The 57,671-nt window shown below is 43.4% G+C and carries 53 protein-coding genes, 1 tRNA gene and 4 pseudogenes (2 of these 58 running past the window's edge); 51 read left to right on the top strand and 7 right to left on the bottom strand.

Translation table 11 applies throughout. The features are described 5' to 3' along the window. Nucleotides 1–708 carry the 5' portion of a 4-hydroxybenzoate 3-monooxygenase gene (gene pobA / locus AC6HZ4_RS24975; protein WP_497492561.1) on the bottom strand. The gene continues 504 nt to the left of window position 1, outside the view, so only the first 708 of its 1,212 coding nucleotides appear in the window; the start codon lies at nucleotides 706–708; its stop codon lies off the left edge, out of view. A 243-nt stretch (nucleotides 709–951) separates the two neighbouring features. Here pobA and AC6HZ4_RS24970 point away from each other — a divergent pair, with 243 nt between their 5' ends. Next, on the top strand, nucleotides 952–1,725 hold the full coding sequence (locus tag AC6HZ4_RS24970; protein WP_497492560.1) for an IclR family transcriptional regulator: 774 nt from the start codon (nucleotides 952–954) through the stop codon (nucleotides 1,723–1,725). Nucleotides 1,726–1,746: 21 nt separating this feature from the next. Beyond that, nucleotides 1,747–2,502, top strand: coding sequence for an IclR family transcriptional regulator (locus AC6HZ4_RS24965; protein ID WP_497492558.1), 756 nt, complete (start codon nucleotides 1,747–1,749; stop codon nucleotides 2,500–2,502). Here the strand turns inward: AC6HZ4_RS24965 and AC6HZ4_RS24960 are convergent. The 3 genes from AC6HZ4_RS24960 to AC6HZ4_RS24950 all read right to left on the bottom strand — a co-directional run bounded on the left by AC6HZ4_RS24960 (nucleotide 2,474) and on the right by AC6HZ4_RS24950 (nucleotide 5,957). Then, the gene (locus AC6HZ4_RS24960; RefSeq protein ID WP_497492557.1) at nucleotides 2,474–3,703 is read right to left on the bottom strand and encodes an MFS transporter; all 1,230 of its coding nucleotides are present in this window, start codon (nucleotides 3,701–3,703) and stop codon (nucleotides 2,474–2,476) included. The genes AC6HZ4_RS24965 and AC6HZ4_RS24960 overlap by 29 nt on opposite strands. After that, nucleotides 3,700–4,134, bottom strand: coding sequence for a MarR family winged helix-turn-helix transcriptional regulator (locus AC6HZ4_RS24955; protein ID WP_497492556.1), 435 nt, complete (start codon nucleotides 4,132–4,134; stop codon nucleotides 3,700–3,702). Before AC6HZ4_RS24955 ends, AC6HZ4_RS24960 begins: the two co-directional genes overlap by 4 nt. A 128-nt stretch (nucleotides 4,135–4,262) precedes the next feature. Next, nucleotides 4,263–5,957 (bottom strand): diguanylate cyclase domain-containing protein, encoded by a 1,695-nt coding sequence (locus AC6HZ4_RS24950; protein ID WP_497492555.1) that lies wholly within the window; start codon nucleotides 5,955–5,957, stop codon nucleotides 4,263–4,265. Between the two features lie 517 nt (nucleotides 5,958–6,474). Between AC6HZ4_RS24950 and hpf the strand changes: the two genes are divergently transcribed. The 12 genes from hpf to AC6HZ4_RS24890 all read left to right on the top strand — a co-directional run bounded on the left by hpf (nucleotide 6,475) and on the right by AC6HZ4_RS24890 (nucleotide 22,463). After that, nucleotides 6,475–7,002, top strand: a complete 528-nt coding sequence (gene hpf, locus AC6HZ4_RS24945; protein ID WP_497492554.1) for a ribosome hibernation-promoting factor, HPF/YfiA family — start codon at nucleotides 6,475–6,477, stop codon at nucleotides 7,000–7,002. Between the two features lie 358 nt (nucleotides 7,003–7,360). Further along, nucleotides 7,361–9,871 (top strand): preprotein translocase subunit SecA, encoded by a 2,511-nt coding sequence (secA, locus tag AC6HZ4_RS24940; protein WP_497492553.1) that lies wholly within the window; start codon nucleotides 7,361–7,363, stop codon nucleotides 9,869–9,871. Nucleotides 9,872–10,038: 167 nt separating this feature from the next. After that, nucleotides 10,039–11,140, top strand: a protein-coding gene (prfB, locus tag AC6HZ4_RS24935) for a peptide chain release factor 2 (protein WP_497492552.1) whose coding sequence is annotated in 2 segments (ribosomal slippage) — nucleotides 10,039–10,110 and nucleotides 10,112–11,140 — 1,101 coding nt in all. Because the reading frame shifts where the segments join, the coding sequence is not laid out codon by codon here. A 472-nt stretch (nucleotides 11,141–11,612) separates the two neighbouring features. Further along, the gene (locus AC6HZ4_RS24930; RefSeq protein ID WP_497492551.1) at nucleotides 11,613–12,473 is read left to right on the top strand and encodes a YitT family protein; all 861 of its coding nucleotides are present in this window, start codon (nucleotides 11,613–11,615) and stop codon (nucleotides 12,471–12,473) included. A gap of 78 nt (nucleotides 12,474–12,551) precedes the next feature. After that, the gene (cccB, locus tag AC6HZ4_RS24925) at nucleotides 12,552–12,890 is read left to right on the top strand and encodes a cytochrome c551 (protein ID WP_497492550.1); all 339 of its coding nucleotides are present in this window, start codon (nucleotides 12,552–12,554) and stop codon (nucleotides 12,888–12,890) included. 336 nt (nucleotides 12,891–13,226) lie between these two features. Further along, complete coding sequence (gene ftsE, locus AC6HZ4_RS24920) at nucleotides 13,227–13,913, top strand: cell division ATP-binding protein FtsE (protein WP_497492549.1); 687 nt, start codon at nucleotides 13,227–13,229, stop codon at nucleotides 13,911–13,913. Continuing rightward, nucleotides 13,903–14,796, top strand: a complete 894-nt coding sequence (ftsX, locus tag AC6HZ4_RS24915) for a permease-like cell division protein FtsX (RefSeq protein WP_497492548.1) — start codon at nucleotides 13,903–13,905, stop codon at nucleotides 14,794–14,796. The genes ftsE and ftsX overlap by 11 nt, the downstream gene beginning before the upstream one ends. Nucleotides 14,797–14,984: 188 nt before the next feature. After that, nucleotides 14,985–16,421: a S41 family peptidase gene (locus tag AC6HZ4_RS24910; RefSeq protein ID WP_497492547.1), complete on the top strand. Its 1,437-nt coding sequence runs from the start codon at nucleotides 14,985–14,987 to the stop codon at nucleotides 16,419–16,421. A 134-nt stretch (nucleotides 16,422–16,555) separates the two neighbouring features. Continuing rightward, a complete protein-coding gene (locus AC6HZ4_RS24905) occupies nucleotides 16,556–17,752 on the top strand; it encodes a PDZ domain-containing protein (protein WP_497492546.1) in 1,197 nt (398 codons plus the stop codon). Between the two features lie 766 nt (nucleotides 17,753–18,518). After that, a complete protein-coding gene (locus AC6HZ4_RS24900; protein ID WP_497492545.1) occupies nucleotides 18,519–19,052 on the top strand; it encodes a hypothetical protein in 534 nt (177 codons plus the stop codon). Between the two features lies 1 nt (nucleotide 19,053). Beyond that, nucleotides 19,054–19,704, top strand: a complete 651-nt coding sequence (locus AC6HZ4_RS24895; protein ID WP_497492544.1) for a PspA/IM30 family protein — start codon at nucleotides 19,054–19,056, stop codon at nucleotides 19,702–19,704. A gap of 290 nt (nucleotides 19,705–19,994) precedes the next feature. After that, entirely contained in the window at nucleotides 19,995–22,463 is a 2,469-nt protein-coding gene (locus AC6HZ4_RS24890; RefSeq protein WP_497492543.1) for a diguanylate cyclase, read from the top strand. A gap of 98 nt (nucleotides 22,464–22,561) precedes the next feature. On the opposite strand, the gene AC6HZ4_RS24885 is transcribed toward AC6HZ4_RS24890, so the two are convergent. After that, entirely contained in the window at nucleotides 22,562–23,668 is a 1,107-nt protein-coding gene (locus AC6HZ4_RS24885) for a hypothetical protein (protein ID WP_497492542.1), read from the bottom strand. Nucleotides 23,669–23,778: 110 nt separating this feature from the next. On the opposite strand from AC6HZ4_RS24885, the gene AC6HZ4_RS24880 reads away from it, so the two are divergent. From AC6HZ4_RS24880 to AC6HZ4_RS24760, 25 genes and pseudogenes are all read left to right on the top strand, one after another. Then, the gene (locus tag AC6HZ4_RS24880; RefSeq protein ID WP_497492541.1) at nucleotides 23,779–24,603 is read left to right on the top strand and encodes an HAD family hydrolase; all 825 of its coding nucleotides are present in this window, start codon (nucleotides 23,779–23,781) and stop codon (nucleotides 24,601–24,603) included. Beyond that, the gene (locus AC6HZ4_RS24875; protein ID WP_497492540.1) at nucleotides 24,588–24,746 is read left to right on the top strand and encodes a diguanylate cyclase domain-containing protein; all 159 of its coding nucleotides are present in this window, start codon (nucleotides 24,588–24,590) and stop codon (nucleotides 24,744–24,746) included. Before AC6HZ4_RS24880 ends, AC6HZ4_RS24875 begins: the two co-directional genes overlap by 16 nt. Nucleotides 24,747–24,815: 69 nt before the next feature. Next, nucleotides 24,816–25,277 (top strand): YndM family protein, encoded by a 462-nt coding sequence (locus AC6HZ4_RS24870; RefSeq protein ID WP_497492539.1) that lies wholly within the window; start codon nucleotides 24,816–24,818, stop codon nucleotides 25,275–25,277. 356 nt (nucleotides 25,278–25,633) lie between these two features. Beyond that, entirely contained in the window at nucleotides 25,634–27,616 is a 1,983-nt protein-coding gene (gene uvrB / locus AC6HZ4_RS24865; protein ID WP_497495835.1) for an excinuclease ABC subunit UvrB, read from the top strand. Nucleotides 27,617–27,621: 5 nt separating this feature from the next. Continuing rightward, complete coding sequence (uvrA, locus tag AC6HZ4_RS24860; RefSeq protein ID WP_497492538.1) at nucleotides 27,622–30,489, top strand: excinuclease ABC subunit UvrA; 2,868 nt, start codon at nucleotides 27,622–27,624, stop codon at nucleotides 30,487–30,489. Nucleotides 30,490–30,563: 74 nt separating this feature from the next. Next, nucleotides 30,564–30,938 (top strand): phage holin family protein, encoded by a 375-nt coding sequence (locus AC6HZ4_RS24855; protein WP_497492537.1) that lies wholly within the window; start codon nucleotides 30,564–30,566, stop codon nucleotides 30,936–30,938. Between the two features lie 20 nt (nucleotides 30,939–30,958). Further along, a pseudogene (locus AC6HZ4_RS24850) lies at nucleotides 30,959–31,042 on the top strand (hypothetical protein); the annotation flags it as partial. Nucleotides 31,043–31,448: 406 nt separating this feature from the next. Beyond that, a pseudogene (locus AC6HZ4_RS24845) lies at nucleotides 31,449–31,667 on the top strand (solute carrier family 23 protein); the annotation flags it as partial. 18 nt (nucleotides 31,668–31,685) lie between these two features. Beyond that, a pseudogene (locus AC6HZ4_RS24840) lies at nucleotides 31,686–32,117 on the top strand (solute carrier family 23 protein); the annotation flags it as partial. A gap of 2 nt (nucleotides 32,118–32,119) precedes the next feature. Next, entirely contained in the window at nucleotides 32,120–32,647 is a 528-nt protein-coding gene (gene uraD, locus AC6HZ4_RS24835; RefSeq protein ID WP_497492536.1) for a 2-oxo-4-hydroxy-4-carboxy-5-ureidoimidazoline decarboxylase, read from the top strand. Between the two features lie 120 nt (nucleotides 32,648–32,767). Further along, nucleotides 32,768–33,772: pseudogene (pucL, locus tag AC6HZ4_RS24830) on the top strand (factor-independent urate hydroxylase); the annotation flags it as partial. Nucleotides 33,773–33,783: 11 nt separating this feature from the next. Then, nucleotides 33,784–34,149: a hydroxyisourate hydrolase gene (gene uraH, locus AC6HZ4_RS24825; protein WP_497492535.1), complete on the top strand. Its 366-nt coding sequence runs from the start codon at nucleotides 33,784–33,786 to the stop codon at nucleotides 34,147–34,149. Nucleotides 34,150–34,281: 132 nt separating this feature from the next. Beyond that, nucleotides 34,282–35,211: an HPr(Ser) kinase/phosphatase gene (hprK, locus tag AC6HZ4_RS24820; RefSeq protein ID WP_497492534.1), complete on the top strand. Its 930-nt coding sequence runs from the start codon at nucleotides 34,282–34,284 to the stop codon at nucleotides 35,209–35,211. A 61-nt stretch (nucleotides 35,212–35,272) separates the two neighbouring features. After that, entirely contained in the window at nucleotides 35,273–36,085 is an 813-nt protein-coding gene (gene lgt, locus AC6HZ4_RS24815) for a prolipoprotein diacylglyceryl transferase (RefSeq protein ID WP_497492533.1), read from the top strand. Nucleotides 36,086–36,348: 263 nt separating this feature from the next. Further along, a complete protein-coding gene (locus AC6HZ4_RS24810; protein WP_497492532.1) occupies nucleotides 36,349–36,615 on the top strand; it encodes a hypothetical protein in 267 nt (88 codons plus the stop codon). 4 nt (nucleotides 36,616–36,619) lie between these two features. Beyond that, nucleotides 36,620–37,252, top strand: coding sequence for a pyrophosphatase PpaX (gene ppaX, locus AC6HZ4_RS24805; RefSeq protein ID WP_497492531.1), 633 nt, complete (start codon nucleotides 36,620–36,622; stop codon nucleotides 37,250–37,252). A gap of 14 nt (nucleotides 37,253–37,266) precedes the next feature. Then, nucleotides 37,267–37,770 carry an acyltransferase gene (locus AC6HZ4_RS24800; RefSeq protein WP_497492530.1) on the top strand — a complete coding sequence of 168 codons (504 nt, stop codon included), beginning with the start codon at nucleotides 37,267–37,269 and terminating at the stop codon, nucleotides 37,768–37,770. Nucleotides 37,771–38,099: 329 nt separating this feature from the next. Further along, nucleotides 38,100–39,626 carry a tetratricopeptide repeat protein gene (locus AC6HZ4_RS24795; protein ID WP_497492529.1) on the top strand — a complete coding sequence of 509 codons (1,527 nt, stop codon included), beginning with the start codon at nucleotides 38,100–38,102 and terminating at the stop codon, nucleotides 39,624–39,626. Nucleotides 39,627–39,717: 91 nt separating this feature from the next. Continuing rightward, nucleotides 39,718–40,668 carry a thioredoxin-disulfide reductase gene (gene trxB / locus AC6HZ4_RS24790; protein ID WP_497492528.1) on the top strand — a complete coding sequence of 317 codons (951 nt, stop codon included), beginning with the start codon at nucleotides 39,718–39,720 and terminating at the stop codon, nucleotides 40,666–40,668. Between the two features lie 349 nt (nucleotides 40,669–41,017). Further along, a complete protein-coding gene (locus AC6HZ4_RS24785) occupies nucleotides 41,018–41,476 on the top strand; it encodes an NUDIX hydrolase (RefSeq protein WP_497492527.1) in 459 nt (152 codons plus the stop codon). A gap of 23 nt (nucleotides 41,477–41,499) precedes the next feature. Beyond that, complete coding sequence (gene rapZ / locus AC6HZ4_RS24780; RefSeq protein ID WP_497492525.1) at nucleotides 41,500–42,381, top strand: RNase adapter RapZ; 882 nt, start codon at nucleotides 41,500–41,502, stop codon at nucleotides 42,379–42,381. A gap of 3 nt (nucleotides 42,382–42,384) precedes the next feature. After that, nucleotides 42,385–43,338, top strand: coding sequence for a gluconeogenesis factor YvcK family protein (locus AC6HZ4_RS24775; RefSeq protein ID WP_497492524.1), 954 nt, complete (start codon nucleotides 42,385–42,387; stop codon nucleotides 43,336–43,338). Between the two features lie 52 nt (nucleotides 43,339–43,390). Beyond that, on the top strand, nucleotides 43,391–44,329 hold the full coding sequence (gene whiA, locus AC6HZ4_RS24770) for a DNA-binding protein WhiA (RefSeq protein ID WP_497492523.1): 939 nt from the start codon (nucleotides 43,391–43,393) through the stop codon (nucleotides 44,327–44,329). Nucleotides 44,330–44,356: 27 nt separating this feature from the next. Further along, entirely contained in the window at nucleotides 44,357–44,614 is a 258-nt protein-coding gene (locus AC6HZ4_RS24765; RefSeq protein ID WP_497492521.1) for an HPr family phosphocarrier protein, read from the top strand. A 293-nt stretch (nucleotides 44,615–44,907) separates the two neighbouring features. Next, complete coding sequence (locus AC6HZ4_RS24760; RefSeq protein ID WP_497492520.1) at nucleotides 44,908–45,213, top strand: hypothetical protein; 306 nt, start codon at nucleotides 44,908–44,910, stop codon at nucleotides 45,211–45,213. A gap of 43 nt (nucleotides 45,214–45,256) precedes the next feature. Here AC6HZ4_RS24760 and clpP read toward each other — a convergent pair whose 3' ends face one another. Continuing rightward, nucleotides 45,257–45,841, bottom strand: a complete 585-nt coding sequence (gene clpP / locus AC6HZ4_RS24755; RefSeq protein ID WP_497492519.1) for an ATP-dependent Clp endopeptidase proteolytic subunit ClpP — start codon at nucleotides 45,839–45,841, stop codon at nucleotides 45,257–45,259. A gap of 811 nt (nucleotides 45,842–46,652) precedes the next feature. Here clpP and AC6HZ4_RS24750 point away from each other — a divergent pair. The 4 genes from AC6HZ4_RS24750 (at nucleotide 46,653) to AC6HZ4_RS24735 (ending at nucleotide 48,878) form a co-directional block, all read left to right on the top strand. After that, a complete protein-coding gene (locus tag AC6HZ4_RS24750) occupies nucleotides 46,653–47,018 on the top strand; it encodes a hypothetical protein (protein ID WP_497492518.1) in 366 nt (121 codons plus the stop codon). A 171-nt stretch (nucleotides 47,019–47,189) separates the two neighbouring features. Then, on the top strand, nucleotides 47,190–47,402 hold the full coding sequence (locus AC6HZ4_RS24745; protein WP_497492517.1) for a hypothetical protein: 213 nt from the start codon (nucleotides 47,190–47,192) through the stop codon (nucleotides 47,400–47,402). Nucleotides 47,403–47,712: 310 nt separating this feature from the next. Then, nucleotides 47,713–47,788: transfer RNA gene (locus AC6HZ4_RS24740), tRNA-Arg, on the top strand. A gap of 850 nt (nucleotides 47,789–48,638) precedes the next feature. Then, nucleotides 48,639–48,878: a helix-turn-helix domain-containing protein gene (locus AC6HZ4_RS24735; RefSeq protein ID WP_497492516.1), complete on the top strand. Its 240-nt coding sequence runs from the start codon at nucleotides 48,639–48,641 to the stop codon at nucleotides 48,876–48,878. A gap of 216 nt (nucleotides 48,879–49,094) precedes the next feature. Here AC6HZ4_RS24735 and AC6HZ4_RS24730 read toward each other — a convergent pair whose 3' ends face one another. After that, nucleotides 49,095–49,241 carry a hypothetical protein gene (locus tag AC6HZ4_RS24730; protein ID WP_497492515.1) on the bottom strand — a complete coding sequence of 49 codons (147 nt, stop codon included), beginning with the start codon at nucleotides 49,239–49,241 and terminating at the stop codon, nucleotides 49,095–49,097. A gap of 344 nt (nucleotides 49,242–49,585) precedes the next feature. Here AC6HZ4_RS24730 and rpoN point away from each other — a divergent pair, with 344 nt between their 5' ends. The 8 genes from rpoN to eno all read left to right on the top strand — a co-directional run. Continuing rightward, nucleotides 49,586–50,872, top strand: coding sequence for an RNA polymerase factor sigma-54 (gene rpoN, locus AC6HZ4_RS24725; RefSeq protein ID WP_497492513.1), 1,287 nt, complete (start codon nucleotides 49,586–49,588; stop codon nucleotides 50,870–50,872). Between the two features lie 11 nt (nucleotides 50,873–50,883). Next, complete coding sequence (locus tag AC6HZ4_RS24720) at nucleotides 50,884–51,132, top strand: glutaredoxin family protein (protein WP_497492512.1); 249 nt, start codon at nucleotides 50,884–50,886, stop codon at nucleotides 51,130–51,132. A 129-nt stretch (nucleotides 51,133–51,261) separates the two neighbouring features. Then, nucleotides 51,262–52,290: a sugar-binding transcriptional regulator gene (locus tag AC6HZ4_RS24715; protein ID WP_497492511.1), complete on the top strand. Its 1,029-nt coding sequence runs from the start codon at nucleotides 51,262–51,264 to the stop codon at nucleotides 52,288–52,290. A 37-nt stretch (nucleotides 52,291–52,327) separates the two neighbouring features. After that, nucleotides 52,328–53,335: a type I glyceraldehyde-3-phosphate dehydrogenase gene (gene gap, locus AC6HZ4_RS24710; protein ID WP_497492510.1), complete on the top strand. Its 1,008-nt coding sequence runs from the start codon at nucleotides 52,328–52,330 to the stop codon at nucleotides 53,333–53,335. A 179-nt stretch (nucleotides 53,336–53,514) separates the two neighbouring features. After that, nucleotides 53,515–54,699, top strand: coding sequence for a phosphoglycerate kinase (locus AC6HZ4_RS24705; protein WP_497492509.1), 1,185 nt, complete (start codon nucleotides 53,515–53,517; stop codon nucleotides 54,697–54,699). Nucleotides 54,700–54,872: 173 nt separating this feature from the next. Further along, complete coding sequence (gene tpiA, locus AC6HZ4_RS24700; RefSeq protein ID WP_497492508.1) at nucleotides 54,873–55,628, top strand: triose-phosphate isomerase; 756 nt, start codon at nucleotides 54,873–54,875, stop codon at nucleotides 55,626–55,628. Further along, the gene (gpmI, locus tag AC6HZ4_RS24695; protein ID WP_497492507.1) at nucleotides 55,628–57,163 is read left to right on the top strand and encodes a 2,3-bisphosphoglycerate-independent phosphoglycerate mutase; all 1,536 of its coding nucleotides are present in this window, start codon (nucleotides 55,628–55,630) and stop codon (nucleotides 57,161–57,163) included. Before tpiA ends, gpmI begins: the two co-directional genes overlap by 1 nt. 15 nt (nucleotides 57,164–57,178) lie before the next feature. After that, nucleotides 57,179–57,671, top strand: the start of a protein-coding gene (eno, locus tag AC6HZ4_RS24690; protein WP_497492506.1) for a phosphopyruvate hydratase. It continues 803 nt past the right edge of the window; only the first 493 of its 1,296 coding nucleotides appear in the window; it begins with the start codon at nucleotides 57,179–57,181; the stop codon falls past the right edge of the window.

Below are 57,671 nucleotides of genomic sequence, written 5' to 3'. Positions count from 1 at the left end.
GTCGGACCAGTCAGCTATGTTATCACTCGGGTCAACTTGAATGTATAGGCGCTGAATTTCTGGAGAACGTGTGCTAAGAAGTGCAAACCCGCGCTCGTGGCTGGCGTAAATGAGTTCAGGTGCGGATGGCGGTGCTTCTGTTAGGATCCCGAGCCAGCCAAAGGGATAAACTTTTTGATATTCGCTGCGGATGCTTTGTGGAATAGCCGGCCGGCTCGGACCGTGGAAGCCATCACAGCCGGCGATATAATCGCAAACAATTTCTTCATCTAAACCATTTTGACGAAAGCGAATTTTCGGTGAATCTGTATCCAAGTCGTGTAGACTTACATTACTTACACGAAACAGGATATTTCCTCCTGCCCGCATCCGGACGGCGACTAAATCCTTAATCACCTCGTGCTGCGGATATACTGTGACCTGTTTTCCTCCTGTTAGCTCATGCATGTTAATACGATGTCTGCGTCCGTTAAATTGCAGCTCAATCCCGTGATGAAAGTGAGCTTCCTTCATCAGCCGCCCGCCAACGCCTGCTGCATTCATTAAATCTACTGTACCTTGCTCGAGCACACCGGCTCGAATCGTACCTTCAATTTCCTCACGTGTTCGGTTTTCAATAATAATAGATTCGATTCCCTGCAAATGAAGCAAATGAGATAGCATGAGTCCAGACGGGCCGGCTCCGATAATTCCAACTTGAGTGCGCATTTTATTTCCTCCTTTATATAGATTTTTATATAAAAGTAAACGCTTCCAAAATTGATTGGTCTGCACAGCTTCTACTAGAGGAACGGGGATAGATGGTGTAATGAAACGTCTGTTTTTTCTATTTTCTCACTATTGGAAACGTTTTTAATGTTGCTTGAATTTATGTTATAATATGGATGTACCAAATGAAAGACCATGATTCTTGTATGCAGAACATGCCGAACTTTTTTGTGGGGTGCTACAATGGAAAAGCGTGATTATTCTCTTAGCTCTGTTCGAAATGGAATGAGGATTCTACGTCTGTTTACAGCGGATGAGCCTGTATGGGGAGTAACCGAAATAGCTGATCGAATCAGTTTGAGTAAAAGCAGTGCACACCGTTTAATTGCCACGCTGCATAAGCAAGGTTACTTGGAGAGAGAGCAGAACGGAAAATATCGTCTGGGTTGGGCTTTGCTTGGCTTAACCGGTGTTATTACAGCACAAACAGAGCTGTATCGGGAATCATTGCCGATTTTAGAGAGATTGGCAGAAAAGATCGGTGAAACGGTTCATATTAATGTGCTCGAAGGATACCATGTCGTCTACCTTCATAAAGTAGAATGTAGGCAGCCGGTTCGCCTTCTTTCCGATATTGGCAAACGCAATCCCGCGCATTGCTCTAGTGCAGGGAAGGTAATTCTTGCGTATCAAGGGAAGGATGTTATTCATAGGTTTTTGCAGCAGGAACTGCGCTCTTACGGTCCAAATACGATTACAAATCGTGAGGCTTTGCTCGAAAACTTTATGCAAATTAAACGCTGCGGCTATGATATTGCCGTAGAGGAAATGCATGAGGGAGTAGTAAGCATTGCTGTTCCTGTAAGCGATTACACAGGAGGGGTAACTGCTGCAATCAGCGTTGTTGGACCTATGCAGCGCATGACTGAGAATCGTTTTTCTTCATATGTAAAAGCGTTGCAAATTTCAAGACGGAAGCTTTCTGAAAAGCTTGGATACATAGAGAATGTGCAATGAGGATAACAGGGGGGAGTAGGGATGCGTTTTACAAGCCTAGAAAATGCATTGCGTTTATTGGAGCTGCTTTCAGTAGAGGAGCCTGAGCTTGGCATTTATGAGATGGCCGATCGGCTTGGAATTGCAGATAGCACTGCGCATAGACTGGCAACAACGCTTATGGGAGAGGGATTTATTACGCAGGACCCGAATACAAAATTATACCGTCTAGGAGCATCTGTTTTGGCGCTTGGCCATGTTGTGATTGGGCAATCTAAGCTGTATGCTGCTTCGAATGCTGCACTGCAATCGCTCGTTAAGCAATCCAATGAGACGGCCCATATCGGTGTATTGCGTGACTTTGACGTTATGTACTTAAATAAAATTGAATGCTCTCATCCTATTCGTTTGCTTTCATATCTCGGCAAACGAAATCCTGCCCATTGCACGAGCAGTGGACAAGTTTTGCTTGCGTACCAGACCTCGAGCTATATCGATTCCTTTTTGCAAAGAGGGATGGAGCAATATACAGCAAGAACCATTACTGACCCCGCCATCCTGCTTAAACGCCTTGAGCGCATTAAAGAGCAAGGCTTCTCCTTTTGCGAAGAGGAACTGCATGAGGGAGGATCCTCTCTTTCGGCTCCCGTTCGGAACCGAAAAGGACAGGTTGTTGCTTGCGTGACGCTTGCCGGTCCGGTGCAGCGCATCAACAAGTATACTGCTCCAAAGCTAGTGAAGCTTATTACAAAGACAGCTGATGAGATTTCTAAACGGTTTGATTATGCTCGCTGCTAGATATCTTATGTCTGCGCTGCTGTGAACGAACAGAGACAGAAGGGCGTTTGTCGTTTAATACATAATAGACACCAATACCGATTAAAACGAGAAGGGCGCAGTACAGATATAAAGAGCTTAATTGAATATGAACTGCAGCCAGGCCAATTAGAAATGAACCAATGCCAAACCCGGTATCAAAGATAGAAAGAAAGGTTGCGGTGGCCACTCCTCTTCTCGCTGGCTCTGCTTTCTGAATGGCGAGCGCTTGAAGGCATGGAAACATTGTTCCCCAGCCGAGACCGATACAAGCTGCTGCGAGCAGGAACAGAAGGGCTGTATGCGCCAGACTAAGAAGCAGCATGCCGCTTGCAAAGAAAACAATAGCCGGATATATAATGACGTTTGCACCGCGTTTGTCAAATAATCTTCCTGTATACGGTCTTGACAACAGCATAACAGCAGCATAGACAACAAAAAAGTAGCTGGATGCTTTTTCGAGCCCAATTTCCTTTGCATATACCGATACAAAGGAAAGAATGGAGGCATACACAAACGAGAAAAAAGCTGCGGTTACGGATATGCGGACGGCAGAGGTCTCAAATAAATGCTTGATGTTAAAGGCTGCTTGCGTTTTATTTGTTATAGTCTGTGCTTCCTTCGGCAGTCGAAGGGATCCGCCGAGAATCAAAGCGAAAAGGGCAAAGATACTGCTTATGATAAAGGCAGCATTCGCTCCCCATTTATAAAAGGTTGTTAGTCCGATAAATGGCCCCATGACCATTGCCAGATTCATCGCCATGGCGTAATAGCCCATGCCTTCTCCTCTGCGCGAATTTGGAATTAAGTCAGCCACAATCGTGCCGCAAACAGTTGTTACAATTCCAAAGCTAATACCGTGAATAAAGCGAAGCACGAGCAGACTAAGCATGGAATTGGTAAAGAAATAAACAAGATCTGCAGCCAAAAACAAAAATAAAGAAACAAGAAGCAGCTGTTGTTTCCCGACGCGGCCAAGCCACTGACCGGCAATCGGTCTTATGAGAATGGATGCAAGCAGAAACACTGTGACAACGAGTCCTGCATCCGTTTCCCGGCCGTGCAAATCTTCTAATGCATGCAGCGGTAAGATCACAAGCAAGCAATAAAACGTTAAAAATAAAAACAGTGTACTGGCGGAAATGCTAATAAAGTTTCTTGTCCATAGTTTTTCTGAACTCATATTCTCTCCTCCTCCAGCCGAAGTTCCTTGAGCCAATCAGAGAGCAGCATATGTAACTGCGTTTGTGATGAGACAGGCAGTGAGTCAAGCAGTGATTGATGTGTATGCAAAATAGCCTGCTCCCATTTTGGAAAAGCAGCGATTGCTTCGTCCGTTAGCACAATTTTCTTCGCACGTTTGTCCTTGCAGGGAACTTGCTTCACGTACCCTTGCTTAATGAGACGCTGAATCGTCCGAGTCATTGGCGGCGCCTCTACAGATAAATACTCACACAGCTCCGTTTGTGTTAGTGTGCCTTTTATATGCAGCGTGTACAAAACGGACCATTGTGCACTATATAATCCGAACGGCTGCAGGGCTTCGTTTATTCTTTTTGTCAGCTGCCGGGACAGCTGGTTAATTGAGTGAAATAAACTATGATGGTCTGACACGTTACCTCTCCCTATCTACCAATATACTTACCTAGGTAAGTTTATCACGAGGTTGCAGAAGGGTCAAATCGTATATTGAGATGGTAGAAAAACAAAAAGGCGATGTATGCTGCATAAAGCAGTATATATCACCTTTTTATTGGGACTGCATAAGAGGCAGCAGCCACCTGGTTTCTTCCGTTTCTTTTTGCTGTATATAGAGCTTGATCAGCAGCGTCAATTAGCTCCTTCGCGCTCTTGAATTGCCCAGGCTGCGCAGTAGCCACTCCAATGCTGCTGGTGACGCTGTCGCTTACTTGAGAGTACTTATGAGGGATATGCAGCCCTTCAATTGCTGAGCAAAGCATCTCAGCAATCTCCCGCCCCTCCGCCTCTTTTGTATTAGGAAGCAGGACAGCAAATTCTTCTCCTCCGTAACGGGCGAATAGACAATTAACTCCGCTTAAACTATCTGTTACACCTTGTGCAATCCTTTGGAGCACTTCATCCCCTTTTTGGTGGCCATAGTGATCGTTATATAGCTTGAAATAGTCAATATCAAATAAAATAAGGGAAAGGGGTGCTCTATTTTTTTCTAAGTCTGCCCATTCCTGCTCTAAAGAACTATCGAAATAGCGTCGATTGGCAATGCCGGTTAAGCCGTCGGCATGCGCCAGCATCTCTAATGTTTTATTCACAGCCATAAGAGTGCGCTCTGCATCCTTTCGGCTGCTAATGTCACGTAAAATAGCCAGCATAGCTGGATGGCCCTGAAATGAAATTTCCCGGCCGAACACTTCCACATCAATGATTTTTCCATCTAAGCGATTGAGCCTTGTTTCAATACGCTGCTGTGAATCATTCTTTTCCTTTCGCATGAGTTCGCTATCAAGTACAGCTTGAAGGTTTTCTGGCAGGATAAACTCGAGAACACTTTTGCCAATTAGATTCATTGGAGAAGCAGCACCGACGATAGAAGCAGCGATGTTGTTTGCATATACAATTCTTTTCTTCTGGTAAATGAAGACTGCATCTGGCAGCCATTCTACAAGCTGGCGGTAATGCCGCTCCTGCTCCTGAACTTGCGAAAGAAGGATATGCAAATCGGCTTGCTTTGTTTCTAGCTGCAAATTGGTCATCTCCATCCTAAGATTATGCTCTTGTACTTGTGCAACCATCTTATTCAGTTCTTCTTGCTGCATCATAAGCTCTTCGTTTTGATCCTCAAGCATTCTATGCTGCTTTTGCAGCCTATCGTTGTTTTCTCTTAATGTATGCGATAGATGAATTTGCTGCAGCCTGTTTGTAAGGACAAGATAGGATAAGTAGCCCGCTAGGAAAGAAATGATAACAAATGAAATTATAAACGGTACGTATAGGGACAAGTGCTTGGATAGACCAATTGAGTACCAAATGATTTGCAGTGCAGTTGTATAAGACAAAATCATCGCAAAGCGTAAAGCAGATGTTTGTATAAAACGTACGAATAGATGGGCACCGATCCCCATAAGTATAATGAAGAAAGAGGCAGCAGCAGCTGTTTCAATCGGTTGAAAGAAAAGCAATCTTGCTAGGGCCATTATGCCGGTACAAATCCATAAAGCAGGAATACTTGAAAATGAAGCGATGACAACTATCGAAATATGCCGTAAATCAAACAGTACGCTGTCTATCTGAACAGAGAAATACATGAGTGTAATCCCTAAAGCGCCTGAGGAAATTGCTGGTATGAGGTGCGTACGTAACGATAGTGGTATATTCTCAATTTTGCGCAGCATAGCGCTTCCAACAAGAAGGTAATAAGCAAGTAAAGTAAAAGCATTCACCAATAAATCCCGAAGCATAGTTTACCTCCCTTCGACAATATTCTACAGTAACTTGTTTAGAAAATTAATATGTAAATGATTCCCTCTATACAGTTGTTTTTTCCCAATTTTATAAAAAAATAAGAGTTTACGCATGTGAGGTGTTAGTAGTGTTTATGATTGTAAGGGATCATGTACCTAGATACTCTGGCTGTAAAATGGCTGTCTTTACTAAAAGAAAAACCTTATTTAAGGGGGGATGCATGGAAAGCGTTTGTGAATAAGCTTCGCCTGCCGCGCGTTTTATGCACGGGTTGTTTTACTGCGGGAGCATAACGGGCTAATGCCGCTTTTCTTAGTATGTAACGAATTATTCATATTTGTGTTCAGCTTTTGTCTTGTTTATGAGGTATACTCTAAGTAGGTAGTATACTCGCTCTTTCAACAAAATTCGTGGAATCTGAAGCACTTTTTGTGATTTTCACGATTTGTGGAAGGGATATTCGACATCACCGTCGAATATAGTAATACATAGCCTGAAAGGAGGAGTTCATCTATGAAATTCAACATTCGCGGTGAAAATATTGAGGTAACTCCAGCATTAAGGGAATATGTAGAGAAGAAGCTAAGTAAGCTTGATCGCTATTTTGATACATTCCCGGAAATTAAAGTAAACCTTAAGGTGTATTCTGATCAGCAACGTGTGGAAGTGAACATTCCGTTTCCAGATTTATTGCTTCGTGCCGAGGAAGCTCATATAGATATGTACGCAGCAATTGATTTGGTTGTTGATAAATTAGAACGGCAAATTCGTAAGCATAAAACAAAGGTACATCGCAAAGTGCGTGAAAAGGTCGCAGTAGCAGCAACAGCAGCTGCAGCTCAGGAGATTGTGGAAGAGGATGATATTGAGCTTGTGCGTACGAAGCGATTTGACCTCAAGCCAATGGATATTGAGGAAGCAATTTTGCAGATGAACATGCTAGGACATAACTTCTTCGTGTTTACAAATTCTGAAACAAATGAAACAAGTGTTGTGTATACACGTAAGGATGGAAAATACGGCTTAATTGAGACAAAATAATCGTTTATACGGGCACGGTCCGAATGGATCGTGCCTTTCTTATGAGATCAGAAAGTAGAACTTTTTGGAGCATTGTCTAATGAATGCGATGTGCTCCGCAAGACTCTGTGTACTATCGTTTAGTCAGATCCCCAACCTCCCCCCTGCGTTTGTCCTTTTCCTATAGTATTGGCATATTTTTAATGCAAGTGTTACAATTAGCCTATCCGTACTTTTCGTTCTTATTTTAAAAGTCCTCATATCATGTATATAAATGAACCATTAGGGAAGTTTTTAATCTTTATATGGTGAAAGCAATGATAAAATAGCATTCTTAGTTCAGTCGAAAAATTTTTCAGTAAAAGAGGAGCGTATTGCCATGATTGGTATTTTAAAAAAGGTGTTTGATACGAATCAACGTCAAATTAACCGTATGCAAAAAATCGTGGATCAGATAGAAGCACTAGAGCCGCAGATTTCCGCTTTATCGGACGAGCAGCTGCAGGCAAAAACACCAGAATTTAAGGAACGTCTCGCAAAAGGTGAAACGTTGGATGATTTGCTTCCAGAAGCATTCGCAGTTGTGCGTGAGGCTGCGAAGCGTGTCCTTGGCATGCGCCCGTATCCGGTCCAGCTTACAGGAGGCATTGCTCTTCATGAAGGAAACATTGCCGAGATGAAAACGGGGGAAGGGAAAACATTAACTTCTGCACTCCCGGTATATTTGAACGCCTTAACAGGAAAAGGCGTCCATGTTGTGACAGTAAATGAATACTTAGCGCATCGTGATGCAACGGAGATGGGAAGGCTTCATGAGTTTCTCGGCCTAACGGTGGGCCTAAACTTGAACTCGTTATCCCGTGAGGAAAAGCAAGCGGCCTATGCAGCTGATATTACGTACACGACAAATAATGAGCTTGGCTTTGATTATTTACGCGATAACATGGTGCTGTATAAGGAACAATGTGTACAACGACCGCTTTCTTTTGCAATTATTGACGAGGTAGACTCGATTTTAATTGACGAAGCGCGTACACCGCTTATTATTTCTGGACAAGCGAAAAAGTCAGCAGAGCTGTATGTGTTTGCGAATGCATTTGTTCGCACGCTTAATAAGGAAGTTCATTTTTCATATGATGAAAAAACAAAAAATGTTATGCTGACAGAAGAGGGCATCACAAAGGCAGAAAAAGCGTTTCATATTGAAAACCTGTTTGATTTAAAGCATGTAACGCTGCTGCATCATATTAATCAAGCGCTCCGTGCACATGTTGTTATGCAGCGCGATATTGACTACGTTGTGCAGGACGGCGAAATTGTGATTGTTGACCAATTCACAGGTCGATTAATGAAGGGGCGTCGTTATAGCGAAGGCTTGCACCAAGCAATCGAGGCAAAGGAAGGCGTCGAAATTCAAAATGAGAGCATGACGCTTGCGACGATTACATTCCAAAACTATTTCCGTATGTACGAAAAACTTGCTGGTATGACTGGTACAGCAAAGACGGAAGAGGAGGAATTCCGCAATATTTATAACATGAACGTACTTGTAATCCCGACAAATCGCCCTGTGCAGCGTGATGATCGACCAGATTTAATTTTTAAATCGATGGAGGGCAAGTTTAACGCGGTTGTAGAGGACATTGTCGAGCGCCATCGCAAAGGACAGCCTGTTCTTGTCGGTACAGTTGCGATTGAAACATCGGAGCTGATTTCGAAAATCCTTACGCGCAAGGGAGTGCGCCATAACGTATTAAACGCAAAAAACCATGCTCGTGAAGCGGAGATTATTGCGGATGCCGGGCAAAAGGGCGCGGTAACGATTGCAACAAACATGGCGGGGCGCGGTACGGATATTAAGCTTGGAGAAGGCGTGAAGGAAGTTGGCGGTCTTGCGGTTATTGGTACAGAGCGCCATGAAAGCCGACGCATTGACAATCAGCTGCGCGGTCGTTCAGGACGTCAAGGCGACCCGGGTGTAACGCAGTTCTACTTATCTATGGAGGATGAGCTGATGCGCCGCTTTGGCTCTGATAACATGAAAATGATGATGGATCGTCTTGGTATGGATGATGCACAGCCAATTGAAAGTAAAATGGTCTCTCGTGCAGTAGAGTCCGCGCAAAAACGTGTTGAGGGCAATAACTTTGATGCCCGTAAGCAGCTTTTGCAATATGATGATGTGCTTCGTCAGCAGCGCGAGGTTATTTATAAGCAGCGTCAAGATGTACTCGAAGCAGAAAACCTGCGCACGATTATTGAAGGTATGATGCACGGTACGGTTGAAAGAGCTGTAGCGGCTCATACAGCAGAGGATCTTGAGGAAGAATGGAACATAAAAGGTTTAATTACTTTCCTTGAGACAACTGTTCTTGAAGAAGGCGATGTAACAGAGGACGAGCTGCGCCGCCTTGCTCCGGAGGAAATGACGGAGGTCATCATACAAAAGGTGAAGGAGCATTATGATGCAAAGGAGCAGCAGCTTCCGTATGAACAGCTTCGTGAATTTGAGAAGGTAGTTGTGCTTCGTGTTGTTGATTCGAAGTGGATGGAGCATATTGATGCGATGGATCATTTACGCGAAGGTATTCATTTGCGCGCTTACGGTCAAATCGATCCGCTTCGCGAGTACCAAATGGAAGGCTTTGCGATGTTTGAGGCAATGATTGCGGCAATCGAAGAAGAAGTGTCCCGCTACATTATGAAGGCGCAAATCGAAAACAACTTAGAGCGTCAAGAGGTTGCGCAAGGAGAGGCTGTTCATCCCAAAGATGACGGCGGTGAGGTAAAGAAAAAGCCTGTTGTCAAGGGTGAGCAAATCGGTCGCAATGAACCATGTCCGTGCGGCAGCGGCAAGAAATATAAGGCCTGTCACGGTGCCTTAGAATAAAGTTAGGCATAGTTTTCTTCTTTCCTCGAGTGAATGGTTGACTTCAAGCAGGGATTTGAGGGAAGATACAACATATAAGTGTCATGCGGGCAAACTCTCTCTGCTTAGGCAGAGGGAGTTTGCTTTGTGAGTAAGCTGTCTTCAAATACAATATAGAGGTGGATAACATGGAATTAGCAGAAATTCGGCAAGAGTTAGAGAAAATGGCTAAGCGATTAGCGGACTTTAGGGGGTCTCTTTGACCTTGCTGGCAAAGAGCAGCGCATTGAGGAATTAGATGAAACGATGTCTGATCCTAGCTTTTGGGATGACCAAAAAAGCGCACAGGTTGTTATTAACGAAGCGAATGCGCTAAAGGAGCAGGTTGGGCAGTTTAACGAAATGAATGAAATGCATGAAAACCTTGAATTAACATATGAGCTTGTGAAGGAAGAATACGATGAAGAACTGAAGCAGGAGCTCGAGCGTGAGGTTCGTGTGCTATTGCAAAACATGAACGAATTTGAGCTTCAGCAGCTGCTAAGCGATCCATATGACAAAAACAACGCGATCTTAGAATTGCATCCGGGTGCGGGCGGAACAGAGTCGCAGGACTGGGGCAGCATGCTGCTGCGCATGTATACGCGCTGGGCAGAAAAGCGCGGCTTCAAAGTAGAAACGCTCGACTATCTGCCGGGTGACGAAGCGGGTATTAAGAGCGTCACGCTTTCTATTAAAGGACATAATGCGTACGGGTATTTAAAAGCCGAAAAAGGTGTACATCGCCTTGTGCGTATTTCTCCATTTGATTCTTCAGGCCGCCGTCATACATCGTTTGTATCCTGCGAGGTTATGCCGGAGTTTGATGACAATATTGAAATTGAAATCCGCACTGAGGATTTGAAAATCGATACGTACCGAGCGAGCGGTGCGGGCGGACAGCATATTAATACGACGGATTCTGCTGTTCGTATTACACATGTTCCTACAAATACGGTTGTAACATGCCAGACAGAGCGTTCACAAATTAAAAACCGTGAGCGTGCAATGAAAATGCTACAGGCGAAGCTCTATCAAAAGAAATTGGAAGAGCAGCAGGCGGAATTGGATGAAATTCGCGGTGAACAAAAGGAAATCGGCTGGGGCAGCCAAATTCGTTCCTACGTTTTCCATCCATATTCCCTTGTGAAGGATCACCGTACAAATACCGAGATCGGAAATGTACAGGCAGTTATGGATGGCGAAATTGATGCGTTCATTGACGCATATCTACGCTCCCGTATGGCATAAGAAAGCGGAGCCGATTACTCAGCTCCGGAGGATAAACAACACGCGCGGTTCGGCGCAAGCTAATTCAAGGAAGCATTCCTTGTGTTCCTCGCCATGGAAGGTCTTTTTTCCTTTTGCGGCGAGGTTCTTTTATAGATAAATAGGGCAGGCAGCTAACTTGCCTTACTATTGGCTAATAAAAAATGCCAACGCGATGTTGGCGAATGGGGAGAAAGAGGAAAGGAATCTCTATCTTCTCTCTATGTCGGGGAGTGCAAGGGGAAGAGAAGTTGGATGACAGCTTCTCTTTTTATGAATGGCATGTATATCATAACCGACATACATATTTGCTGTAAAAAGTCGAAAATTAAGGAATATACAGAGGAGGCTTACGATAATCCTTCTTGCAATTCCCGGTTTCGGCAGGACAGAAAATAGAAAAATATTAGTATGTATACAAAGAGACATACATTTTGTTTTGGAGGATTTTAACGTGAAACGGAATGAAGTAGATTATCATCCAAGGATAGCAATCATCTTAGAATATGTGTACATTCTTCTTGGTTCTGCTATTATAGCTATTGTTTTTAACGTAGTTTTATTGCCAAATAAAATTGCTTCGGGCGGTGTAAGCGGCATTAGTACGATTTTGTATGAAGTATTTGGGTGGCAGCCTGCTTATGTACAATGGGCTTTTAATATCCCGTTGTTTATTGCGGGGGTTATACTGCTCGGTAAGCAATTTGGGGCAAAAACGCTTGTAGGCACTCTGTTTTTACCTTTCGTTGTGTATCTATCAAGGGATTTGCAGCCGGCGACACATGAACCATTGCTTGGTGCTTTATTTGGCGGCGTTGGTGTTGGCGTTGGTCTTGGGATTGTCTTTCGCGGGAAAGCTTCTACAGGCGGAACGGATTTAGCGGCGCAAATTGTTCATAAGTATACAGGACTTAGTCTTGGGATATGCGTTGCAGTCATCGATGGCTTGATCGTGGCAACATCTGCAATGGTGTTCAGCTTAGAGAGCGGGATGTATGCCCTGCTGAGCTTATATGTAACAAGCAAAACAATTGATATCGTCCAAGTCGGCTTTAGTCGATCCAAAACAGCGCTCATTATTACGAATTGTGAGCAGGAAGTGAGACGCGGCATTTTTGAGGAAATCGACCGTGGTGTGACAAGATTCCCAGGACAGGGCGGCTTTACGGATGATGAACGCCCTGTATTGATGTGTGTTGTGCATCAACGGGAGTTCACAAAATTGAAACAACTTGTGCGGCGTCTTGATCCTTCAGCTTTTGTCATTGTAATGGATGCATCAGAGGTACTTGGGGAAGGCTTTAGCAGAGCATAATTCTTTTTTTAAATCGAAGAAGGGTTATTATAATAAAAAGATGGGATAAAACTCTTTCCAAATTAGGAGGCGAAATAAATGAACAAGAAATTGCTAGCTCTTGTTGCAGGGGCAGTTCTTATTCTAAGCTTGGGCGCATGCGGGAACAAGGAAGAAAACACATCTTCTGATTCAACCTCTAATCAAGCAGCAAGCAGCGGCGCAGATCCGGATAAAGTGTATCAGCAAAGCTGTGCAAGCTGTCACGGCAATGATCTCCAAGGTCAAATTGGGCCAAATTTACAAAAGGTTGGAAATAAATACACACAAGAAGAAATTGAGAAGATTATTCTAAAAGGACGCGGCGGCATGCCGGCTGGGATTGTTAAGGGCGACGATGCAACCAAGATTGCAGAATGGCTTTCCCAAAAAAAATAAAATGATAAAACCTTCTGCCGCTTAAGGCAGAAGGTTTTATCATCTTTAGCTAAGAAAGGCTCTCTCCTCCGCGGGAATTTTAAGTGTAAAGTATTAGTGCAACTATGCCTCTGTTTTCGTCAATTGACGGGTTTTCTTTATTTGGGAAAATATACCCCTTGTTTTTTGTTTGTAACAAAACTGTAATAAAAATGTAGACGCATTTGAAAAATAATGATGTTACAATGAGGAGCGTAGCTAAATACGTTTATTTTTTTTGTGTAGAATTTAAGGGAATTTGTCGTATAGATTGGGAAAATGTCGAAGGGAAAATATGTTTGATCGGGTGGTATAATTATGATAAGAATGAACAATGTATATAAAACATATCCAAACGGCGTAAAAGCTATTAATGGGATTTCCGTGAACATTAAGCAGGGCGAATTTCTTTATGTAGTTGGACCGAGCGGTGCAGGGAAATCAACCTTTATTAAGATGATGTACCGCGAGCAAAAGCCGACTACGGGCTCTATTAACGTAAATGGCATTTCGCTTGAATCGTTGAGTGAGCGGGATGTTCCATATTTCCGTCGTCAAATCGGCGTAATCTTTCAGAACTATCGTCTTCTTCCAAAGCTTACTGTATATGAAAACGTGGCATTTGCCTTAGAGGTGATTGAAGAGGATCCAGAAGTGATTAAGAAGCGCGTGATGGAAGTATTGAAGCTTGTGAAACTCGAGCATAAAGCCGAATCGCTTCCAAATCAGCTTTCCGGCGGCGAGCAGCAGCGCGTAGCGATTGCCCGCGCCATTGTGAATAAGCCGAAGGTTGTAATTGCAGACGAGCCGACAGGGAATCTGGATATGAACACTTCTTGGGATATTATGGATATTTTTAAAGAGATCAATTCGCAAGGCACAACGGTCATTATGGCAACTCATAATGCTGATATTGTGAATACAATTCGCAACCGCGTAATCGCAATCGAAGGTGGAAAAATTGTGCGAGACGAGGCTGAGGGAGGATACGGCTATGAAGATTAAAACCTTTTCCCGGCATTTGCGTGAAGGAGCGAAAAGTCTAGCGCGGAATGGCTGGATGACATTTGCTTCTATCAGTGCTGTTACAATTACACTCTTGCTGGTTGGTGTATTTTTGGCAGTTATTATGAATATGAACTATTTTGCTTCAAAGGTTGAAAATGATGTGGAAATCCGCGTACACATTGATCCAGCCGCTACTAAAGAGGATCAGGAGGCCTTAAAAGCAAGTATTCAAGGTATTCCAGAAATTAATTCTATTAAGTTTTCTTCTAAGGAAAAAGAATTACAGCGTGTAATTGAAAGCTTTGGAGAGAGCGGCAAGTCTTTCGAGCTGTTTGAGCAGGATAATCCGCTGAAGGACGTATATATTGTAAAAACGAAGAAGCCAGCTGATACGGTAAAAGCGGCGAAAAAAATTGAAAAACTACAGTATGTAAGCATGGTACAGTACGGAAAAGGCCAGATTGAAAAGCTCTTCAGCACGGTGAAAATTGGACGTAACATCGGAGTGGTCTTAATTGCCGGTCTGTTATTCACAGCAATGTTTTTAATTTCGAATACGATTAAGATTACAATTTATGCAAGAAGTACAGAAATTGAGATTATGAAGCTTGTAGGTGCGACGAATTGGTTCATTCGCTGGCCGTTTTTGCTTGAGGGCTTATTCCTCGGCGTTCTCGGTTCTATCCTGCCGATTGCTTTAATTTTATCAGCATACAGCTCTGTGCTCGGCATACTGAATGAAAAATTGACAGGTACGATTTTTGAAATGCTCCCTTATAATCCATTTGTGTTCCAAATTTCTGCCCTTCTTCTGCTTATCGGTGCGGTTATTGGAATGTGGGGAAGTGTAATGTCGGTACGTAAATTCTTGAAAGTATAAGAATACGCCGGTAAAAAGTTGCAAACATATTTCGTACAAGCTTATCATATAGTAGACATAGATTAGGCATCGCACAGTAGTGTGATGCCTTTTCATACACGTACATACAGCTCAGCCAGGTTTTCTTGTATCTATAAATTCGGTTGAAGGGCTGAAACATTATGCGAACCGGAAAGGAGAATTCCGCATTGAAACGTAAAGTAGCTATCATTTGGATTATTGCGGCATTTTTGTTAGGAGCAGGCGGAATGTTTGCCGGCGTACGTTATTGGCTTGGGGCAGGACAATTGCCGCAAGCAGGCTTATTGCAATCGGATTCTGCAACGAAGGAATCTGATTTACAAAAGATTGAACAGGCATATGACCTAATCGATTCCCGTTATGTGAAGGATGTGGATGATCATAAGCTTGTAGAGGGAGCCATTCAAGGGATGCTTGAAACACTAAAGGATCCATACTCTACTTATATGGATAAGGAAACAGCTACCCAATTTCAACAATCTCTGGACTCATCACTAGAAGGAATCGGTGCAGAGGTGAATAAGGTTGACGACAAGCTGATTATCGTTTCTCCAATTAAGGATTCGCCTGCTGAGAGAGCGGGGATTAAACCAAATGACCAAATTGTAGCAGTAGATGGAGAGAGCGTAGCGGATTTAACGCGTGAAGAGGCAGTACTGAAAATTCGAGGGAAAAAAGGGACTGTTGTAACGCTTGATATTAAACGTCCAGGAACGGATGATACAATCACGTTTAAAATTAAACGAGATACGATTCCAATGCTAACAGTGTTTAGTTCGATTAAGAAGGAGAACGGAAAGGATATTGGATATCTGCAAATTACCTCCTTCTCGGAAGATACAGCGAAGGAATTTGAAAGCAAGCTTGAAGAGCTGGAGAAGAAGGATATTGCAGGCCTTGTCATTGACGTACGCGGGAATCCAGGCGGGTATTTAGAAAGTGTACAATCGATTTTGAAGGAGCTTGTAACGGATAAAAAGCCAATACTGCAAATCGAAGATCGAAACGGCAAGAAACAAAAGTACTTTACAGATTTAAAGGAACGTAAGCCGTATCCAATTGCTGTATTAATTGATAACGGCAGCGCATCCGCATCTGAAATTTTGGCAGGAGCGCTTAAGGAAGCGGAAGGATACCCGCTTATTGGTATAAAATCATTTGGAAAAGGAACGGTTCAGCAGGCAGTACCGATGGCCGATGGCAGCAATATTAAGCTGACGATGTTCAAATGGCTGACACCAGAGGGAAATTGGATTCATCAAAAAGGAATTGAACCAACGCTGGAAGTTAAGCAGCCAGATTACTATTATGCTACGCCGATTCAGTTTGAAAAAACCTTGTCCTTCAATGATAACAACGAGCAGGTGAAAAGTGCGCAGCAGTTATTGAAGGATCTTGGTTACGAGACAGGACGCGAGGACGGCTACTTTAACAAAGAAACAGAAACAGCGGTTAAAACATTCCAACAGGCAAACAAGCTTGAAGCAACTGGAAAAATTGATAAAAAGACAGCAGAAGTGATTCAAAACAAAGTAATAGAAAAAATTCGATCCGGTGAAAATGATCTGCAGCTGCAAGCAGCGGTGAAATTGTTGGCGAAATAAGACAGGGATTTTATAGAAATTGTCGAAAGTATACAGACAAGGTGTCTGTATACTTTTTTTATAGGCAAAAATCGAAAACAGCCGTGAATATGGTAAACTTAAAACAGAAAGCTTATGAGTAAGGTGGTGTAGCAATGAGCATATTTGTTTCAGAAATAATTAACGCATTTGGACGCTTTTTCCTGCATCCTGTTTTTTATATATTTTTCATTAGCAGCCTGCTGGTTGGATATTGGCGCGTGAAGCGGGAGCGTAAGGATTTTTCATTTAAAGTGTATGATGTTTGGTATGAGCTGCGTACGTCTGTCATGGCTGGATTTGGCTTTGGCGTTATATTATCTGTCATTTCTGTTGGTATCGGTATTGTTCTTTCAAAGGCAAGTCTTTTCATCATTGCCTGTTGGACTATTGTGTTTGCACTTCTTATGCAATATCGCTACTTGTCAGCTGCATACAGCTTTGGCATCGCTATTTTTTATTTCGCGTTTTCTCCAGCATGGACGACAGGGCAGGATGCGGTGGATACATGGCTGGCAGACAGCAGTGCTACTAATTTAACAGCGCTTGCGGTACTGATGTCATTTCTGCTTATTGTGGAAGGCCTGCTTATTTTAGGACGAGCTTCCCGCACATCTACGCCGAAGATTTTAAAAGGAAAGCGTGGTATGCATATTGGTATGCATGTTTGCAAGAGGCTTTGGTTTGTACCGATTTTTATATTAGTGCCAGGCGATGCAATTACGAAGCTATTCGCTTGGTGGCCGGTGATAACCATTGATGCTAAGGCCTTTTCTCTTTTCCTTGTACCGTTTAGCGTCGGGTTTTCCAAGTCTATAAAAGGGCAGCTCCCTAGCCAGGCAATCTTTTATACCGGGCGCCGTGTAGCTGGTTTGGGTCTTCTTGTGCTTTTGTTAGCGATTATTAGCTATTGGCTGCCAGGTATTGCGCTTGCGGCTGCAGGTGCCGCAATGCTTGGCCGATTTTCTATTACTATTCGCGAGCAAATGGGGGATGAAAAGCAACCAGCGTTTTTCTCGCCGAAGGGTGCTGGTTTAATGATTTTAGATACGCTTCCGAATTCACCTGCCGAGGAAATGGGCCTTAAGCCAGGAGAGATTATTGCAAAGGTGAACGGTGTTGTACCAAAATCGCTTCGCGAGTTTTATCAGGCACTTCAGCACAATGCATCAGGCGCCTTCTGCAAGCTTGAGGTCATTGATGCCAATGCCGAGCCGCGCATACTCCAGCGCGCTATGTTCGCTAACGATCATCATGAGCTGGGGATTATTTTCGTGCAGCGTGAGTATGATTGGGGCACAGAAGCGGTATAATTCTGTGATTTTTCATAAACATTTATAATCATTTCACAATGGCTTTAGGACGGAATTGGATAAATATATCAAAGAAAAAAGCTACGTACGATTTCTTTACTGTAGCTTTTTTTATCATTTTCCGACAGAAGATCCCCGCTTCAAGCACGAGATGGGCGCAGCCCAGTGGTAAGGAGAGCACTGAAAAAGTATGTGCTTTCGGCAAATACAGAGATTTTTATCGATATATGTAAAATAAAAACAAGCTAACCATCTACATATAGTAGGTGATCAGCTTGTTTTTCTCTTTAAGTGAACTTTTTCAGTGCCCTCGTGGTAAGTGGGGGATGAATGTCGGCTAGGCGATCGCCTAGCATGTTTTGTGAATAGGGAAATCTCAATATACAAACATATGTTCTTTTTGGTATATAGTTACCAAAATGAACCAAAAGGGAAGGATCCATCTTGTTGCAGAGAGCAGAAATGCTCTCTTTTTTTAGGCAGTTTTTTGCGGATATTGTTGCTTTTGCTTCTTGTCCAGCAGCACGTATACGGCACTGTGGGAAGCGATGGGGAGTTAGAAATGAGAGGCTGGTTGCAAGAGGTGAATAGCCTCTTGCTTATATTGAAACACGTTCTTTTATTCCTGCAGCAACAATTCTTTAGAAAAGAACCTTTTTTTATAAGAAAAAGTTTATGTTTTTTAGAACTTTCACTGTATTTTCTTTTTTCTCTACTACAATGCAAAGTGTAGACAAGATAGCTTATTGAAAAGGAGGTGACAGTGATGAAAAAAGGGAAATGGCTCGTGTGGGCGCTTATTACAGTAGCGGTATTTGTAATTGCGCGCATCACATTCCAGCAGTTTCATGTTTTTGGAGGAGGAGGCTTCAGTCAGCAAGGCATGTCTCAGTTCCAAGGCAATGGATTCGCTCAAGGCGGACATTTCCGCGGCGGTGCAGATTTTCATAGAATGGGCAGACATGGCCATATGCATGGCTTTGGTATTATCCATCTCCTCATTCAAGCAGGCCTTTTCGTAATCGGATGGGTGACATGGAAGTTGGCGGCGGGCAATCAGGTCCGCAAATGGATCGGAATCGTACTTATGGTATGGGGAGCTGTTCTATTATTACCAAAGGTGCTGATTCTTCCAGCTATTCTTGTGACGGCTTACCTTGCTTATAAAACCAGCCGAAATAGGAATGCTTCTTCTGCAAATTATGGACAGGCAGAAGCAGCAGGCTTCTCTAGCCTGGATTCACATAAACTTGACTATTTAGATGAATGGGAAAATAAGATTCGTAAGGAGGAACAGTAAGATGGGCATTTTTAGACGGATAAAGAATATCGCACTTGCTGATATTCACGACGTGCTTGATAAAGCGGAAGATCCGATCAGCATGGTGAAGCAATATTTGCGCGAAATGGAGGAGCAGCTCGTAAAGGCGCAGCAAGCCCTATCAGAGCAGTTATTTTTGGAGAAAAAGTATGAAATGCTTGTTGTACAGGCGCAGGAGACTGTTGAGAAGCGTCTTAGACAGGCAAATCTTGCGGTAGACCGAAATGAGGATGAAATTGCAAAATTAGCGCTGCAGGATAAAATTGTACAGGAACGCAAGCTTGCATCGTACAAGCAGCAGCATGAAGCAATGCAAGCACAAACTGCTAATTTGTATGAAAAGGTGAAGGCTCTGCAGGAAAAGTATGAAGAGCTGAAGCTGAAGCAGCAGGAGCTGATTGCAAGAGCACATGCAGCGAAGGCTGTGAAGGAAATCAATACAACGATCGCATCCTTTAGCGCGGATAACGCAATGCGCGGCTTTGCCAGAATGGAAGAGCGCATATGGGCGTTAGAAGCGGAAGCGAAAGCAAGCCAAGAATTTGCAGCTCCACATCAGCCGAGCATGAACCCCCTCTTGCAGGCTGAAGTGGAACAGCAATTGGAGCAGTTAAAAGCAGCGAAGGCTTAAGCAGGACAAGCTGCTTTAATCGGTTAGACCCTTTCTCATGTATGCCTTACCCCCTTTTAATATAGAATGTGTTATCCCTCCGTTTAGGAGGGATTTTTTTTGATAAATTGGTAATTTGGATTTTTTATTTACTTTATTAGGATGTATAGATAAAATGAGGGTAATATACTGGAGACGTTAAACTATTATCCGTATTTGGACACTGGGATAGCGGGGAAGCTAGCAGTGTACCCACCCGGCTGTTTTTTCTATTTGGTCGGGTTTTTATGTTTAGAAAGAGAGGGCTTTATGTGCCAAAGCAATATATATTTTTATTTTCTATCATGCTTCTGGGGCTACTTGCTCTGGGCGGCTTTTATGCTTCGGGCTTATTAGGGGCAAGTTTGTATTTTTTGAAGTACTTTCTAGTGTGCATCATACTGTTAGCAGTTGCTGCCTATGCTTTGTTATTTAGCTCTCTGCGAAGAGGGGATCGTCTGCAGGAAAGCAAGAGCCGATACCAGAAGCTTCTAGCTTTGGCGCCGGAAGCTGTTATGGTATGTGAAGGAGAATGTATTTCTTATGCGAACAGACAAGCACTTGTTCTTCTTGGAGCGCAGTCGCTTGATCAGGTTGTTGGGAAGCATGCAGCAGAATTGATTCAGTTAGGTAATATGTCTACTTTTATGAAACAAAAGAGCCAGCTATTTCAGCATGCTTGTCAGCTAGAGAAGCTAGATGGAACTGTCATTGATGTGGAGATATCTGTAAATCTATTTTTAGACGAGGGACAGGAAACTTTTTTAGTATATGTCCATGATATAAGTGAACGTAAGAGATTAGAAAAAGAGATTTTTGAATTAGAGGAACGAACGGAGAGCCTGCTGGAATTCATTGATGAACGATTCTATAGCGTAAACGAGCAATGGGAAGTAGTGTATCATAATCTTCCTGATACAGAAGACGCGGAGCGAACGGGAGAGGAATTGTATGGAAAAAATATATGGGAGGAGTATCCGTATCTTGTTGGGACAAACATTCACCATCAATGTAAACGGGCGATGGCAGAGAGAATTAAAATTGAATTTGAGGAATACTGCCAACCGCTTGATAGATGGCTTCTTATTCGGATTTACCCAACTAAAAAAGGCCTATCCATTTTTTATCGTAATATCACAGAGCAAAAGAGAAACGAATTAGAGGCCCAAAAGGTAAAGGAGAAATATGAGATTGTTGTAAATACCATTCATGAGGCCGTTTTTCATACGGATAGAAGGGGAAGGCTAACTTTTCTCAATCCATATTGGGAGGTTATGCTAGGATATACAGTAGAGGAAAGTTTAGGGAAGTCTCTCCTTCATTATATGCATCCAGACGACCGTGAGAGAAACCTGGAGTTGTTTCGTTCTTTTCTTAGAGCAGACGAGCAGTATTGCTGTTACGAAATTCGCTGTATTTCTAAAGAGGGAGCTGTTTGCCTAGTTGAGCTGTTTGCGACGCTCATATTGGATGGAGATGGGAATATAACCGGCGCCTCTGGCACGCTGCGGGACATTACAGAGCAAAAGCAAACAGAGCAGCGTTTAATAGAAGTAAACGAACGACTGCAAATTCTAGCGAATGTGGACGGTTTAACTGGTATCGGAAACCGGCGTTATTTTGATGAAATGCTGGATAAGGAATGGAAAAGGGCTATACGTGAGAAGCAGCCGCTTTCTGTTATTCTCTTTGATGTTGATCAATTTAAGCTGTATAACGATTACTATGGCCATCAAATGGGTGATGAATGTTTAAAGGAAGTATCGGGGGCATTGGTCGCATCTTTATACCGTCCGAGTGATATCGGGGCCCGGTATGGGGGGGAGGAGTTTGTTATTCTTCTTCCGAACACGGATTACGATGGAGCACTGCAGGTTGCTGAGCGTACTCGCCGCGCTATTGAAAATCTTGGGATACAGCATGAGCGCTCTAATGTAAGCCATGTAGTAACAAGCAGCTTCGGCGTTGCCAGTATGCTGCCGACTATGCTCAGCGATGCATCAGAGCTTGTCGCCGCAGCAGATAAAGCATTATATCAAGCAAAACGTGCTGGTCGCAATCGCGTTGCTTTTTATAGTATGGAGCCCGAAAAGAAAACGGACGCAGGGGAACATGAGGAAGGGAACGCAACTGAGCTTCTGCCTACAATTGAAGGCTATCTATCATCTCTTCATGCATACGATGAGATAACATGGGAGCACTCTAATAGGATTGCTTACTATGCGATTCATTTAGCACAGGAGCTAGGATTGTCATTAGAAGAAAGAGATCATGTATATATGGCTGCTCTTCTCCATGATATTGGAAAAATGAGTATTCCAAAAAGTATCTTAAATAAGCCAGGCTGTTTAACGAAGGAAGAATTTGAGGTTATTCAGCAGCACCCGCTTCTCGGATATGAGAAGCTGATTCGTCATGATATCTTAAAGGAAAAGCCTCAAATTTTGATGGGGGTGCTGCATCATCATGAGCGTTGGGATGGCAATGGATATCCGTACAGATTAAAAGGGGAAGAAATTCCTCTTTTGGCCAGAATTCTTGCAGTTGTAGATGCATTTGACGCAATGACGAGCGATCGTGTGTATAGAAAAGTCTTCTCTATAGAGGAGGCTCTGGAGGAAATCAAGCAGAACATAGGAGTACAGTTCGATCCGCAGATAGCCGAGTTATTTATTCGCATTTGCCTCAGCTATGAGGAGATGTTTCAAAGCATGGGTAAAAGCCAGGCTGTGAATACTTAAGGACGGATTGAGCTGTGTATAAACATAAGCAAAAGGGATTTCAAAAGTCGTATATGACCGTTTGAAATCCCTTTTGCTTATAAAGAATGTAAGGAGAATTAATGCATGCCTCCTCCGCCATGCCCGCGGCCCATTCCTTTGCCGCCGATAAATCCTAAGCCATCACCCTTATGGCCATCTTGGGATAATGTCTCCGCTGTTTCAGGGGACTTATTAGAAATCTCCTTCATGAGCTCCTGTGTTGTTTTGCTGCTTGTTTCAATGCCAAGCTCTTTCGCTGCCTTTAGCACCTTCGCATCTCGTACTTCTTTCGCTAATGTTTGTGTGTCTTTATCATCAGTGGAGATGCCAAGCTCTTTTGCTTCTTTCTTCACCTGTGCTTCACGCACCTCTTGCGCTAGCGTTTGTGTATCTTTACCGTCAGTGGAGATGCCAAGCTCTTTTGCTTCCTTCTTCACCTGTGCTTCACGCACCTCTTGCGCTAGCATTTGTGTGTCTTTACCGTCAGTGGAGATGCCAAGCTCCTTCGCTTCAGCCTTCACCTTTGTATCGCGAATTTCTTTTTGTAAAGTTTCGCTATCCTTGCCGTCAGTGGAAATGCCAAGCTCCTTCGCTTCGGCTTTCACTTTCGTATCGCGAATTTCTTTTTGTAAAGTTTCGCTATCTTTGCCGTCGGTAGAAATGCCAAGCTCTTTTGCTTCAGCCATCACCTTCGTATCGCGAATCTCTTTTTGTAAAGTTTCGCTATCCTTGCCGTCGGTAGAAATGCCAAGCTCCTTCGCTTCGGCTTTCACTTTCGTATCGCGAATTTCTTTTTGTAAAGTTTCGCTATCCTTGCCGTCAGTGGAAATGCCAAGCTCTTTTGCTTCAGCCATCACCTTTGTATCGCGAATTTCTTTTTGTAAAGTTTCGCTATCTTTGCCGTCGGTGGAAATGCCAAGCTCCTTTGCCTCCTTCTTCAGCTGTGCATCGCGCACTTCTTTAGCCAATGTTTGTGTATCTTTACCGTCTGTTGAGATGCCTAATTCCTTCGCCTTTTGCGCAACAGCTTCTGCGCTTAGTTCTTTTCCATGCCGCCCCTGTTCACCTGCTTGTGTCGTTTGTGTTGTAGTACTTTGCGCTGCAAATGCCGGAATGCTGTTTGCAAATCCTATTCCAAGTGCAAGAGCTCCTGCGGCTACAATTCCTAATGTGCGTTTTTTCATAATTTTTTCCTCCTAGGTTTCTATATGCTGTGTATGTGATTTCATTGCTCCTTACAAGCTCTACTATACGGACAAAGAATGAAAAGAGAGTGAAAAAAGAGATACATTTTTTGTGGAGTATACAATGCATATTTGTTCCTTATGAAGCAATTCATGAAAGAAGCATGTATGATGGAGCTATAAGAAAAGAAGGCGGGGTTAAGCGGATGGGGATTAAAGGAATTTTATTTGATAAAGACGGTACACTGTTGAACTTTGGCATGCTGTGGGTAGCAATTGAGTATGAAGTAATTGATGCATTGCTAGACAGAGTAGGAGAAGCACGGAATACTAAGCTAAAGGAAGCGTTATGTGCATCCATCGGTCTGTGTAATGGTCAAGTTGATGAGAAAGGATATTTTGCAAGCGGTACGTCGCTTGATATTGCGCGTGCATTTCAAGCTGTGCTTCCCTATAATATACCCGACATGCATGAATGGCTTGTGGAGCAGGCTACCTTGAAAACGAAGGAGCATATTCGAAAGGTGCAGCCGACGTGTGACTTACAGACGCTGTTTTCGGAAATGAGGGAAAAGGGGATCGTCATTGGCATTGCTACGTCCGATGATAATGAAATCACAAGGCTCTGTATTGAGGCGCTTCGTATCAAGGAGTATATTACATTTGTTGGCACGGCTGAGTTGTATCCGAAAAAGCCGAACCCTAGTGTAGTGTACGCATTTTGCAGGCAGTTTGGATTGCAGCCGCATGAAGTAGCCATTGTCGGAGATACGGAGAAGGATTTACAGCTTGCTAAAAATAGCGGTGCGGGCTGCGGTATTGGTGTATTATGCGGTGTCGGCTCCGAGGAAGAGTTGTCTATTGCTGCTGATTTTATTGTGCCAAGTCCTGCACATCTCATCCGGGATGGAGAATTCATTTGGGACACACATTGAATCTTTCGGCCGGCATTGGTATCGCATTATATCCTGAAGATGAAACAGATATTCGAAGATTGCTCAAATATACAGATGCTGCAATGTATCAAGCAAGGGAAAAAGGGAAAAATAATTATCAATTTTTTAACGAAGCCATTTAAAATGCTTGTCCTGCATGTATGAATTCCCTCTTTTTTATTCAAAATAGATAAAAGAGGGAGGTTTAAAACGTGAAACTTATAACCGTACTGCTCATTAAATTCATATCCTGCATCATTGCTTTTGCGATTGGCTTAGATTTATTCTTTGACGCGAGCATTGCTGATATTCTTTCGTTCAGTTTGTTCGTTACTGTCGCTTCGTATATGCTAGGTGACAGAATCGTCCTGCCAAACTGGGGAAATGCGGCTGCTACTGCGGTGGATTTCTTTTTAGTATATTTAAGCGTTTGGATTTTCGGCAATGTTCTGCTGCACAACTATTTACAAATTGCTTGGGGGAGCATTTTGTCAGCGGTAATTATAGGCGCCATAGAACTCTTCGTTCATGCGCGGCTTCTCGATCGTATTGGACTCGAGCGGACAGTCGATAAACAATCAGCCGGCTTTAATCCAAGGCTGGCATACGGAACAGAGTTTGCGGAAGAACAGGATATTCGGTCAGTCAAGTACGAAAAAGAAAATGAAGAGTAACGGACCGCCAGCACGGGTGAACAATCGTTTCACCCGTGCTTTCGTTTTGGGCTAATTAGTCCGATATGTTTTATCTATATTTGAAGAAGCTGTAGAAGGCACCTTTTTTAGGTTTTCTCATAAGTTTATATACGGCTTGCTAGGGAGAACACATTCTTCCATGTGCCTTAAGAAAGCATTCTTGTTAGGTTTGGGGCATTGTCTAGTTGTCTCTATGTAATCAAATGCTTATTGACACAGCAATTGTTTTCTTTCAAACTAAAAAACTTCTATCGAATATCTGTTCGTTTTCTTGGTGTTTTTTCCTTTCTTCATGGTACAATAAGGATAAATTTGTTTTCTGGAGGTTAGACATGCTGGAACGTCCATTTGAAGTTGTTTCGTCGTACTCTCCGCAAGGCGATCAGCCGAAAGCGATTCAACAGCTAGCGGAGGGAATTAGACAAGGAAAACGTCATCAGGTGCTGCTCGGTGCGACAGGTACAGGAAAAACCTTTACGATCTCTAACGTCATCAAAGAGGTGAACAAGCCTACGCTCGTGCTTGCTCATAATAAGACGCTTGCCGGGCAGCTGTACAGCGAATTTAAAGAGTTTTTTCCGAATAATGCTGTTGAGTATTTTGTTAGCTATTATGATTATTATCAGCCGGAGGCGTATGTGCCGCAGACTGATACGTATATTGAAAAGGATGCGCAAACGAACGATGAAATTGATAAGCTGCGCCACTCGGCGACATCGGCTTTATTTGAGCGCCGGGACGTTATCGTTGTAGCGAGTGTGTCATGCATTTACGGCTTAGGTTCGCCGGAGGAGTATAAGGAGCTTGTAGTTTCTCTTCGCGTTGGTATGGAGAAGGGGCGCGACGCTCTGCTTCGTCAGCTTGTAGATGTGCAGTACGCGCGCAATGACATGAACTTTCAGCGTGGAACGTTTCGTGTACGAGGCGATGTAATAGAGATTTTCCCTGCCTCCCGCGATGAGCATTGTATTCGCATCGAGTTTTTCGGTGATGAAATTGACCGCATCCGTGAGGTGGATGCGCTAACGGGCGAAGTGCTTGCCGAGCGTGAACACGTTGCGATCTTCCCGGCATCCCACTTCGTTACGAGGGAAGAAAAGCTAACAGTTGCGATTGAAAATATTGAAAAAGAGCTTGAAGGACGGTTGAAGGAGCTGCGTGAGGCAGGAAAGCTATTGGAAGCGCAGCGTCTGGAGCAGAGAACGCGTTATGATTTAGAGATGATGCGTGAAATGGGCTTTTGTTCAGGAATTGAAAACTATTCGCGGCATCTAACGCTAAGGCCGCCTGGATCAACGCCATATACACTGCTTCATTATTTTCCGGATGACTTTTTGATGGTCATTGATGAGTCGCACGTGACGCTTCCGCAGGTTCGCGCTATGTATAATGGTGACCAAGCGCGCAAGCAGGTGCTTGTGGATCATGGCTTTCGTTTGCCGTCTGCGCTTGATAATCGCCCGTTGACATTTGATGAGTTTGAGAGAGCCACTCATCAGTTGATCTATGTTTCAGCAACACCAGGACCGTATGAGCTAGAGCATGAGCCGCAGCCTGTTGAGCAAATTATCCGCCCAACCGGCTTGCTTGATCCTAAAATTGATGTTCGTCCAATCGAAGGTCAAATCGATGATTTAATCGGTGAGATCCGCGATCGTATCGCGAAAAACGAGCGCGTGTTAATTACAACGCTCACGAAAAAAATGTCCGAGGATTTAACAGATTACTTAAAGGATATTGGGATTAAAGTCAATTATCTGCATTCGGAAATTAAGACGCTTGAACGAATTGAAATTATCCGCGATTTGAGGTTAGGGAAATATGATGTGCTTGTTGGTATTAACCTGTTACGGGAGGGGCTTGATATTCCAGAGGTGTCGCTTGTTGCCATACTAGATGCTGATAAGGAAGGCTTTCTTCGTTCGGAGCGCTCTCTTATTCAGACAATTGGACGCGCCGCACGGAATGAGAATGGCCACGTTATTATGTACGCCGATAAAATCACGAAATCTATGGAAATAGCAATAGCTGAGACGCAGCGCCGCCGTGAAATTCAGGAGGCGTATAACGAACGCCACGGCATTACGCCGCAGACTATTCGCAAGGAGGTACGCGATATTATCCGCGCAACGCAGGCCGCCGAGGAAACGCCGGTATATGAAGCAGGAAAGCCGTCCCGTAAGAAAATGTCCAAGGAAGAGCGCGCCAATATGATCGCAAGACTCGAAATCGAAATGAAGGAAGCAGCCCAAGCGCTCGATTTTGAACGTGCTGCTGAGCTTCGTGACTTGCTGTTGGAATTAAAAGCAGAGGGGTGACAAGGATGAATGATAAAATTATTGTAAAGGGTGCGCGTGCCCATAATTTAAAAAATATTGATGTCACCATCCCGAGAAATGAGCTCGTTGTTGTGACAGGACTGTCCGGTTCAGGAAAATCCTCCCTCGCATTTGATACGATTTATGCGGAAGGGCAGCGGCGCTATGTTGAATCACTTTCAGCGTATGCCCGCCAGTTCCTCGGGCAGATGGATAAGCCTGATGTCGATGCCATTGAAGGATTGTCGCCTGCTATCTCCATTGACCAAAAAACAACGAGCCGCAATCCGCGTTCTACAGTTGGAACGGTGACAGAAATCTATGATTATTTGCGCCTATTGTTCGCGCGCATCGGCACGCCGATTTGTCCGAACCATGGTATTGAAATTACATCACAAACGATTCAGCAAATGGTCGATCGTATTTTAGAATATCCGGAGCGAACAAAGCTGCAGGTGCTCTCGCCCATTGTCTCAGGGCGAAAGGGAACGCATGTAAAGGTGCTTGAGGATATTAAAAAGCAGGGCTATGTTCGCGTCCGTGTTGATGGTGAGATGCGTGAGCTGTCTGATGATATTCAGCTTGATAAAAATAAAAAGCATTCAATCGAGGTCGTAGTAGACCGTATTGTGATGAAGGAGGGCATCGCATCCCGTCTTGCGGATTCGCTTGAAACAGCGCTCAAGCTCGGAGAAGGCCGCGTGTTAATTGACGTTATCGGGGAGGAGGAGCTGCTGTTTAGCGAACATCATGCCTGCCCGCTTTGCGGTTTTTCTATTGGGGAGTTAGAGCCGCGCATGTTTTCCTTCAACAGCCCGTTTGGGGCGTGTCCATCATGTGACGGTCTTGGCGCGAAGCTGGAGGTTGACTATGAGCTGGTGATTCCAAATCCGGATCTTACGCTGCGTAACCATGCCATTGCGCCGTGGGAGCCGACGAGCTCGCAATATTATCCGCAGCTGCTTGAAGCGGTATGCAATCATTATGGCATTGATATGGATATGCCGGTAAAGGATATTCCAAAAGCTTTGCTTGATAAAGTGCTGTATGGAAGCGGAGAAGAAAAGGTATATTTCCGCTATGTAAACGATTTTGGGCAATTAAAGGAAAGTGAAATTTTCTTTGAAGGCGTCATTCCGAACATTGACCGTCGTTATCGCGAAACGAGCTCAGAATATATTCGCGAGCAAATGGAGAAGTACATGGCGCAGCAGCCGTGTCCGAAATGTAAAGGAGCACGTTTGAAGCCGGAAACCTTAGCTGTTTTTATCGGCGGCAATACGATTGCAGATACAACAAAGTTTTCTGTAACGGAAGCCTATGAATTTTTTAATACACTGTCACTCACAGAAAAGCAAGAAGCGATTGCACGGTTGATTTTACGAGAAATTAAAGAACGTCTCAGCTTTTTGATTAACGTTGGACTGGATTACTTAACGTTAAACCGCTCGGCAGGGACGTTATCAGGCGGAGAAGCACAGCGCATTCGTTTAGCGACACAAATTGGCTCACGCTTAACAGGTGTACTCTATATTCTTGATGAACCATCAATCGGTTTACACCAGCGAGATAATGACCGCCTTATTCAAACATTGCAAAATATGCGTGATCTTGGCAATACGCTCATTGTTGTAGAGCATGATGAGGATACAATGATGGCGGCGGATTATTTGATTGATATTGGACCAGGTGCAGGTATTCACGGTGGGCAGGTTGTCTCTGCTGGTACACCTAGTGAAGTGATGGAGGACGAGAACTCGCTGACGGGGCAGTATTTAGCAGGTAAAAGGTTTATTCCAGTACCGCTGGAGCGCCGAAAAGGCGATGGCCGCAAAATTGAAATTGTCGGCGCGAAGGAAAACAATTTAAAGAATGTGAGGGTGTCTTTCCCTCTTGGTACATTTATTTCAGTAACAGGTGTGTCCGGTTCTGGGAAAAGTACGTTGATTAATGAAGTACTATACAAAACGCTTGCCCAAAAGCTGCACAATGCAAAAAGCAAACCGGGGCATCATAAGGATATAAAGGGTCTTGAGCATCTTGATAAGGTGATTGATATTGATCAATCGCCGATTGGCAGAACACCGCGCTCAAATCCGGCTACCTATACAGGGGTGTTTGATGATATTCGTGATGTATTTGCGCAAACAAATGAAGCGAAGGTGCGAGGCTATCAAAAGGGACGCTTCAGTTTTAATGTCAAAGGCGGGCGCTGTGAAGCTTGTCGGGGCGATGGCATTATTAAAATTGAAATGCACTTTTTGCCGGATGTATATGTACCGTGCGAGGTTTGTCACGGTAAGCGGTATAATCGTGAAACTCTTGAAGTAAAATATAAGGATAGAAGCATTGCTGACGTATTAGATATGACAGTTGAGGATGCGCTTGAGTTCTTTGAAAATATTCCAAAGATTAGAAGGAAATTGCAGACGATTGCCGATGTTGGCCTCGATTATATGAAGCTAGGCCAGCCAGCCACAACGCTCTCGGGCGGTGAGGCGCAGCGCGTGAAGCTTGCATCAGAATTACATCGTCGTTCGAGCGGTCGTACACTATATATTTTAGATGAGCCGACAACCGGTCTCCATGTTGATGATATTGCACGTTTGCTTAAGGTGCTGCAGCGTCTTGTGGAAAATGGGGATACAGTGCTTGTAATCGAGCATAATTTGGATGTGATTAAAGCTGCAGATTATATCATCGACCTTGGTCCAGAAGGCGGTGACAAGGGCGGACAAATTATTGTGACTGGTACACCTGAGCAGGTGATACATGAAGAGAAATCGTATACGGCAAAATATTTAAAAACCATTTTAGAACGTGATAAGGCCCGGATGAAGCAGCGGGTGGAAGAAGTCGAGTTGATGAAGTAGTTCCAAAAGCTCCAAAAGAATGGCTTTTCTTTTGGAGCTTTTTCATACATAAGCTTTAAAGGATGTGTAAGAGAATGAGATGGATCATCTCAATTATAAGCAACAGCATTGTGCTCATTGTTGTAGCAGGACTTTTTAGAATTTTGGTGCCGTCGTCCTTTTATATAGAAAATGTTACGACGGCATTAGCTGCGAGCATTGTATTGGCCCTTTTGAATGTATTTCTTAAACCGCTTCTTATTGTAGTGACGCTGCCAATTACAGTTGTTACATTTGGGCTGTTCCTTATTATTATCAATGCCATTACGCTAAAGATTGCGGACAGCCTGCTCGGGGCATCGTTTGATATTAAAGGCTTCGGCACGGCTGTAGCGGCAGCTGTATGTATTTCGGTTTTGAACATGCTGATTGATAAGGTGATATTGGAGCCTCTTTCCAAGAAGGACTAAACAGATTGTTGTTCTCATGTCTTGAAAAATGTGAGGACTTAATCGGTAAAACCTTGAAGGATAGGGAAGTAACATTGCGATTACGTCTTGCGTTGCGTATTAAAGATATAGGCTGTTTTCGCATAGATTGTGGCTTTTGCCTCTGGCACAGCAGCATGATACAGCACTGTGGGAAGAGGCGGGAAGTCAGAAATGGGAGGTTGATTGCAAGAGGCGAACAGCCCCTTGCTTGTATCGCACTTTTATTCCTGCAGCAACAATTGTTTAGAAAAGAGCAAAAATATAATAAATCTATCTTAGGTCTTTTTGTTAGATTATCTTACAAAAAAGCGGGGTGATTTGGTTTTTGAAGCAATCGCCCTGCTTTTTTGATGGAAAAATAATGATAATTTAGATATTTGTAGAAAATGTGCATTCCTTTATTTCCTTTTTGTGTAAGGTAACTAATGACAGTACTTGAATAATAGATTAACATGTTAATAAATATAACATTCAGTGTTATTTAAACTAATGGAAGATACTCATACGATTGGAGGAGAATTGCATATGAATGAAAAAGCAAGTGGTGCCAAGATCATGTCATTAGGCCTTCAGCATGTGTTAGCTATGTATGCGGGAGCTATTTTAGTGCCGCTGCTCGTCGGAAGGGCATTAAAGCTGTCCACAGAGGAGCTATCGTATTTAGTAGCTATTGATCTCTTAACCTGCGGGATTGCGACACTCTTGCAGGCGTGGAAAACAAAGTACATGGGTCTCGTTCAGTTATCAAACGTTAAGACAAAAAATGTAGTGGTGGCAGCAGGCGGTATTCTCGTCGTGCTTGGCTGTATTCCGAAAATCGCTGCTGTCGCAACAATCATACCGACACCTGTGCTTGGCGGAGCGATGGTTGTGATGTTTGGTATGGTTGTTTCTTCAGGTATTAAAATGCTAAGTTCGGTAGATTTTGGGCGTCAAGAAAACCTGCTGATTATTGCCTGCGCTATTGCGTTAGGAATGGGTGTAACAGCGGTTCCGGAGTTTTTTGCGAAGCTTCCGCAGATGCTGCGCATTCTTGTCGGTGACGGCATTATTACAGGTAGCTTAACGGCTATTCTTTTAAATGTATTTTTCAATCTTCGCGGCCGAAGCTTTGTCACTTCGACAGAGCATGAACAAGCGCTGGCGAAGCAGGTGTAACAATGGCAGGGGAAGGAGTGTTGGTGAGAGTGGTAAGCTTGCATGAGCTGAATGAAGGAAGGGAAGACGTGTTTGTACAAACGCTCGGCGGGATTTTTGAGCATTCGCCATGGGTGGCGGAACGGGTGGTATCATCCCGTCCATTCGCCTCGCGAGCTGCGTTATATGAAGCGATGGTAGCGGCGGTAGATCAAGCTTCTATGGAAGAGCAGCTGCAGCTCATCCGAGCGCATCCAAATTTGGGGGCGAGAATCGAGATGAGTGCCGAGTCCAAATCGGAGCAAGGCGGCGCCGGGTTGCGTGATTTATCAGAAAAAGAATACGAAAGCTTTCTTTCTTTAAATGAGCAGTATATGAGTACATTTGATTTTCCTTTTATTATCGCTGTAAAGGGTAAGACAAAGGAGGAAATCTATGAAATGCTGCAAAAACGATTACACCATTCGCTAGAAAGAGAGTTTCAGACAGCATTGCAGGAGATATATAAAATTGCTTATTTCAGGGTGGAAGAGAAGGTGCAGGAGATTTAGGGCTGATTATAGTGTTTTATTTTATATGTTAGAAATCTATAAATTTCTAAGTAGAAGACCATTAGATGCAGCAGGAATTTTAGAAAGTGTCTGTTTTTCGTGGTGTCTAGCTCCGGCAGCCTATTACAAAAGGGGGAATTTTTGATGAAAGCTGAAAACAAACGAGCGATGTACTATGGAAAAGGAGATGTGTTTGCGTATCGCACATATTTAAAGCCGCTTACTGGGGTGAAGCGCATTCCGGAGTCAGCCTTTGCAGGACGAAGCAATGTCGTATTTGGGTTAAATGTGAAGGTAGCAATTGGAGGAGAGCAGTTTCTTTCCTCTTTTACAGAGGGCGATAACAGTCTTGTTATCGCGACAGATTCTATGAAAAATTTTATTCAGCGCCATTTAGGAACATATGGAGGCTCTACAGCCGAAGGCTTTTTGCAGTATACAGCCGAGTCTTTTCTACGTAAATATCCGCATGTAGAAACGATCCAGCTTATTGGGGATGAAGTGCCGTTTCAGGCGGTGCAGGCAGTGTGTGATGGAGCACTGACAGATAGCCAGCTTGTGTTTAGCCGTTCCCGAAGCGAGAATGCGCAGGCTATGGTGGAGATGAAGCGTACAGAGAAGGGATTTAAATTGACGGGGCAGGAAAGCAGCATTCGTGATTTACAGCTCATTAAGGTAAGTGGAAATTCATTTGCTGGCTTTATCCGTGATGAATATACAACGCTGCCGGAGGACGGAAATAGGCCGCTGTTTGTATACCTTAACATTGCATGGAAATACGAAAATGCAGAGGATGCCTTTGGTAACAATCCGCTGCAATACGTAGCAGCCGAGCAGGTGCGTGATATTGCTGCTTCTGTATTCCATGAAACAGAAACGCCGTCTATTCAATACTTAATTTACTTAATTGGCAGCCGTGTGCTAGAAAGATTCCCGCAATTAAGTGAAGTGAGATTTGAATCCCAAAATCATACGTGGGATAAGGTGGTTGATGAAATTCCAGGTTCTGAAGGCAAGGTATATACAGAGCCGCGTCCGCCGTACGGCTTTCAAGTGTTTTCTGTGAAGAAGGAAGACTTATGTACGGGGCAGGAGCAGTTTGCTTCGAGTCAATCAGCGGAATAAGGGGCGATTTGATGAAGATAGGTCTGACAACACATATATTGGATACGGCGCACGGTTGTCCGGCAGCCGGAGTGAAAATTGATTTGTTTTTTCTAGAAGGAGAAGACTTTGCGGAAAGAACGTATGTAAAAAGTGTTGTGACAAATGAGGATGGACGATTGCAGAACCCGTTGCTGGATGCGGAGGAGATGCGTGTTGGGATATATGAATTGCTGTTTTATGCAGGAGATTATTTCCAGAATCGCCAAATCCAGCTGCCAAAGCCGAGTTTTCTTCAGGTAATACCGGTGCGTATTGGTATCGCCGATCCTTCAGCTCATTATCATGTCCCATTGCTTCTCTCCCCTTGGGGGTATCAAGTATATCGGGGAAGCTGAGCTTCTTTAGAGCCTGTGCGGAATTACGCACAGGCTTTTTGTTTATACTTCACAAATTATACTATCTTTATTTTTTGTTTCCTTAAAAAAATGATACAATGAACAACGTATACTTAAGATGGAGGTAGCAATATGCCGAAGGTTCGCGCAAGAGATTTAATTGAACAATTTCAGCTGCAGCTTGTCAGCGGGGAAGAGGGTGTAAACCGCCCGATTCAAACGAGTGATTTATCGAGACCGGGGATTGAAATGGCCGGCTTTTTCACATATTATCCGGCCGAGCGTGTGCAGCTGCTTGGAAAAACGGAGCTAACATTCTTTCATACGCTTAGTCCGGAGCAAAAGGCGGAGCGGATGCAGGCGCTTTGTACACCGACAACGCCGTGCATTATTGTAACGCGCAATCAAGAAGTGCCGGAGGAGCTGATTGCAGCTTCGCGTCAGACAGATGTTCCAATCCTACAGTCTTCTTTGAAAACAACACGGTTATCCAGCCGTCTTACGAACTATCTAGAAAGTAAGCTTGCACCGACAACAGCGATTCATGGTGTATTGGTTGATATATACGGCGTCGGCGTACTCATTATGGGCTCAAGCGGCGTCGGAAAAAGTGAAACAGCGCTAGAGCTTGTGAAGCGCGGACATCGTCTTGTTGCCGATGACAGTGTGGAAATTCGTCAGGAAGATGATGATACGCTTGTTGGCAGCTCGCCTGAATTGATTGAGCATTTGCTTGAAATTCGCGGCCTAGGCATTATTAACGTTATGACATTGTTTGGAGCGGGAGCGGTGCGCAATCATAAGCGTATTTCGTTAGTCATCAATCTTGAGCTGTGGGATCAAAAGAAGAACTATGATCGTCTCGGTCTAGATGAAGAGAAAATGAAAATCATTGATACGGAAGTAACAAGAATTACGCTTCCTGTTCGTCCAGGTCGGAACCTTGCTGTTATTATTGAGGTGGCTGCGATGAACTTCCGTTTGAAGCGCATGGGTGTGAATGCAGCGCAGCAGTTTTCTGAACGCCTTATGAGCGCGATCGAGATGGGTCAGCAGGATTAACCTAGGGGTCGTCTTGTCCCAGAACTAATCACGAACCGAGAAACAGAGAGGAGCGGAGAAGATGCTGCTTGGAAATATTCCTCATTTAGATCGCGTTGCCATTCAGCTCGGGCCTTTTCCAATTTATTGGTACGGCCTGATTATCGGCTCAGGCGTACTGCTTGGGCTGTGGCTTGCTATTCGGGAATCAGAGAGACGAGGCTTGCCGAAGGATACGTTTGTTGATGTTGTATTGTTTGCGGTACCGATTGCGATTTTGTGTGCCCGTGCGTATTATGTGCTGTTTGAATGGGATTACTATTCTGCCAACCCAAGTCAAATTATTAATATCCGTCAGGGCGGTCTGGCGATTCACGGCGGCTTAATTGGTGCAATGATAACAGGTATTGTTTTGGCAAAAATGAGAGGCCTGTCATTTTGGAAGCTAGTTGATATTGCAGCACCGAGCATTTTGTTAGGGCAGGCAATTGGCCGCTGGGGCAACTTTATGAATCAGGAGGCGCACGGCGGGGAAGTAACGCGCGAGTTTTTAGAAGGCTTGCATTTACCTGAATTTATTATTAATCAAATGTATATTGATGGTGCATATTACCATCCAACCTTTTTATATGAATCGCTTTGGAATATTGCCGGGGTCGTTGTTTTATTATTGCTGCGAAAAGTGAATCTTCGCCGCGGTGAACTGTTTTTAACGTATTTAATTTGGTACTCTGTCGGTCGCTTCTTTATTGAGGGCTTGCGAACAGACAGCTTAATGCTTGGAACCCTTCGCATTGCGCAGGTTGTGTCCATCACGCTTATTGTTTTAGCTATTGTACTCATCTTCATTCGTCGGAAAATGGGGTACGCTGATAAACGCTACCTAGAGGCGTAAGCCTGCAGGTGATGTATTTAGCATAGCGCTCTTTAAAAGGGCGCTATGCTTTTTGAGTAAATACGAAAGCGTTCCTTTGTGGATGTCGCCCGGCTTCAGGGTCAGCTCCTCGCAGTCAAATAACCTTCGCCGCAAAAGAAAAAAAGCGCCTTGTGCACGGGTTGTTCTTCCGCCGGAGCGAAGGCGAACCTGCCGCTTTTCTTAGGGGGATAAAGCTTGTTGGGAGTGCTGAAAAGAGGAAGTATCTCTGGGATTAAAGCAACATGGACGTTTGGGAAAGTTATTTTTCCCATTACGCTCTTTATTACAATTTTGAAGTATCTCCTGTTTTATCATGGATCACCAAGCTTATGGCGCCGTTTATAGGTCTCCTCGGCTTACTGGGTGATGCGGCGCTTGTGCTCGGAAGCTTTTTGAATTTATATGCCGTAATTGGGGCTATTCTAATGTTAGAACTTAGAATTCTTGTGGCGATTATACTCACAATTATGGCTTCAATCATTTGGAGAAGAGTCGAACGAAAGGAATGAGCTTATGAAAATTAATACTGTACTATTTGATTTAGATGGGACGCTAATTAATACGAATGAGTTAATTATTGCATCATTTTTACATACGCTGGATCTGTATTATCCCAATAAGTATAAGCGGGAGGATGTATTCGCATTTATCGGGCCGTCGCTGCGCGAAACCTTTTCAGCTATGGACACGGAGCGTACGGAGGAAATGATTCAGACGTACCGCGATTTCAATCATGCGCATCATGACGAGCTTGTACAAGAATATGAGACTGTCTATGAAACAGTAGAACAGCTTGCGAAGCAGGGGTATAAGCTGGGTATTGTCACAACGAAAGCGCGTAAAACGGTAGAAATGGGCCTGAACTTGACGAAGCTAAATCAATTTTTTGATGTAATTGTTACAATCGATGACGTGGAGCATGTGAAGCCGCATCCGGAGCCGATCGAAAAGGCACTTCGTCTCTTGGATGCTGACCCTGCTGCTACGCTGATGGTTGGAGATAACCATCACGACATTTTGGGAGGTAAAAATGCCGGCACCAAAACTGCAGGTGTAGCCTGGACGATTAAAGGACGCGATTATTTAGCTGCATATAAGCCGGATTATATGCTGGAGAAAATGAGTGACTTGTTGACTATTTTGTAAGAGGAGAGAAAGTTGTGAGGCGGACGACGCGGTATCCTGTATTAGGTGCGAACTCGCTGTGGCAGATGTATAAAACGGTATCGTTTTGGAAGGTGGTCAAAACCTTCATTATCATTCAAATAGCACGGTATACGCCGTTTCTTAATGTGAAAAATTGGATGTACCGCACCTTTTTGCATATGAAAATCGGTGAGCAAACATCATTCGCGCTTATGGTCATGCCTGACACGATGTTTCCAGAGAGAATTACGGTCGGGCGCAATACGATTATCGGCTATAATACGACGATTTTGGCGCATGAGTATTTAATCAAGGAATACCGCCTTGGTGATGTCATCATCGGTGATGAGGTAATGATCGGAGCGAATACAACGATTTTGCCAGGTGTGACAATTGGTGACGGCGCTGTTGTATCAGCAGGTACACTTGTACATAAGGATGTTCCAGCAGGTGCATTTGTCGGCGGGAATCCGATGCGGGTCATTTATACGAAGGAAGAGATGGAGAGGCGTAAGTAACAAGGCAATCGGCAGGAAGTCGATTGCTTTGTCTTTTATGTCGATCTTTTTATGGCTGAGGCCGCTTTTTGTGGTGCCTAACTCCCTCAGCCGGCGCCCATCCGTAGAATAATCTTCGCCGCAAAAGACAAAAAACGTCCTTGGCGGTGAAGGACATTTTGTTACGGGAGCTAAGCGGGCCGGATCTGCTTTTCGTGGTATCTGTACGTATTGCATAAAAAGCCATAATTTGTATATAATATATTGTTTTGTTTTCTTTGGAATCGTTTATACTTATAATTAGAGATATTATGGACTTCGTGTGGAACAAAGAGAAAAGTGGAGGTTTTATGGGGAAAAATCAAAGAATGCGAGAAGCGAAGGGACAAGTTGTTGCCTTCCATCAATCTGCCGAATTTTTTTATGAAAGAGGCATGAAAGCATATCGGCGCAATGATCTGCAAGCGGCGGTTAAATATTTAAAGAGAGCGGCGAATGTGAAAAAGGAGCCGTTTATTTTATGTCAGTTGGCTATCACCTTATCCGAGGTTGGGGAGTATCATGAGTCTAATCAAATTTTCTCCGCTGTTTTGCGGGCGGACGCTTCTGTGAAGGAATGCCATTATTTTATGGCAAATAATTATGCATACCTTGGATTGTTTCAGCAGGCAAAGAAATACGCCCAGCGTTATTTGGAGACGGCAGAAGAGGAAGAATTCGTTGAGGAAGCGCTGGATTTACTTGATTTGATTGCTGAGGAAGAAGGAGGAGAAGAGTTCGAGGACGAAGATGAGCTCATTCTCATGCAGGAAGAAGCAAACGGGCATATCCGCAATGGAAGACTGGAGGAAGCTACTGCGGTTTTACAGGAGATTATCGCTTTATATCCAGAATTTTGGGCTGCTTATAACAATTTAGCAATTGTTCGCTTTCAGCTCGGGGATATTGAAGAAGCGCTTCGAATTTGTGAGGAAGTATTGGAAAAAAATCCAGGGAACTTGCATGCTTTATGTAACAATGTTATTTTCTTTTATGCAATTGGCCGACAGAAGCAGGTTGAGGAGTTGGCAAGAGGATTAGAGCTTGTATACCCGATTTTAACAGAACATCGCTTTAAATTGGGCACAACGTTTGCTACAATTGGGCGTTTTGAGCTTGCTTATAAATGGTTGAAGTTACTAAGACGCCGTGGTTATGAAGGAGATGTTAGCTACTATTACTGGCTTGCATATTCCTCTTATATGATTGGCGATGAGCATATGGCAGAGCAGGCATGGAAGCAGGTAGTTGACCTCTATCCGGAAAGGGAAGGCAAGGAGCCTTGGAGAGCCGTTGATTTTACGGAGGACGGTCCCCATCAGCAAGCTTTGCTTATGCAGCTGAAGTATTCGTTTGAAGAAGAGGAAACGATGCAAGGGAAAATGCTGGCCCTTTATTTAATGAATGAGCTGCAAACGAAGGAAAAGGCGGATGTTTTTCTACGTATTGCACAATTATCCTCTGAATTTGGGATTCTCTCTGACTGGGCACATTATTTCTTTTTGAAGACAGCTGGCCAAACAATAGATAGAGAGATGGAAATATTTGATAAGTGCGCACGGATTGCGGATGTTTTATACAACTATACACGAAAAGACGATGAGTTAACTGAAGAATGCTTACAGTTTTGGTTTTACACGTTTTTGCATATGCATGAAAGCAGTACAAGGCTGTCTAATGCATTTGCTTGGTCAGCTGCTGTTGAGTATATTGTGCGCAGCGATCAAAAGAAAAACATGACACAAGCGGAAATTGGAGATATATATAATGTGTCAGTATCAACTGTCCGCAAATATGTTCAGGTGTTAAAGCAGGTTTTTAGGGAGGCAAATCAGTAGAAAAAAGACACGCTGAGACAGTATAATGAACCTGTGAATGAAGAATATAGAAGAAGCGTATGAACTTGATGCGGAATAAGGAGTGAGCAAAGTGGCTGAAGAAAAGATTTATGATGTTATTATTATCGGGGCTGGACCAGCGGGGATGACTGCCGCACTTTATACGTCCCGGGCGAATTTGTCTACATTAATGATTGAACGCGGTATTCCGGGCGGGCAAATGGCTAACACAGAGGAAGTAGAAAACTATCCTGGCTATGACCATATTTTAGGACCGGAGCTGTCAAACAAAATGTTCGAGCATGCGAAAAAGTTCGGTGCGGAGTATGGCTACGGTGATGTGAAGGAAATCATCGATGGTAAGGAATATAAGACGGTTATCGCAGGCAAGAAGGAATACAAGGCACGTGCAGTTATCATCACAAGCGGTGCAGAGTATAAAAAAATCGGTGTTCCTGGTGAAAAAGAGCTGGGAGGCCGCGGTGTATCCTATTGTGCAGTGTGCGACGGCGCATTCTTTAAAGGAAAAGAGCTCGTTGTTGTCGGCGGCGGAGACTCTGCTGTTGAGGAAGGTGTGTATTTAACTCGCTTTGCAACGAAGGTTACAATCGTACATCGCCGCGACAAGCTGCGTGCACAAAAGATTTTGCAGGACCGCGCTTTTGCGAATGAAAAAATATCCTTTATTTGGAATCATACAGTGAAGGAAATCAATGAAGAAGGCGGAAAGGTCGGAAGCCTTACGTTAACAGATGTTAACACAGGAGCGGAGCAAGAGTTCAAGACGGATGGTGTGTTCATTTATATTGGAATGCTGCCGCTCTCTAAGCCGTTTGAAGCGCTAGGCATTACGAATGAAAATGGATATATCGAAACAAATGACCATATGGAAACGCGTGTGCCTGGTATTTTTGCGGCGGGAGACGTGCGTGAAAAGGCGCTTCGTCAGATCGTAACGGCAACAGGCGATGGAAGTATTGCAGCGCAGGCAGCTCAGCATTATATTGAAGAGCTAAAGGAAGAATTAAAAGTCGCGAAATAGTAATAAATTAGTAATTATTCTTTCATTTTGTTGTAACAGTAACGCAATATAAGTGGGGTATAGTATACGTAGCAAGTACCCCCCACTTATTTTTATCATATGTAGAGCATAGGCAATGAGGCTTATGCTCTTTTTTTGCAATCAGCAGGAAGCTTGCCTGGAAATGAGTGGTAAAGCAAATATCGAGCAGAGTGCTTTCGATTCCTCTATAATTGTTTTTGTATTTTTTACTTATTCTCATCACGTCTCGTCCATTCATTGTGACAAACTGGAATTGATAGTATAATGGAACATAAGCATAGGCAGAAAGCGGTGTAGTTTGCCGTTTATATAACTGAGGTGAATGAGTTTGCAAAGAGTAGCGAACTGTGTATTATTAAAAGACAATCAAATACTTTTGTTGCAGAAGCCGCGCCGTAACTGGTGGGTGGCGCCCGGCGGAAAGATGGAGCGCGGTGAAACAGTTCGCGAAGCTGTCGTGCGTGAATACAGGGAGGAAACTGGCATCTATTTAAAGAATCCTTCTTTAAAGGGTGTTTTCACATTTGTTATCAAAGAGAACGATAAGGTTGTCTCAGAGTGGATGATGTTTTCCTTTCTTGCTACTGACTTTACGGGCGGGAATAAGCCGCAAAGCGAAGAAGGAATTCTGCAGTGGCACCCGTTAGCTGATATTGACTCCTTGCCGATGGCTCCGGGTGATTATCATATTATAGATTACTTACTTCAAGGAAGCGGCATGATTTATGGAACATTTGTATATACGCCTGATTTTGAACTGCTGTCATATCGTTTAGACCCTAGTTAAGTCTAAAAAGGAGGGAATCGGCTATGCAACAGCAAAATGACATTAAGATGGTTATTATTACAGGTATGTCTGGTGCAGGAAAAACAGTAGCACTGCAAAGCTTTGAAGATTTAGGGTACTTTTGTGTAGACAATTTGCCGCCTGCACTCCTTCCGAAATTTGTGGAGCTTATGAGCGAAGCGGCTAATAAAATGGATAAGGTAGCGCTTGGTGTGGATTTACGCGGCCGCGAGTTTTTTGACCACTTATGGGAAGCTCTCGATGACTTAACAGAACGCACATGGATTATCCCAAACATTTTATTTCTTGAGGCAAAGGATAGTACCCTTGTATCACGTTATAAGGAAACGAGACGGTCGCATCCTCTTGCTCCTACAGGTCTCCCATTAAGGGGGATTGAGATAGAGCGTGAATTATTAGTTGACATGAAGGCACGTTCTAATTTGGTACTAGATACATCTGATTTAAAGCCGAAGGAGCTGCGTGAAAAAATTGTAGAGCTATTTTCTACAAACGATCAGCATACATTTCGTGTAAACGTCATGTCATTCGGTTTCAAGTATGGTATTCCTATTGATGCAGACCTTGTGTTCGATGTGCGTTTTCTGCCAAATCCGTACTATATTCCTAATATGAAGCCGTTAACAGGACTTGATGAAGAAGTGTCCTCTTATGTTCTCAAGTTTAATGAAACGCATAAGTTTTTAGAAAAGTTAACTGATTTACTTTCCTTTATGTTGCCGCATTATAAAAGAGAAGGAAAAAGCCAGCTTGTTGTCGCGATTGGTTGTACCGGAGGACAGCACCGTTCCGTCACGCTTGCTGAATACATTGCGAAAAAATTGGGTGATGATTATAAAACGCATGTGTCTCACCGCGATGTGGAAAAGAGAAAGGGACATTAGCAGATGGAGAGACAGAGAAAGCCGAAAATTGTAATTATAGGCGGAGGTACGGGACTATCTGTTCTGTTGAGAGGTTTAAAAAAGTATCCGGTCGATATTACGGCTATTGTCACGGTGGCAGATGACGGGGGAAGCTCTGGGCGTCTTCGTGATGAGCTGGAGATTCCGCCGCCTGGCGATGTGCGTAATGTACTTGTTGCACTGTCGGATGTTGAGCCGCTTGTGGAAGCGCTATTTCAGCATCGGTTTAAGACTGGGGATGGTTTGTCTGGCCATGCGCTTGGCAATTTGCTGCTAGCTGGCATGATTTCAATTACGGGCGATTTTTTTCATGCAATTACAGAAATGAGCAAGGTACTTAATGTACGCGGCCGTGTGCTTCCTGCGGCAAACCAGAGTACCGTCCTGCATGCGGAGCTTGAGGATGGCCAAATTGTAACAGGCGAATCGAAAATCCCGTATTTTGGAAAACGTATTCAGCGTGTGTTTTTAACGCCAGAGGATGTTGAGCCGCTTAACGAAACATTGAATGAAATACGGAGAGCAGACTTAATCGTATTTGGTCCTGGCAGCTTATATACAAGTATTTTGCCAAATCTGCTTGTTCGAAAGATTGGGCAGGCGGTAGTGAAAGCGAAAGCAAAAAAGGTATATGTATGCAATGTCATGACACAGGCAGGGGAAACACTGGGATATACTGCAGCTGACCATGTTCAGGCGCTGCATGACCACCTCGGCACAAATTTTGTGGACACAATCATTGTAAATAATGGAGAAATCCCAAAAAAATTGCTTGAAAAATATAAGCAGGAATTATCAACGCCGGTTTTATGTGACGGCGAGCGTCTGCAGCAGCTTGGAATTGACATTATTGAAGCGGAGCTCGTGAGGTATGATGATGATGTTATTCGTCATCATACGTTAAAGCTTGCATCTATTTTATGTTCGCTGCTATAGTATGCATCGCTGTCTCTCGTGTGCAACTCATAAGAGGCAGGAGGTAAATGAGGTGTCCTTTGCATCCGAAACAAAAAAAGAATTAACAAATTTAGAAAGTAAGAGCTGCTGTGTGAAGGCGGAGCTATCAGCGTTAATTCGCATGAACGGATCGCTTTCGTTTTCCAATCGACACTTTGTGATTGATATTCAAACAGAAAATGCAGCCATTGCTCGCCGTATTTATACACTCTTGAAAAAAAGCTATGAAGTAACGGTGGAATTGCTTGTTCGAAAGAAAATGCGTCTGAAGAAAAATAATGTCTATATCGTCCGCCTTGTCGAAAAGACGAAAGAGGTTTTGGAAGATTTGCGTATTATCCACAACGATTTTACCCTCATTCATAATATCTCAAAGGAGCTTATTAAAAAGAAATGCTGCAAGCGTTCCTATTTGCGCGGCGCATTTTTGGCGGGAGGATCGGTTAACAACCCGGAGACATCTTCTTATCACCTCGAAATCTTTTCCCTATACAAGGAGCATAACGATGCGATATGTGAACTCATGAACGAGTTTGAGTTAAATAGCAAGACGTTGGAAAGAAAAAAAGGTTATATTACGTACTTAAAGGAAGCAGAAAAAATTACAGAATTCCTGAATATTATCGGTGCACACAATGCGCTGCTCCGTTTCGAAGATATTCGGATCGTGCGCGATATGCGTAATTCCGTGAACCGTCTTGTGAATTGTGAGACGGCAAATCTCAATAAAACGATTGGTGCTGCGTTGCGTCAGATTGAAAACATTCGTTACATTGACCGTACTGTCGGACTAGATTTTCTTCCTGGAAAACTCCGTGAAATTGCTGAGCTGCGAGTGAATTTTCAGGACGTGACCTTGAAAGAGCTCGGAGAGATGGTATCGGGCGGAAAAATCAGTAAATCAGGTATTAACCACCGTTTACGTAAGATAGATGAGATTGCTGAGAAGCTGCGGGCTGGTGAAATATAAAGAAATGAATAAAAGGGGGAGACAGAATTGGTTCAGAAACAAGTAGAGGTTTTATTAAAATCCGGATTGCAGGCTCGTCCAGCTGCATTATTTGTTCAGGAAGCAAACCGCTTTCAATCAGATGTCTTTATTGAAAAAGACGGAAAGAAAGTAAATGCAAAAAGCATTATGGGTTTAATGAGCCTAGCTGTGAGTGCCAATACTACGATTACCATTGTGACAGAGGGATCTGATGAGGTAGAAGCATTGGACGCACTCGTAAAATATGTACAAAAAGAAGGATAACAAAAAGAGAATCGAGATAAAGAAGGATCAAGAAAAAGCTTATGATTTCCGTGAGCTTTTTCTTTTTTATTACATAAATATTGTCTAGCTTCCGTGTAAAAGGCAGACCATGTTCGCGTTTCCTATGGAAATAAGCATGTATAGGTGCTCATGTGCCGTTTAACTCCTGCAGCTTATGTTTGCTTTTCTGAAATCTTCGTCGTTTTAGCGGTTGTAGCTTCGATATATTGTAACAGATAAATGATTGTTTCAAATGTTACAATAGTAGGTAATATAAGAAGGGAGATAAGGGTATGGAGAAAAATACTCAGGATGTCTTTTTCTTTTTAGAAGACCTCAAGAAGGGGTTAAACGATAGATTAGATCAAATCGAATCCCGCTTAGCCAGACTTGAAAAAATGGATAGCATCGAGCACAGGGTGGCAGTGAATCAAATAGATTTAACCGATATTAAGGAAGTTCTTGAGCGTATTGAGGGTCAGCAAGAGTCGACTTCCTTCCATATGCAAAGGAGACTTGACTTACATTTGCTTAAAATAGCCAAAACAGAGGAAGAGCTAGCACTTCTAAAAAACAATGAGAGGAGACTTTCTCCATAAATAAAAAAACAAGCAACCGACTATCGATTGCTTGTTTTTTACATTATTTACGCTCAGCAATAATTTGATCGATGAGACCATATTCCTTCGCTTTCTCAGCAGTCATAAAGTTATCGCGTTCTGTATCGCGTTCAATAACTTCAAGCGGTTGGCCCGTTCTTTCAGCTAAAATTGTGTTTAATTTGTCACGCAAGAAAAGAATGCGTTTTGCTGCGATTTCGATTTCTGTTGCTTGCCCTTGTGCGCCGCCAAGCGGTTGGTGAATCATTACTTCGCTGTTAGGAAGAGCAAAGCGTTTACCTTTTGCGCCTGCCGCTAGCAGGAATGCACCCATAGAGGCAGCCATACCCATGCAAATTGTAGAAACCTGCGGCTTAATAAATTGCATTGTGTCATAAATCGCCATGCCGGCTGTAATCGAACCGCCCGGGCTGTTGATGTATAGATGGATGTCCTTCTCAGGATCTTGCGCTTCCAAGAACAGGAGCTGTGCAACGATGGAGTTTGCAACATTGTCGTCAATTCCGCTTCCGAGCATAATGATACGGTCCTTTAAAAGACGGGAGTAAATGTCATATGCGCGTTCACCGCGATTTGTTTGCTCAATAACTGTAGGAATTAAATTCATTATGTATTCCTCCTTTTTTAGAACTTACTTTTTATGATACAAGTATGGTCAAGAAAGGTCAAATAAAATCACTTATGTTTCATTTATTTCAGCTGAAACAATTAGACCGTACTTTCTGTATTCGCTGTAAAAGAAAAATTACCTTCTTTTTGGAACACTTCTCATCATTGCCCTATCTATCTCCTTTTAGTCAAAGATATGCTTACTTATGTATTTTGTTCTTTGAATCTTAACATTAAATTAAAGTGAATATTTTTTATGCGACATACCTCTTGCACAGAACGAAAAGAAAAGGTTGCTGAAGAACTAAAGGAACTCATAGATGGAAGTAGAGAGTACTTTACAGGCGCCACACACGTCTTTCTGACACAGGAAGGAGGGCAAGTAGACAAAGACCTTATACGAAAGCGTATGTATCGCTATGAGTAGCTTGCGTTATACCTTTGCTACAAATTTTTTGCGTAATGTTGGCAGTATTAATGCACTCATGCGGGTTAGGGGGCATGCTGCAATGTAGAAAGACGATATGGGCGAAAGCCTAAAGTCGGAAGGGACATATTCGGAAACCTCAGTCAACGACTGACGCTAGTATGTGCTTTTCCTCTTATTCGCAGCGATATATTAGCTATCTTTGTGATTAGGGGTGAAGTCTGCCTGCGTTTCCTAGATTTTCCTCCATCTGCTAGTTATCCAACCAGGGTATTCATCCCTGTCTATTTTATATTGGACAAGCATGGACAAACATACAAGCAAAAATCCCCTACTTTACATTAAATATAATAAATATGTAAAGAAAGGTGTTTGATTATTTTTGTCCTCAAAAAATCGAAAACAGTTCAGCTGTTATTATCCTTATTATCCTCATTATCCTCGTAATCGTTATAAGCCTTGTCCTATGCCCCCTCCTCAAAATTGTCAGTTTTGCGAAAATGCGGATCTTTTAGACGGGCTTGATTCCACTCAGTTTCTGCGTTCAGATACATCAGATACTTTAAATGGCGATTTAACAATTAATGGTAACTTGCAAGTTAATGAGGATTTTATTCAGTTCCCACGATCTGCTGCCCCTCCATTTAATTGTGATGCTACTACAGCAGGAGCTGTTTTTTTTAATGTAGCTATAGGTAAATTACAAGTCTGCAATGGAACAAATTTTGAAACAATTGACAGTTTCTAAAAAGGAACTGAAATAAATAATTCAACTAAAATTAATTTCATAAACAGATTTTATGTAAACAAGCAGTCCAGAGGGGCTGCTTTCTTTTTAGGAATGTATCATGTTAACGAATATGCGTATAAGCTATTCGCGGCTGCTTGTCACTCAAGCTCAGATGGGGGTATAGAAAGGATGCAAGTTAAAAGAAATGGATTCCAATTTGATTTCATGAGCTATGAAGATCCTCTGCTCAGGGAAATACAGTTTTACCTCATTGAATCTGAGTTGCATCAAGCTATTGGAAGAGGTCGTACTTTGCGTTCCACCTCTACAGTATATGTGTTCGGTAACTTGCCAATTAAAGAAGCTGATGAGATGTATGTAAGAGGGAAACAAGTTATTTGATTTTACTTTGTTTTTCAGAACTACAGTTATAATTACTATAGGGGAGATTGATTCAATCTCCTCTATAATAAATTAGTGTGTAAATTGTTATGAGTTAATTTAATAAAATCGGAAAAATATAGAACTATTGTAAAGAATACATTGTTTTTTAGGCTTGCGCGATACAACAAGAAACGTTATAATAGCGTATGTAACATTTCGGGCACCTAGTTTTATGTGTTAGTGCCCTACGTCAATTTTTCGATTAGAATAAGTCGAAACAAGACGGAGGCTAAACGTTGATTTTATCGTATTTGATACGATGTAATATGCGCTCGTAGCTCAGTCGGATAGAGCGGTGGTTTCCGGTACCACGTCTTGCGGGGGTTCGAGTCCCTCCGAGCGCGTCCTAGCTTGATGTAACAGTGTTTGTGACGCTCATAGCGTTGTGGGAATGCCGTGAAAGGACGGAAACAAAGTAAAGCGGGCTATGTTGATTTCATACTCGTACACGTACAAGTCCCTGCGCATCATATGGTTCGCAGGTCGAAAATGAATAAATCTGTCGGTGAGAACCCTCGTCTGAAAAATATTCAGAACGGGGGTTTTTTGTTGTCTAAAAAACGTATGTAAAACATCGTAAAGACGTTACCGGCTTTATCTCCAGCGCAGAAGGGTTAGCACTGAGGGTGCTATAACCATCGCGAGTCAACAGTTTATCACAGAAGGCTTTAGGCGCGCCTGGTACCATTACTCAGGTGACGGCAACACTGAGGGATATGAACCATACCTTTCCAGATGATATTGATATCTTGCTTGTCGGGCCACAAGGACAGAGCGTTATTCTCATGTCAGATGCAGGAGGCGGTGGGAATCTCGTTAATGTAGCATTGGCATTTGACGACTTTGCACCATTTCTGCCGGACTCAGACCAAATCGTTACTGGTACGTTCCATCCGACTAACTATAAAGGTGGCGATACCTTCCCAGCGCTACCATACGGATCGGCCCTAAGCGTTTTCGAATGTTATCTATAGGCGATAGCTGATGCAGGAAGAGATAACGTTTTGCGGAACTGGTCGTACTATCAGCTACAATAATTTATCGAACATAAGGCTGCCATCTCTCGGGCAGTCTTTTTAATTTCCGAAGAATTGTTTCTGCGGTAAATTTTTGAAAATAGACCGTTGAGACATAGGTATCGTCAAAATAACCCCGAATATATAAAAGAAAGGAAAAATATAGGAGGGGGTTCGTTTGTGTGAGAAGGTGATAGTAAAACCGAGATTAGCTGCTATTTTAAAGGAACGGGGGATTGATAGCGTAGAACTAGAATTTTTGACGGGGGTAAGTTTAGCGGTTATTCACCGCTTTGACCGATCCATTGGCTTTGATATCAGGGATCTCATAAAGCTTTCAAGAGCCCTGGATATGACTGTTGAGGAGTTGTTCGATATACATATACATATACATACAGAGGAAGAAGCGCGTGTTTAATGCATGGTACATATAAGAGACGCAAAGGTCAGGTCACTTGACTCTTTTCAGCGTTGGCTTTAAACCTTAAACGAATGGTCAATGCCCTTTCGTAGAAGGAGTTGGTCAATAAAAATAGGTGTGAAATAGAGAAACCTGAAAGGAAACATATAAAAAGGGGGGCGCGCAAAGCGCTCCCTCCCTTTTGTCAACAGCCCCCTTGCGGGTGGCTTTTTGTTATTGGCTTTTTACGGCATTAAGAGTTTCAGTATTGGACTTTTTCGGAGCGAAATAACCTTCTGTATTAACAACAGCAGTTTGCTCCTGATACTGACCATCAGCGTGTTTTTTCTTTTTTACATGTGGGTCTTGGTTGTTTCCCATGTTTATCACCTCCACGGATAGTATGCGCTACTGCTCGAAAAAACTTTTGCCTGGCTGTCAAAAACGAGAATTCTGTATGGTATCTAATAATGAGAATTCACCTAAAGACGAAATATAGATGCGGACAATGCTCTAAAATCTCATATTTTAGGACTGTTTGTATTTTTAGGATATGATAGCTGCGGTACATCCTTTTTTGTTACATCTATTGCGTTTTTTCCTATATTTTTGTCGTATTTCTTTTTCCTCCTTAATAAGAATAAAATAATCAGTTTTGTAGAGGGATTTTTTACAGTTCATTTTTGAAAATATATTGTACAATAGAAGACAAGGGGGAGATGGAAGTGAAGGTAGGTCTTTTACAGGAACAAACAATGCGTTTGGCGATGACACAAGAATTAAGACAAGCAATTGCGATGCTGCAATATAACGCACAGGAATTAACGGAATTTTTATATGAACAATCGCTTGATAATCCTCTTATTGAATTGAAGAGTTTTGATCGTGAAAAACGAAGAAAAACTCATAGACAAACAGCGAATAGCATTGAAATTTACGGAGATGTTTCTGTAAGCATTCAGCAGCATTTGCTTGAGCAGCTTCATGATTGGAAATTAAGCTCTGCTGAGAAACGAATTGCTGCTTTTGTTATCTCTAATATTGATGAAAATGGGTATTTGCAAGAAGCTGCAGATGAGCTGGCGCAATGGCTGTCTGTTTCTGTAGAAGAAATCGAGAATAGCATACAGCTTGTACAGAAGCTGGAGCCGGCAGGGGTCGGTGCACGAACGCTGCAGGAGTGTCTCACAATCCAGTTAAAGCGCTTACAAAACAGGAATGCAATGGCTGAGTGTATGATTGAAAGCCATTTTGATCTGCTTGCGAAAAAGGATTGGAGACAGTTGGCTCAAGTTTTAAAATGTAAGGTGGAGGATTTGCAGGAGGCAATGCAATGTGTATTAGCGCTCCAACCAAAACCGGGGCTGGCGTTTTCAACAGAAAAGCCATTTTACATTGTACCTGATTTAAGTGTGACAAAGAATAATGATCGGCTTGTGATTCAATTAAATGAGGAGCATATGCCGAAAATTGAGGTGCATGCGCAGTACAGCGCGTTGCTGCGAGAAGCGGAGCAAGAGGTGGCCTCTTACATATCCGAGAAGCATCAGCAGCTGCAATGGCTTGTACGCAGTTTGGAGCAACGTAAACGGACAATACTTCAGGTGATGGATGTAATTGTTGATAGGCAGCGCCAATTCTTTTTTCATGGTCCGCTTTTTTTAAGGCCGCTGCAGCTAAAGGAGGTTGCTGAGGAGCTTGGGCTTCACGAGTCGACGATTAGTCGGGCGACGCGCGGCAAGTACGTACAAACTCCGTACGGTTTGATGGAAATGAAATATTTCTTCAGTAATTCTGTATCAGCGGGAGAAGACGGGATTTCATCTAAGCGGGTAAAAGGGCTCATTCAGACGCTTGTAGATGAAGAGAATAAGAAAAAGCCGCTTTCTGATCAAAAGATTTGTGATTTACTCGCACAAAAATATGATATTTTAGTATCAAGGAGAACGGTAGCGAAGTATCGAGAACAGCTGCATATTCCTTCATCTTCGCTTCGAAAGACGATTGGATAGGTGTGTGACGAATGAAAGTAGTGTTGTATTCGAAAGAGAATTGCTGTCTTTGTGATAATGCCAAGGAAATTTTACAGGATCTGCAGCAGGAGTTTTCATTTCAAATAGAAGAAGTGGATATTTATAAGGATGATGCTTTGCTTGAAAGATATCAGATTATGATTCCTGTCGTAGAAATTGACGGAAAAGAAGTACAATATGGAATTATTCAGAAAGATATGATAAGAAAGCGCTTAATAAAATTTTCAGGTGTTGAATAAATGTGATCCTCCTGTTACAATAATAAACGTAGCAGGAATTCTTTTTTTTACAGCATGTGGGACATAATACGTCACTGTGGGACGTGAATTGACCAGTAAGCAAAGGGCGAGTATTGCGAGGAAAAGGACATGAATTCATGGATTCAACATGCACAAAAATTATTGCCTGATCTGCTACCTGTTATGCAAACGCGGATGCAAATTTTGCAGTACATACGGCTCATGCAGCCGATTGGCCGAAGGAATTTATCTGCAAGTCTCGGCATGACAGAACGGGTCTTACGAAGTGAAGTTCAAGCTTTGAAGGAACAGAACCTGATTGAAATTGCATCTTCTGGTATGACTTTGACAGAAGAAGGAACGGATCTCATTGTTGCTCTCGAAGACTTTATGAGAGAAATTTCGGGTCTGAAGGTTTTAGAAGAAAAGCTTAAGGAAACATTAAAGTTGGAGGACGTTTTCGTTGTAGCCGGCAATAGCGACGATTCACCATGGGTTAAGCGGGAAATGGGCCGCGCGTGCGTGTCCTGTATAAAGGAACGTTTGACCGTGAATAATATCGTTGCCGTAACCGGAGGAACCACGCTTGCGGCTGTTGCAGACATGATGCAGCTAGATTGTAAGAACTTACATACTCTGTTCGTGCCAGCACGAGGCGGCATTGGGGAAAGCGTTGAAAATGAGGCGAATACGATTTGCGCGAAAATGGCGCAGCATACAAATAGCAATTACCGTCTCTTATATGTACCCGATCAAGTAAGCAGCGAAGTGTACGCTTCCATCGTAACTGAGCCTTCTGTAAAAGAAATTCTAGACCTTATTAAATCTTCCAGCATTGTCATCCATGGAATTGGGGATGCTGTTACAATGGCACGGAGACGAAGTACATCCGATGCCGAGTGGGATACGATTATAACAGGGCATGCAGTGGGCGAGGCCTTCGGGTATTACTTCAACGAGCAAGGAGAGGTTGTACACAAGGTGCGAACAATCGGCATGCAGCTTGAGGATTTGCAGAATGTTTCCCACGTTATTGCTGTAGCGGGAGGCGCATCAAAGGCAAAAGCCATTCAGGCTGTTATCGGGCAGGGACATACCTCGATATTGGTAACAGATGAAGGCGCAGCAAGAGAGTTACTTAAGGGCATTAGCTCTTAACCATATATTTCACCCATACATTGAGGAGGAAGTTAACATGGCAGTTAAAGTTGGTATTAATGGTTTTGGACGTATTGGTCGTAACGTATTCCGTGCGGCTCTTAAAAATGACAATGTAGAAATCGTAGCAATCAACGATTTAACAGATGCAGCAACATTGGCTCACTTATTGAAATATGATTCTGTACACGGTACATTGCAAGCAGAAATCTCTGCAGCTGGCAACAGCATCGTTGTAAACGGAAAAGAAATCAAAATCCTTGCTGAGCGCGACCCTGCTCAATTACCTTGGAGCGACTACGGCGTAGAGGTTGTTGTAGAATCTACAGGCCGTTTCACAAACAAAGCGGACGCTGAGAAGCATTTAGGCGGTTCTGTAAAGAAAGTTGTTATCTCCGCTCCTGCAAGCAACGAAGATATCACAATCGTTATGGGCGTAAACGAAGACAAATACGATGCGGCTAACCACAACGTAATCTCTAACGCATCTTGTACAACAAACTGCTTGGCTCCATTTGCAAAGGTTCTTCATGAGCAATTCGGAATCCGTCGCGGTATGATGACAACAGTTCACTCTTATACAAATGACCAACAAATTCTAGACTTACCACACAAAGACTGGCGTCGTGCGCGTGCAGCTGCTGAAAACATGATTCCTTCTTCTACAGGCGCTGCAAAAGCAATCGGTCTTGTTCTTCCTGAGTTGAAAGGAAAATTAAACGGTGGTGCAGTTCGCGTTCCAACTCCAAACGTATCTCTTGTTGACTTAGTTGCTGAGCTTGACAAGGAAGTAACAGCAGAAGAAGTAAATGCGGCATTAAAAGCAGCTGCTGAAGGTCCATTAAAAGGAATTCTTGTATACAGCGATGAGCCGCTAGTATCTCGCGACTACAACGGTTCTACAGCATCTTCTTCTATCGATGCTCTTTCTACAATGGTAGTAGACGGAAACATGGTAAAAGTTCTTTCTTGGTACGATAACGAAACAGGCTACTCTAACCGTGTTGTAGACCTTGTTGACTATATTGCATCTAAAGGTCTTTAATTCGATCGTTATATAAAAAGGAAAGGGGGGAGAGGCAATATGCCCTCTCCCCTTCTCTTTACATATAATTAACATGCGCCAATGACAAAATCTCTTTACCTGAAGTTTAAATTTCCCCTAAATTGTGGTAAGCTTTGGAGTGGGTTTTGTCAATCCATTTATGACGGAGGGAAATCCAAATGAACAAGAAATCGATTCGCGATGTCGATGTAAAAGGAAAACGCGTATTTTGCCGCGTAGACTTCAACGTGCCAATGCAAGATGGTGTCATCACAGATGAAACGCGCATTCGCGCAGCTCTTCCTACTATTCAGTATTTAGCAGATAACGGAGCAAAGGTCATTTTGGCAAGCCATTTTGGTCGTCCAAAAGGACAAGTAGTAGAAGAGTTACGTTTAACACCGGTAGCAAAGCGCTTAGGCGAGCTGCTTGGTAAAAACGTCATCAAAACGGATGAGGCGTATGGTCCTGCTGTACAGGAAGCAGTTGCTGGCATGAGCGAAGGAGATGTTCTTCTTCTTGAGAACGTTCGTTTTTATGCGGGTGAAGAAAAGAATGATCCGGCGCTTGCAAAAGAGTTTGCAGCATTGGCTGACTTGTATGTAAACGATGCGTTCGGCGCAGCGCACCGTGCGCACGCTTCCACAGCAGGAATCGCGGATTACATCCCAGCTGTATCCGGCTTTTTGATGGAAAAAGAAATCGAAGTATTAGGAAAAGCGTTGTCTAACCCAGATCGTCCATTTACAGCAATCATCGGCGGTGCGAAGGTAAGAGACAAGATTGGCGTAATTCGCAACCTGCTTGATAAAGTAGACAATCTTATTATCGGCGGTGGACTTGCGTATACGTTTATTAAAGCGCAGGGCCATGACATCGGCAAATCCTTGCTAGAAGAAGACAAAATCGATCTTGCAAAGGAATTCATGGAAATTGCAAAGCAAAAAGGTGTAAACTTCTATGTACCTGTTGATGTTGTAGTAGGAGACGATTTTTCCAACGATGCGAACACACAAGAGGTAGCTGTTGATGCGATTCCTAGCGACTGGGAAGGAATGGACATCGGTCCGAAAACGCGTGAAATCTACGCAGATGTGATTCGTAACTCAAAGCTTGTCATTTGGAACGGACCTATGGGTGTGTTTGAAATGGAAACATTCGCAAAGGGAACAAGAGCGGTAGCAGAAGCTCTTGCTGAATCTCCGAATACATACTCTGTAATCGGCGGCGGTGACTCTGCAGCAGCGGTTGAAAAATTCGGCTTAGCTGACAAAATGAGCCACATCTCTACAGGCGGCGGCGCATCTCTTGAATTCATGGAAGGCAAAGAGCTTCCAGGCGTTGTACGTCTAAACGATAAGTAAGAAAAGCGGACACGGCTTGTTTTGCTTCTATTAAGTATGGATTTTCACTGCGTAGCAGCATGTCTGCCATTGGTGAGAGGCCCTCTTTGGCAGAAGGCTGACTACCTTGAGATATCAAAATATGGAACGAATAAGCCGTAAGAGCTACACTCGAATAAAGGACGGTGTACCGAATGCGTAAACCTATTATTGCAGGAAACTGGAAAATGCATAAAACATTAGGCGAGGCAGTGAGCTTCGTGGAGGAAGTAAAGGGACAAATTCCTTCTTCTTCAGCGGTTGATGCTGTTGTTTGCTCTCCAGCTCTATTCCTAGAGCGTCTTGTAGCAGCAACGGAAGGCTCCGAGCTAAAAGTTGGCGCACAAAACATGCACTTTGCAAACAGCGGCGCGTTCACAGGCGAGATCAGCCCAGTAGCGCTTGCTGACTTGAAAGTAAGCTATGTTGTGCTTGGACACTCCGAGCGCCGTGAAATGTTTGCGGAAACGGATGAGACAGTAAATAAGAAAACATTAGCAGCGTTTGCAAATGGTTTAACACCAATTGTCTGCTGCGGTGAAACATTAGAAGAGCGCGAAAGCGGCAAAACATTTGACCTTGTAGCAAATCAAGTAAAGCAAGCATTAGCTGGATTAACAGAAGAGCAAGTAAAGGCAACTGTTATCGCGTATGAACCAATCTGGGCAATCGGAACAGGAAAATCCTCCTCCGCGCAGGATGCAAACGAAGTATGTGCGCATATCCGCAAGGTTGTAGCAGAAGCATTTTCTGCCGATGCTGCAGCAGCGGTTCGTATTCAATACGGCGGAAGCGTAAAGCCTGAAAATATTGCTGACTACATGGCGCAGCCTGATATCGATGGCGCGTTAGTCGGCGGCGCAAGCTTAGAGCCTGCATCCTTCTTAGGGCTTTTGGAGGCAGTGAAGTAATGGCAAAGCAACCAACAGCTCTAATTATTTTAGACGGTTTTGCGTTACGTGAAGAAACATACGGTAACGCAATTGCACAAGCAAACAAGCCGAACTTTGACCGATATTGGGAGCAATATCCGCATACGACATTAACAGCATCCGGAGAAGCGGTCGGTCTGCCGGAAGGACAAATGGGAAATTCTGAGGTTGGTCACTTAAATATCGGTGCCGGCCGTATCGTGTATCAAAGCTTAACACGCGTAAACGTTGCAATTCGTGAAGGTGAATTTGATCGGAATGAAACGTTCGTGAACGCGATGAATCATGTAAAGCAAAAAGGCTCAAATCTTCACTTGTTTGGCTTACTTTCTGACGGTGGCGTACATAGCCATATTAATCATATGTTTGCACTTCTTCGTTTAGCGGCGAAAGAAGGAATTAAGAATGTGTATATCCATGCATTCTTAGACGGCCGAGACGTCGGTCCGCAAACAGCAAAAGGATACATTGAGCAAACATACAAAGTGATAGAAGAAACAGGAGTCGGACAGTTCGCGACAGTATCTGGCCGCTACTATTCCATGGACCGCGACAAGCGCTGGGATCGTGTTGAGAAGTGCTACCGCGCCATGGTATACGGTGAAGGTCCAACATACAAGGATGCGTACGAGTGCGTAGAAGATTCCTATGCAAACGGCATTTATGATGAATTCGTATTGCCATCTGTAATCGTTCGTGAAGATGAAACGCCGGTTGCGACAATTGGCGATGATGATGCAATCATTTTCTACAACTTCCGTCCAGATCGCGCAATTCAAATTGCGCGCGTGTTTACAAATGACGACTTCCGCGAATTCGACCGTGGCAGCAAAGTGCCGCATATTCCGGAGTTTGTTTGTATGACACAATTCAGTGAAACTGTTGGCGGCTATGTAGCATTTAAGCCGACAAACCTTGATAACACATTAGGAGAAGTAATTTCACAAGCAGGATTAAAGCAGCTTCGTATTGCCGAAACTGAAAAATATCCGCATGTTACTTTCTTCTTTAGTGGAGGACGTGAAGCTGAATTCCCTGGTGAAGAGCGTATTCTAATCAATTCTCCAAAGGTTGCAACATATGACTTGAAGCCGGAAATGAGTATTTACGAAGTAACTGATGCGTTAGTAACGGAAATTGAAGCGGACAAGCATGACGCTATCATTTTAAACTTTGCAAACTGCGACATGGTTGGTCACTCCGGTATGTTGGAACCGACAATTAAAGCGGTTGAAGCAACGGATGAATGCTTAGGGAAGGTAGTCGAGGCTATTCTTGCAAAAGGCGGTACAGCAATTATCACGGCTGACCATGGAAATGCTGATGAGGAATTAACACCAGAGGGTCAACCGATGACAGCTCATACGACGAATCCAGTTCCGTTTATCGTTACAAAAGAAGGCGTTCAGCTTCGCGAAGGCGGTATCTTAGGTGATATTGCTCCAACGATGCTAACTCTTTTAGGCTTAGAACAGCCGAAGGAAATGACAGGAAAAACATTAATTACACAATAAAAGGAGAGAAAACATATGCCATTCATTACTGATGTTTATGCACGTGAAGTATTAGACTCCCGCGGTAACCCTACTGTAGAGGTAGAAGTATATACAGAATCTGGTGCGTTCGGACGCGCATTAGTGCCAAGCGGTGCTTCTACAGGTGAATACGAAGCAGTAGAGCTTCGCGATGGTGACAAATCCCGTTACCTTGGAAAAGGTGTTTTAAAAGCAGTTGAAAACGTAAATGAAGTAATCGCTCCTGAAATCGTTGGTCTTGACGTAACAGACCAAGTAGCAATTGACCGTGCAATGATCGAATTAGACGGTACGCCAAACAAAGGCAAGCTAGGCGCAAATGCAATCCTAGGTGTATCTATGGCGGTTGCTCATGCAGCGGCTGACCTAGTAGGTCTTCCATTATACCGTTACCTTGGCGGTTTCAACGCGAAGCAGCTTCCAACTCCAATGATGAACATCATCAACGGTGGATCTCACGCGGACAACAACGTAGACTTCCAAGAGT

The sequence above is a fragment of the Ectobacillus sp. OTK genome, from assembly GCF_059698935.1.
The sequence above is the reverse complement of the archived record's forward strand: the minus strand, read 5'-3'. Positions and strand labels throughout refer to the sequence as shown.

Excerpts from the sequence above, each read along its gene's own strand:
- AC6HZ4_RS24970 (WP_497492560.1), top strand. The coding sequence starts at position 952 with ATGGAAAAGCGTGATTATTCTCTTAGCTCTGTTCGAAATGGAATGAGG.
- AC6HZ4_RS24965 (WP_497492558.1), top strand. The coding sequence starts at position 1,747 with ATGCGTTTTACAAGCCTAGAAAATGCATTGCGTTTATTGGAGCTGCTT.
- AC6HZ4_RS24960 (WP_497492557.1), bottom strand. The coding sequence starts at position 3,703 with ATGAGTTCAGAAAAACTATGGACAAGAAACTTTATTAGCATTTCCGCC.
- AC6HZ4_RS24950 (WP_497492555.1), bottom strand. The coding sequence starts at position 5,957 with ATGCTTCGGGATTTATTGGTGAATGCTTTTACTTTACTTGCTTATTAC.
- hpf (WP_497492554.1), top strand. The coding sequence starts at position 6,475 with ATGAAATTCAACATTCGCGGTGAAAATATTGAGGTAACTCCAGCATTA.
- secA (WP_497492553.1), top strand. The coding sequence starts at position 7,361 with ATGATTGGTATTTTAAAAAAGGTGTTTGATACGAATCAACGTCAAATT.
- cccB (WP_497492550.1), top strand. The coding sequence starts at position 12,552 with ATGAACAAGAAATTGCTAGCTCTTGTTGCAGGGGCAGTTCTTATTCTA.
- ftsE (WP_497492549.1), top strand. The coding sequence starts at position 13,227 with ATGATAAGAATGAACAATGTATATAAAACATATCCAAACGGCGTAAAA.
- ftsX (WP_497492548.1), top strand. The coding sequence starts at position 13,903 with ATGAAGATTAAAACCTTTTCCCGGCATTTGCGTGAAGGAGCGAAAAGT.
- AC6HZ4_RS24905 (WP_497492546.1), top strand. The coding sequence starts at position 16,556 with ATGAGCATATTTGTTTCAGAAATAATTAACGCATTTGGACGCTTTTTC.
- AC6HZ4_RS24900 (WP_497492545.1), top strand. The coding sequence starts at position 18,519 with ATGAAAAAAGGGAAATGGCTCGTGTGGGCGCTTATTACAGTAGCGGTA.
- AC6HZ4_RS24895 (WP_497492544.1), top strand. The coding sequence starts at position 19,054 with ATGGGCATTTTTAGACGGATAAAGAATATCGCACTTGCTGATATTCAC.
- AC6HZ4_RS24885 (WP_497492542.1), bottom strand. The coding sequence starts at position 23,668 with ATGAAAAAACGCACATTAGGAATTGTAGCCGCAGGAGCTCTTGCACTT.
- uvrA (WP_497492538.1), top strand. The coding sequence starts at position 27,622 with ATGAATGATAAAATTATTGTAAAGGGTGCGCGTGCCCATAATTTAAAA.
- AC6HZ4_RS24855 (WP_497492537.1), top strand. The coding sequence starts at position 30,564 with ATGAGATGGATCATCTCAATTATAAGCAACAGCATTGTGCTCATTGTT.
- uraD (WP_497492536.1), top strand. The coding sequence starts at position 32,120 with ATGGCAGGGGAAGGAGTGTTGGTGAGAGTGGTAAGCTTGCATGAGCTG.
- uraH (WP_497492535.1), top strand. The coding sequence starts at position 33,784 with ATGAAGATAGGTCTGACAACACATATATTGGATACGGCGCACGGTTGT.
- hprK (WP_497492534.1), top strand. The coding sequence starts at position 34,282 with ATGCCGAAGGTTCGCGCAAGAGATTTAATTGAACAATTTCAGCTGCAG.
- lgt (WP_497492533.1), top strand. The coding sequence starts at position 35,273 with ATGCTGCTTGGAAATATTCCTCATTTAGATCGCGTTGCCATTCAGCTC.
- AC6HZ4_RS24810 (WP_497492532.1), top strand. The coding sequence starts at position 36,349 with ATGGACGTTTGGGAAAGTTATTTTTCCCATTACGCTCTTTATTACAAT.
- ppaX (WP_497492531.1), top strand. The coding sequence starts at position 36,620 with ATGAAAATTAATACTGTACTATTTGATTTAGATGGGACGCTAATTAAT.
- AC6HZ4_RS24795 (WP_497492529.1), top strand. The coding sequence starts at position 38,100 with ATGGGGAAAAATCAAAGAATGCGAGAAGCGAAGGGACAAGTTGTTGCC.
- rapZ (WP_497492525.1), top strand. The coding sequence starts at position 41,500 with ATGCAACAGCAAAATGACATTAAGATGGTTATTATTACAGGTATGTCT.
- AC6HZ4_RS24775 (WP_497492524.1), top strand. The coding sequence starts at position 42,385 with ATGGAGAGACAGAGAAAGCCGAAAATTGTAATTATAGGCGGAGGTACG.
- AC6HZ4_RS24760 (WP_497492520.1), top strand. The coding sequence starts at position 44,908 with ATGGAGAAAAATACTCAGGATGTCTTTTTCTTTTTAGAAGACCTCAAG.
- clpP (WP_497492519.1), bottom strand. The coding sequence starts at position 45,841 with ATGAATTTAATTCCTACAGTTATTGAGCAAACAAATCGCGGTGAACGC.
- AC6HZ4_RS24745 (WP_497492517.1), top strand. The coding sequence starts at position 47,190 with ATGCAAGTTAAAAGAAATGGATTCCAATTTGATTTCATGAGCTATGAA.
- AC6HZ4_RS24730 (WP_497492515.1), bottom strand. The coding sequence starts at position 49,241 with ATGGGAAACAACCAAGACCCACATGTAAAAAAGAAAAAACACGCTGAT.
- AC6HZ4_RS24720 (WP_497492512.1), top strand. The coding sequence starts at position 50,884 with ATGAAAGTAGTGTTGTATTCGAAAGAGAATTGCTGTCTTTGTGATAAT.
- AC6HZ4_RS24715 (WP_497492511.1), top strand. The coding sequence starts at position 51,262 with ATGAATTCATGGATTCAACATGCACAAAAATTATTGCCTGATCTGCTA.
- gap (WP_497492510.1), top strand. The coding sequence starts at position 52,328 with ATGGCAGTTAAAGTTGGTATTAATGGTTTTGGACGTATTGGTCGTAAC.
- AC6HZ4_RS24705 (WP_497492509.1), top strand. The coding sequence starts at position 53,515 with ATGAACAAGAAATCGATTCGCGATGTCGATGTAAAAGGAAAACGCGTA.
- tpiA (WP_497492508.1), top strand. The coding sequence starts at position 54,873 with ATGCGTAAACCTATTATTGCAGGAAACTGGAAAATGCATAAAACATTA.
- gpmI (WP_497492507.1), top strand. The coding sequence starts at position 55,628 with ATGGCAAAGCAACCAACAGCTCTAATTATTTTAGACGGTTTTGCGTTA.